Origin of the sequence: Altererythrobacter sp. Root672, from assembly GCF_001427865.1 — a bacterium.
Classification (GTDB): domain Bacteria; phylum Pseudomonadota; class Alphaproteobacteria; order Sphingomonadales; family Sphingomonadaceae; genus Croceibacterium_A.
In genome coordinates, this window is record NZ_LMHH01000001.1 from 55042 (window position 1) to 111648 (window position 56607).

At 64.9% G+C, this 56607-nt stretch carries 51 protein-coding genes and 1 tRNA gene (2 of these 52 cut by a window edge); 22 read left to right on the forward strand and 30 right to left on the reverse strand.

The features are described from left to right. Together ASD76_RS00290 and ASD76_RS00295 are read left to right on the forward strand one after the other, a co-directional pair. A protein-coding gene (locus tag ASD76_RS00290; RefSeq protein ID WP_055916858.1) for an arsenate reductase family protein crosses the window boundary here: on the forward strand, positions 1-338 show its 3' portion. The gene continues 7 nt to the left of window position 1, outside the view; the window shows 338 of its 345 coding nt (coding positions 8-345); its start codon lies off the left edge, out of view; its stop codon occupies positions 336-338. A 113-nt stretch (positions 339-451) separates the two neighbouring features. After that, entirely contained in the window at positions 452-1078 is a 627-nt protein-coding gene (locus tag ASD76_RS00295; protein WP_055916861.1) for a class I SAM-dependent methyltransferase, read from the forward strand. Between the two features lie 38 nt (positions 1079-1116). Here ASD76_RS00295 and ASD76_RS00300 read toward each other — a convergent pair whose 3' ends face one another. After that, a complete protein-coding gene (locus ASD76_RS00300; protein ID WP_055916863.1) occupies positions 1117-1959 on the reverse strand; it encodes a glycerophosphoryl diester phosphodiesterase membrane domain-containing protein in 843 nt (280 codons plus the stop codon). Positions 1960-2042: 83 nt separating this feature from the next. Here ASD76_RS00300 and lipB point away from each other — a divergent pair, with 83 nt between their 5' ends. Together lipB and ASD76_RS00310 are read left to right on the forward strand one after the other, a co-directional pair. Next, a complete protein-coding gene (gene lipB, locus ASD76_RS00305; RefSeq protein ID WP_055916866.1) occupies positions 2043-2696 on the forward strand; it encodes a lipoyl(octanoyl) transferase LipB in 654 nt (217 codons plus the stop codon). A 2-nt stretch (positions 2697-2698) separates the two neighbouring features. After that, entirely contained in the window at positions 2699-3028 is a 330-nt protein-coding gene (locus ASD76_RS00310) for a hypothetical protein (protein WP_055916868.1), read from the forward strand. Here the strand turns inward: ASD76_RS00310 and ASD76_RS00315 are convergent. Further along, the gene (locus ASD76_RS00315) at positions 3025-3903 is read right to left on the reverse strand and encodes an HpcH/HpaI aldolase/citrate lyase family protein (RefSeq protein WP_055916871.1); all 879 of its coding nucleotides are present in this window, start codon (positions 3901-3903) and stop codon (positions 3025-3027) included. The genes ASD76_RS00310 and ASD76_RS00315 overlap by 4 nt on opposite strands. Before the next feature lie 73 nt (positions 3904-3976). Here ASD76_RS00315 and ASD76_RS00320 point away from each other — a divergent pair, with 73 nt between their 5' ends. Continuing rightward, entirely contained in the window at positions 3977-4891 is a 915-nt protein-coding gene (locus ASD76_RS00320) for a DMT family transporter (protein ID WP_055916874.1), read from the forward strand. Between the two features lie 74 nt (positions 4892-4965). Beyond that, entirely contained in the window at positions 4966-6189 is a 1224-nt protein-coding gene (locus ASD76_RS00325) for an MFS transporter (RefSeq protein ID WP_200943027.1), read from the forward strand. Between the two features lie 16 nt (positions 6190-6205). Here ASD76_RS00325 and nadA read toward each other — a convergent pair whose 3' ends face one another. From nadA to ASD76_RS00355, 6 genes are all read right to left on the reverse strand, one after another. Next, entirely contained in the window at positions 6206-7195 is a 990-nt protein-coding gene (nadA, locus tag ASD76_RS00330) for a quinolinate synthase NadA (RefSeq protein ID WP_055916877.1), read from the reverse strand. Between the two features lie 46 nt (positions 7196-7241). Further along, complete coding sequence (locus ASD76_RS00335) at positions 7242-8006, reverse strand: hypothetical protein (RefSeq protein WP_235506436.1); 765 nt, start codon at positions 8004-8006, stop codon at positions 7242-7244. A gap of 65 nt (positions 8007-8071) precedes the next feature. Next, positions 8072-8764, reverse strand: a complete 693-nt coding sequence (locus ASD76_RS00340) for a DUF4230 domain-containing protein (RefSeq protein WP_082553524.1) — start codon at positions 8762-8764, stop codon at positions 8072-8074. Beyond that, positions 8746-9612, reverse strand: a complete 867-nt coding sequence (locus ASD76_RS00345; RefSeq protein WP_414826683.1) for an MBL fold metallo-hydrolase — start codon at positions 9610-9612, stop codon at positions 8746-8748. Before ASD76_RS00345 ends, ASD76_RS00340 begins: the two co-directional genes overlap by 19 nt. Positions 9613-9665: 53 nt before the next feature. Then, the gene (locus tag ASD76_RS00350; protein ID WP_055916881.1) at positions 9666-10133 is read right to left on the reverse strand and encodes a DUF1465 family protein; all 468 of its coding nucleotides are present in this window, start codon (positions 10131-10133) and stop codon (positions 9666-9668) included. Between the two features lie 110 nt (positions 10134-10243). Further along, the gene (locus ASD76_RS00355) at positions 10244-10441 is read right to left on the reverse strand and encodes a YdcH family protein (protein ID WP_055916884.1); all 198 of its coding nucleotides are present in this window, start codon (positions 10439-10441) and stop codon (positions 10244-10246) included. A 184-nt stretch (positions 10442-10625) separates the two neighbouring features. Here ASD76_RS00355 and ASD76_RS17770 point away from each other — a divergent pair, with 184 nt between their 5' ends. The 5 genes from ASD76_RS17770 (at position 10626) to tilS (ending at position 16278) form a co-directional block, all read left to right on the forward strand. Then, on the forward strand, positions 10626-10781 hold the full coding sequence (locus ASD76_RS17770; protein WP_082553525.1) for a YdcH family protein: 156 nt from the start codon (positions 10626-10628) through the stop codon (positions 10779-10781). 96 nt (positions 10782-10877) lie between these two features. After that, entirely contained in the window at positions 10878-13148 is a 2271-nt protein-coding gene (gene ptsP, locus ASD76_RS00360) for a phosphoenolpyruvate--protein phosphotransferase (RefSeq protein ID WP_055916887.1), read from the forward strand. A 93-nt stretch (positions 13149-13241) separates the two neighbouring features. Next, a complete protein-coding gene (locus ASD76_RS00365) occupies positions 13242-14132 on the forward strand; it encodes a helix-turn-helix domain-containing protein (protein WP_055916890.1) in 891 nt (296 codons plus the stop codon). Positions 14133-14249: 117 nt separating this feature from the next. Then, positions 14250-15326 (forward strand): tetratricopeptide repeat protein, encoded by a 1077-nt coding sequence (locus ASD76_RS00370; RefSeq protein ID WP_055922718.1) that lies wholly within the window; start codon positions 14250-14252, stop codon positions 15324-15326. Then, a complete protein-coding gene (gene tilS / locus ASD76_RS00375; protein WP_055916891.1) occupies positions 15292-16278 on the forward strand; it encodes a tRNA lysidine(34) synthetase TilS in 987 nt (328 codons plus the stop codon). Before ASD76_RS00370 ends, tilS begins: the two co-directional genes overlap by 35 nt. On the opposite strand, the gene ASD76_RS00380 is transcribed toward tilS, so the two are convergent. From ASD76_RS00380 to ASD76_RS00415, 8 genes are all read right to left on the reverse strand, one after another. Continuing rightward, complete coding sequence (locus ASD76_RS00380) at positions 16275-16913, reverse strand: L,D-transpeptidase family protein (RefSeq protein ID WP_055922720.1); 639 nt, start codon at positions 16911-16913, stop codon at positions 16275-16277. The genes tilS and ASD76_RS00380 overlap by 4 nt on opposite strands. Positions 16914-17014: 101 nt before the next feature. After that, positions 17015-19792 carry a phosphoenolpyruvate carboxylase gene (locus ASD76_RS00385; RefSeq protein WP_055916893.1) on the reverse strand — a complete coding sequence of 926 codons (2778 nt, stop codon included), beginning with the start codon at positions 19790-19792 and terminating at the stop codon, positions 17015-17017. Next, on the reverse strand, positions 19789-20400 hold the full coding sequence (gene eda / locus ASD76_RS00390; RefSeq protein WP_055916897.1) for a bifunctional 4-hydroxy-2-oxoglutarate aldolase/2-dehydro-3-deoxy-phosphogluconate aldolase: 612 nt from the start codon (positions 20398-20400) through the stop codon (positions 19789-19791). Before eda ends, ASD76_RS00385 begins: the two co-directional genes overlap by 4 nt. Next, complete coding sequence (locus ASD76_RS00395; RefSeq protein WP_055916900.1) at positions 20400-21368, reverse strand: glucokinase; 969 nt, start codon at positions 21366-21368, stop codon at positions 20400-20402. The genes eda and ASD76_RS00395 overlap by 1 nt, the downstream gene beginning before the upstream one ends. Next, positions 21365-23176, reverse strand: a complete 1812-nt coding sequence (gene edd / locus ASD76_RS00400) for a phosphogluconate dehydratase (protein WP_055916903.1) — start codon at positions 23174-23176, stop codon at positions 21365-21367. Before edd ends, ASD76_RS00395 begins: the two co-directional genes overlap by 4 nt. Before the next feature lie 156 nt (positions 23177-23332). Continuing rightward, the gene (zwf, locus tag ASD76_RS00405) at positions 23333-24766 is read right to left on the reverse strand and encodes a glucose-6-phosphate dehydrogenase (RefSeq protein ID WP_055916906.1); all 1434 of its coding nucleotides are present in this window, start codon (positions 24764-24766) and stop codon (positions 23333-23335) included. Positions 24767-24838: 72 nt separating this feature from the next. Continuing rightward, positions 24839-25639: a transglutaminase-like domain-containing protein gene (locus ASD76_RS00410; RefSeq protein WP_055916909.1), complete on the reverse strand. Its 801-nt coding sequence runs from the start codon at positions 25637-25639 to the stop codon at positions 24839-24841. Positions 25640-25676: 37 nt separating this feature from the next. Next, positions 25677-26093 (reverse strand): secondary thiamine-phosphate synthase enzyme YjbQ, encoded by a 417-nt coding sequence (locus ASD76_RS00415; RefSeq protein ID WP_055922723.1) that lies wholly within the window; start codon positions 26091-26093, stop codon positions 25677-25679. 161 nt (positions 26094-26254) lie between these two features. On the opposite strand from ASD76_RS00415, the gene ASD76_RS00420 reads away from it, so the two are divergent. From ASD76_RS00420 to ASD76_RS00435, 4 genes are all read left to right on the forward strand, one after another. Beyond that, positions 26255-28567 carry a glycoside hydrolase family 3 N-terminal domain-containing protein gene (locus ASD76_RS00420; protein WP_082553526.1) on the forward strand — a complete coding sequence of 771 codons (2313 nt, stop codon included), beginning with the start codon at positions 26255-26257 and terminating at the stop codon, positions 28565-28567. Between the two features lie 117 nt (positions 28568-28684). After that, complete coding sequence (locus tag ASD76_RS00425; RefSeq protein ID WP_055916912.1) at positions 28685-29260, forward strand: cytochrome c; 576 nt, start codon at positions 28685-28687, stop codon at positions 29258-29260. A 305-nt stretch (positions 29261-29565) separates the two neighbouring features. Further along, positions 29566-31593 (forward strand): TonB-dependent receptor plug domain-containing protein, encoded by a 2028-nt coding sequence (locus ASD76_RS00430; RefSeq protein WP_162249618.1) that lies wholly within the window; start codon positions 29566-29568, stop codon positions 31591-31593. Positions 31594-31639: 46 nt separating this feature from the next. Beyond that, on the forward strand, positions 31640-33124 hold the full coding sequence (locus tag ASD76_RS00435) for a PepSY domain-containing protein (protein WP_156457488.1): 1485 nt from the start codon (positions 31640-31642) through the stop codon (positions 33122-33124). Here ASD76_RS00435 and ASD76_RS00440 read toward each other — a convergent pair. The 5 genes from ASD76_RS00440 to ASD76_RS00460 all read right to left on the reverse strand — a co-directional run bounded on the left by ASD76_RS00440 (position 33072) and on the right by ASD76_RS00460 (position 39391). Further along, complete coding sequence (locus tag ASD76_RS00440; protein WP_055916920.1) at positions 33072-34385, reverse strand: PepSY-associated TM helix domain-containing protein; 1314 nt, start codon at positions 34383-34385, stop codon at positions 33072-33074. The two genes, ASD76_RS00435 and ASD76_RS00440, sit on opposite strands and share 53 nt — an antisense overlap. Continuing rightward, positions 34382-34945, reverse strand: a complete 564-nt coding sequence (locus ASD76_RS00445; protein ID WP_156457489.1) for a hypothetical protein — start codon at positions 34943-34945, stop codon at positions 34382-34384. The genes ASD76_RS00440 and ASD76_RS00445 overlap by 4 nt, the downstream gene beginning before the upstream one ends. 17 nt (positions 34946-34962) lie before the next feature. Then, on the reverse strand, positions 34963-37053 hold the full coding sequence (locus ASD76_RS00450; protein ID WP_055922726.1) for a TonB-dependent siderophore receptor: 2091 nt from the start codon (positions 37051-37053) through the stop codon (positions 34963-34965). 144 nt (positions 37054-37197) lie between these two features. Next, a complete protein-coding gene (locus tag ASD76_RS00455; RefSeq protein WP_055916926.1) occupies positions 37198-38484 on the reverse strand; it encodes an NTP/NDP exchange transporter in 1287 nt (428 codons plus the stop codon). Then, positions 38471-39391, reverse strand: a complete 921-nt coding sequence (locus ASD76_RS00460; protein ID WP_055916929.1) for an aldo/keto reductase — start codon at positions 39389-39391, stop codon at positions 38471-38473. Before ASD76_RS00460 ends, ASD76_RS00455 begins: the two co-directional genes overlap by 14 nt. Positions 39392-39711: 320 nt before the next feature. Here ASD76_RS00460 and ASD76_RS00465 point away from each other — a divergent pair, with 320 nt between their 5' ends. From ASD76_RS00465 to ASD76_RS00480, 4 genes are all read left to right on the forward strand, one after another. Next, on the forward strand, positions 39712-41043 hold the full coding sequence (locus tag ASD76_RS00465) for an epoxide hydrolase family protein (protein WP_055916932.1): 1332 nt from the start codon (positions 39712-39714) through the stop codon (positions 41041-41043). 71 nt (positions 41044-41114) lie between these two features. Further along, a complete protein-coding gene (locus tag ASD76_RS00470) occupies positions 41115-41513 on the forward strand; it encodes a cupin domain-containing protein (RefSeq protein ID WP_055916934.1) in 399 nt (132 codons plus the stop codon). Between the two features lie 21 nt (positions 41514-41534). Then, positions 41535-42020 carry a peptide-methionine (R)-S-oxide reductase MsrB gene (gene msrB, locus ASD76_RS00475; protein ID WP_055916935.1) on the forward strand — a complete coding sequence of 162 codons (486 nt, stop codon included), beginning with the start codon at positions 41535-41537 and terminating at the stop codon, positions 42018-42020. A 105-nt stretch (positions 42021-42125) separates the two neighbouring features. Next, positions 42126-45773, forward strand: a complete 3648-nt coding sequence (locus ASD76_RS00480) for a DUF3857 domain-containing protein (RefSeq protein ID WP_162249619.1) — start codon at positions 42126-42128, stop codon at positions 45771-45773. 59 nt (positions 45774-45832) lie between these two features. Here ASD76_RS00480 and rimO read toward each other — a convergent pair whose 3' ends face one another. Continuing rightward, on the reverse strand, positions 45833-47170 hold the full coding sequence (gene rimO / locus ASD76_RS00485; RefSeq protein ID WP_200943073.1) for a 30S ribosomal protein S12 methylthiotransferase RimO: 1338 nt from the start codon (positions 47168-47170) through the stop codon (positions 45833-45835). Positions 47171-47330: 160 nt separating this feature from the next. Here rimO and ASD76_RS00490 point away from each other — a divergent pair, with 160 nt between their 5' ends. Beyond that, positions 47331-47747, forward strand: coding sequence for a DUF1761 domain-containing protein (locus ASD76_RS00490; protein WP_055916944.1), 417 nt, complete (start codon positions 47331-47333; stop codon positions 47745-47747). On the opposite strand, the gene ASD76_RS00495 is transcribed toward ASD76_RS00490, so the two are convergent. Genes ASD76_RS00495 through serS form a run of 3 tightly spaced genes read right to left on the reverse strand, consistent with a single transcriptional unit; the run spans position 47744 to position 50861 of the window. After that, positions 47744-48829, reverse strand: a complete 1086-nt coding sequence (locus ASD76_RS00495) for a potassium channel family protein (protein ID WP_055916947.1) — start codon at positions 48827-48829, stop codon at positions 47744-47746. The genes ASD76_RS00490 and ASD76_RS00495 overlap by 4 nt on opposite strands. Next, the gene (gene surE, locus ASD76_RS00500; RefSeq protein ID WP_055916949.1) at positions 48826-49581 is read right to left on the reverse strand and encodes a 5'/3'-nucleotidase SurE; all 756 of its coding nucleotides are present in this window, start codon (positions 49579-49581) and stop codon (positions 48826-48828) included. Before surE ends, ASD76_RS00495 begins: the two co-directional genes overlap by 4 nt. Next, the gene (gene serS / locus ASD76_RS00505) at positions 49581-50861 is read right to left on the reverse strand and encodes a serine--tRNA ligase (protein ID WP_055916952.1); all 1281 of its coding nucleotides are present in this window, start codon (positions 50859-50861) and stop codon (positions 49581-49583) included. Before serS ends, surE begins: the two co-directional genes overlap by 1 nt. A gap of 324 nt (positions 50862-51185) precedes the next feature. Between serS and ASD76_RS18830 the strand changes: the two genes are divergently transcribed. After that, on the forward strand, positions 51186-52283 hold the full coding sequence (locus tag ASD76_RS18830; protein ID WP_414826686.1) for a glycosyltransferase family 4 protein: 1098 nt from the start codon (positions 51186-51188) through the stop codon (positions 52281-52283). On the opposite strand, the gene ASD76_RS00515 is transcribed toward ASD76_RS18830, so the two are convergent. From ASD76_RS00515 to ASD76_RS00525, 3 genes are all read right to left on the reverse strand, one after another. Beyond that, positions 52240-52324: transfer RNA gene (locus ASD76_RS00515), tRNA-Val, on the reverse strand. The two genes, ASD76_RS18830 and ASD76_RS00515, sit on opposite strands and share 44 nt — an antisense overlap. Positions 52325-52439: 115 nt before the next feature. Beyond that, positions 52440-53702: an MFS transporter gene (locus ASD76_RS00520; RefSeq protein ID WP_055916958.1), complete on the reverse strand. Its 1263-nt coding sequence runs from the start codon at positions 53700-53702 to the stop codon at positions 52440-52442. Then, entirely contained in the window at positions 53699-54595 is an 897-nt protein-coding gene (locus ASD76_RS00525; RefSeq protein WP_055916961.1) for a 3-keto-5-aminohexanoate cleavage protein, read from the reverse strand. The genes ASD76_RS00520 and ASD76_RS00525 overlap by 4 nt, the downstream gene beginning before the upstream one ends. 107 nt (positions 54596-54702) lie before the next feature. On the opposite strand from ASD76_RS00525, the gene ASD76_RS00530 reads away from it, so the two are divergent. Continuing rightward, entirely contained in the window at positions 54703-55482 is a 780-nt protein-coding gene (locus ASD76_RS00530; RefSeq protein ID WP_162249621.1) for a helix-turn-helix transcriptional regulator, read from the forward strand. Between the two features lie 25 nt (positions 55483-55507). On the opposite strand, the gene ASD76_RS00535 is transcribed toward ASD76_RS00530, so the two are convergent. Together ASD76_RS00535 and ASD76_RS00540 are read right to left on the reverse strand one after the other, a co-directional pair. Beyond that, on the reverse strand, positions 55508-56026 hold the full coding sequence (locus ASD76_RS00535; RefSeq protein ID WP_082553530.1) for a DUF3237 domain-containing protein: 519 nt from the start codon (positions 56024-56026) through the stop codon (positions 55508-55510). 36 nt (positions 56027-56062) lie between these two features. Continuing rightward, positions 56063-56607: the end of a TonB-dependent receptor gene (locus ASD76_RS00540; RefSeq protein WP_082553531.1), read on the reverse strand. The gene runs 1873 nt beyond the window's last position; the window shows 545 of its 2418 coding nt (coding positions 1874-2418); the start codon falls outside the window, past its right edge — the gene reads right to left on this strand; the stop codon is at positions 56063-56065.

The following is a 56607-nucleotide window of genomic DNA, read 5'->3' on the forward strand; positions in this document are numbered from 1 at the left end:
CGACGATCTGGCACAACCCGAACTGCGGTACCTCGCGCAAGGTCCTGGCGCGGCTGCAGGAGCACGGCGATCTCGAGCTGACGGTCGTGGAATACCTGAAGCATCCACCGAGCCGCGAAAAGCTCGCGCAACTCTATCGCGATGCGGGCATGGCGCCGAGCGAAGGCCTGCGCCGGCGCGGCACCGATGCCGACGAGCGCGGGCTCCCCTCAGCGAGTCCCGACACCGTGCTCGATGCGATGGTGGCAGAGCCTGCATTGATCGAGCGTCCGCTGGTGGAAACCGAGAAGGGCGTGAGGCTGTGCCGCCCCGCGGAACGGGTCGAAGAGATCCTCTAGGTAATGGTGCGGCTTGCATTGGGCCGGCTAATTTGCCAGTCCCCGGAACACATGAGCGTGCTCAATCAACGAATGACCGCGCTTGGCGCAATGAAAGGGGCGCGTTCCTACTCATGAATGGCAGCGAGTTAGCCGAGGAGCGTCGCTCCGGGCTCCGGCAGCGTGTTAAGCAGGCGCTGGGGCCGGCGGGCGTGTTCTTCCAGGGGTTCCTTGAACACCCGCGCATGGTGGGCTCGATCATTCCATCGTCGAGGTCGACCATCGACAAGATGCTCGAACCGGTGAAGTGGGACGAATGCAAGCTGTTCGTCGAGTACGGACCCGGCGTAGGCACGTTCTGCCAGCCGGTGCTCGACCGGCTCCCGCGCGACGGCGAGCTGCTGGTGATCGACACCAACCCGCTGTTCATCGACTATTTGAAGAAGACCATCCGCGACAGCCGCTTCCATGCGGTGCTCGGCTCGGCCGAAGATGTCGAGGACATCGTCCGCTCGCTTGGACACGAACACGCCGACTATGTGCTGTCGGGCCTGCCATTCTCGACACTGCCCGATGGAGTCGGCCCCTCGATTGCGGCCGCTACTTATCGCGTGGTTCGGACGGGCGGCGCGTTCCTGACCTATCAGTTCAGCACCGTGGCGCGCGACTTGACCGCCCGCCATTTCGAGCGGGTGGACACCGGCTTCACCTGGCTCAACATCCCGCCGTGCCTGCTAGCCTGGGGCTGGAAGGCCGCTTGAGGGACTTCCCCCTCCTCTGGTGAGGAGGGGGCTCCAGCCTATTCGAAGGTTTCGCTGACGGCCTCGGTGCTCGGACCGGCCAGCTGTTTGTGCGTGGCCGCCAGGACGGCGAGGAACAGTACCGCCACCACCATATTGAAGAAGCCGTCGATCACGCCGTTGGCGATCTGACCGGCGGTTTCGCCGCCAACGGCCGCGAACAGGGCGACGAAGAGGCCCACCACTATTGAGATCACTGCCGCGACGACGAACAGCAGGACATAGAAGAAGAACAGCCGCACGCTGTTGCCCTTGGTCAGGCGCCACGATCGTTGCAGGGCTGCAATCGGATTGAACACCCGCTCGATCGCGATCACTGGCGCAACCAGCGAGAATTTCGTCATCAGGTAGCAAAGGGCCACGAAGGCCACGAGGCCAAGCAGGACTCCGATGGCTACGTTGGTGCTCGCTCCCACCATGATCGGAATGAACATCAGGAGCATCAGCGCAAAGCCCATCAGGAGCTGCGCGAGAATATAGGGGATCAGGCACTTGGCGCCGATCACCAGCGCTTCGCCCACGGTGGGCCGGCGCTTGTCGGTCAGCAGCGTCAGCAGGCCAAGCATGCCGATGCCTTGGAGAATGGCCGATCCGAGGATCAACCATTTAACCTGGTCGAATGTCGCAGCCATCTGCTCGAGCGCCGCGTCGAATGCCTGAGAGGGGTCGGCCGGCTGGGCCATTCCGCCAGCGCCCATCGCAGCGGCGTAGTCCGGCATCAGCAGGACGAGTGTCAGGTAGGGCAGGAAGAAGAACACCGCGGCCACGATCAGCACCACGTCGCGATTGGCGCGCAACAGCGCCATTGCGTCGTTCCATGCCCGCCCCATGTCGAATTCCATGTATCTTCCCTCTCCGAAAACCGAACTAGCCCTTGATAAGCCGGATTCGAGGCGCCAGCAAACTACGTGAAATGCCTGATGAAATGAGAACGGTCCTGGAAGGCGGGGTGGAATGGCGACAGAGTCACTCCCTGGTCCCCTATCGCGAGGCGCTGGCCGCGCAGGAAGCGCGCAACTCGGCCATCGCCGCGGGCGAGGCGCCGGAGCTTGTCTGGCTGCTCGAACATCCTCCGGTCTACACCGCCGGGACCAGCGCCCCTGCCGGTGAATTGCTCGATGCGCGCTTCGAGGTGGTCGCGACTGGAAGGGGCGGGCGCTACACTTACCACGGCCCTGGACAGCGCGTGGGCTATGTCCTGCTCGACCTGAGCCGCCGCGGGCGCGACGTTCGGCATTTCGTGCACTCGCTGGAAGAGTGGGTGATTGCGACGCTGGGAGACTTCGGTGTGGAGGCCTGGGCCGTGCCCGACCGCATCGGCATCTGGACGCGCGACGTGGACGGCTCCGAAGCCAAGATCGGCGCGATCGGCGTGCGGGTGCGCAAGTGGGTGACGATGCACGGGTTCTCGGTGAACCTCGATCCTGACTTGTCGCACTTTTCGGGCATCGTGCCCTGCGGCATCGCTGAATTCGGCGTCACCAGCCTTGCCCGGCTCGGCCTTGCGGTTACGCCCGAGGAATGGGATGGGGCCTTGCGCGCCCGCGCTCACTTCATGACGGCACTCGAAACGGACTGAGAATGACAGACAAGCGCCTGATCTCTGCTCTCGCGGCTCTTACGCTGCTCTCTGGCTGTGGTGGAGCGAAGACCTCGACGGACGACGACAGCCGGTCGGCTTCGGGCGAGGTGCTCGAAGGCACGGCCAGCGATGCCATGCTGCCGGTCGATCAGGTTCGCTCGCAGGCTCCGTTTGCGCCGCCAGAGCGGACCGGTGGAGCGGCGGGCACCGACGCTGCCCAACCGGGCGAAGAGACGCCCGCGCTTGAAGGCGCCACCGAAGCCGCGCCGGTCGGCGCGGAGACCCCGGCTGCCGCTGCGCCTGCACCGGCTCCTGCCGCGACGAACTAACTCAGCCGTTCAAGCAGCCGCCGCGCCTGTTCGAGGTGCGGCTGGTCGATCATCCGTCCCTCTAGTTGCAGCGCTCCCGCGCCGGGATTGGCGCTGAAGGCGTGCACGATTGCGCGCGCTTCGGCGATCTCGGCATCGCCCGGAGTGAAAGCGGCGTTGATGACTTCCACCTGGCTCGGGTGGATCGCGAGCATTCCGGCGAAACCGTCGGCGTAGGACTCGGTCGCGATCCGGGTCAGTCCTTCCAGGTCGCGGAATTCGGCGTGAAGCGTGTCGATCGCCAGGATGCCGCGCGCATGGGCGGTGAGCAGGACTTGCGCGCGCACATGCCGAAAGGTGTCGGTCCAGTTGCCCAGCGCGTCCCGCTTGCGGCTGGCACCGAGCGCTGCGGAGAGGTCCTCGGCGCCCCAGGTCAGCCCGACCAGGCGGGGCAGCTGGGCGTTGGCGTAAGTGGGTATCGAGAGAGCAGCTGCCGGCGTTTCGCTGACCAGGGGCAGGATCCGCGTCGAGCCCGGCGTTACGCCGTTGCGCTGTTCCGCCTGCTGCAGCTCGGCGGCAAGCGCCTGGAGCTGCTCGGGGCCCGAAGCCTTGGGCACCATGATCCCCTGTGGCCGGCCCGGCATGATCGCGGCAAGGTCTTCGCGCCACAGCGGGGTGTCGAGCGGGTTGATCCGCACCCAGCGGGCCGAGCCACCCGGCGGTGCGCGCAGCCCATCGTCGAGCCAATTGCGCACCATCATCCGCGCCATCGGCTTGGCAGGCGGCGCAACGGCGTCCTCCAGGTCGGCGATGCAGATGTCTGCCCCATAGCTCGCCACTTTGCCGAGCTTGGTTTCGCTGTCCCCCGGTACGAACAGCCATGACCGCATTGCCATCGTAGCGTCCTTTGAATGCCCACTGTGCAGGTTATCTATAGCCAAGCCGGCAGGCCGCGCTAGACGGGCGCCGATGGAAGCTACCGCCGTCCCCCATCATCGCACGCCCTGGCTGCCGCTTGCCGCGCTGCTGCTGGGCAACGCGGCGCTGGCGATGGGTCCTTGGTTCGTGCGCCTGGCGGATAGTGGACCGGTCTCGGCGGGTTTCTGGCGCGTGTTCCTGGCGCTGCCGTTCCTGGCCCTGTTCGCGCGGCTCAACAGGCAGCCCCTTACCGGCATTCCGCGCAAGACCATGCTGCTGGTGCTTGCCGGCGGCGTGCTGTTCGGCCTCGACATAGCGAGCTGGCACATCGGCATCGGCTTCACCCGCCTCGCCAACGCGGCTCTGTTCGGTAATGCAGGCAGCCTGATCCTGATGGTCTGGGGCTTCATCGCCTGGCGACGCCTGCCGGCGGGCCGTGAATGGCTCGCGCTGGGCGCAGCGCTTGGAGGCGCGGCGATCCTGATGGGCCGCTCGTTCGAGATTTCACCGCAGACCTTGCTGGGGGACCTGTTCTGCCTGCTCGCCGGTATCCTCTACGCGGGGTACCTGCTGATCCTGCAGAGCGCGCGCAAAGGGCTCGGAAGTTGGAGCCTTCTGACCTGGTCATGCTGTGCCAGCGCGCCAGTGCTGCTGGCAATCGCACTGGCTTTGGGTGAGCCGGTCTGGCCGACTAACTGGTGGCCGCTGATCGGACTGTTCATCTCCAGCCAGCTGATCGGGCAAGGGCTGCTGGTCTATTCGCTGCGCCACTTCTCGCCGCTGGTGATCGGCATCGCCTTGCTGTGCCAGCCGGTGGTCGCGGCCTTCGCGGGATGGGTCAGCTTCGGTGAGGTGCTGACACCGCTCGATTTCCTGGGCGTGGCGCTGGTGGGATCGGCACTGGTGATGGCGAAAGTGGCTGGGGAATCGACGCAGCCCGAACCCACTGATAGAACTGCCGTCTAAGGGAGAAGTCGGGATCGAGGAATTCGAACCCTGGCATTGGCAATAGCCAAGTCGAAATCGGGGGGGGGGGGAACATGCACGACATCACAGCCAAGAGCTGGGACACCAGCTACGAGTGGAAGATCATCCTGGTCCTCAGCCTGACCTTTGGTCTGGTCGGTCTGGACCGCTTCATCCTGCCGGTCCTGTTTCCGGCCTTCATGGACGAACTCGGTCTCACTTATCAGGACCTTGGCAACCTGGTCGGAATCCTCGCCGTGTTCTGGGGCATATCGGCCTTTGCCATGGGCTTCCTGTCGGACCGAGTGGGGCGCCGCAAGGTGCTGATTCCGGCGGTGATCGTGTTCTCGTTGATGTCGACGTTCTCGGGCATGGTTGGTGGTCTCGTGAGCCTGCTGCTGATCCGCGCCGTGATGGGGCTGGCCGAAGGGCCGGTCGCCTCGATCGGTGTCGCCGTAGCGGTCGAAGCCTCTCACCCCAAGCGGCGCGGTATGAACAACGGCATCTTTCAATGCATGATTTCGCTGTTCGGCAACGCCATCGGCCCGATCATCGCCACCCAGATGCTGCTGGTGACCGACTGGCGCACCGTGTTCCTGCTGGTCGGCCTCCCGGGCCTGCTGATGGCCGCGGCGATGTTCTTCCTGGTTCGCGAACCGGCGCTGCCACCGGCAGGAAGTACGCCGGTGGCGCGCCCGGGCTTCGCCGACCTGTTCGGACATCGCAACGTGCCGCTGGCGATGCTCACCCTGGTCTGCGCCATGGGCGGGGTATTCGTGATGGGGGCGATGATGCCCAACTACCTGACCGACTATCTGCATCTCTCGCTGCAGGACATGGGCGTGGTCGTCTCGGCCATCGGCTTCGGGGGTTGCATCGGCCAATTTGCCATGCCCACCATTTCGGACTTCATCGGCCGCAAGCTGGCGACGCTGCTGTCGTACCTGCTGGCGGCGGTGTTCACCTATCTCTTCACCCAGGTCGGAGCGGACAGCTTGAGCACCCTGTTCTGGCTGCTGTTCTTCGCGGCGCTGTTCAACTTTTCCGCGCTGGCCATCCTGGCCGGGCCGGTCGCTGCGGAGGCAGCACCCATCGGTATGGTGGCCTCGGTGGCTGGTCTGGTCATTGGCGCGGGCGAGGTATTTGGCGGCGGGGTAGCGCCGATCATTGCCGGTCGGATCGCGGGTTCAAGCGGTATCGAACACGTGTTTACGTTCACGATCGCCAGTCTGATCGTGGGGTTCGTAGTGGCGCTGTTCCTGAAGGAAACCGCGCCGCGCAAGACCGGAGCGGTCTAAGGGACCGACGAGGGGGCTAGTCGATCCGCCCCAGATCGCCGAGCCCAATTGTTCCGCTCGCCATGCCCAACATCCGGTCGAGGCTCTTCTTCGCCGCCAGGCGCAGCCCTTCCTCGATCTCGATGCGCGGCTGCAGGTCGCGCAGGGCGATGTAGAGCTTCTCCATCGTGTTGAGCGCCATGTACGGGCAGATGTTGCAGTTGCAGTTGCCGTCCGCCCCCGGCGCGCCGACGAAGGTCTTGTCGGGTATCGCCTTCTCCATCTGGTGGATGATGTGCGGTTCGGTGGCAACGATCAGCGTGTCTGCCGTCATCGTCTTGGCATAGCCGAGGATGCCACTGGTCGAGCCGACGTAGTCGGCATGGTCGATGATGTGCGGCGGGCATTCGGGGTGCGCTGCGATCGGCGCATCCGGGTACTGTTCCTTCAGCTTGAGCAGTTCGCGCTCGCTGAATGCCTCGTGCACGATGCACACGCCGGGCCACAGCAGCATGTCGCGGCCGAACTTGCGGTTGAGATAACCGCCCAGGTGCCGGTCGGGGCCGAAGATGATCTTCTGCTCCTTGGGGATCTGGCTGATGATCGTTTCCGCGCTGGAGCTGGTGACGATCACGTCGCTCAGGGCTTTCACCTCGGTCGAGCAGTTGATGTAGGTCAGCGCGATATGATCGGGGTGCGCCTCGCGGAAGGCTTTGAACTTCTCCGGCGGGCACGAGTCTTCAAGGCTGCAGCCGGCTTCCATGTCGGGCAGGACCACGATCTTGTCGGGGCTGAGGATCTTGGCGGTGTCGGCCATGAACTTGACCCCGCAGAACGCGATCACGTCTGCATCGGTGTCGGCCGCCTTGCGGCTCAGCTCGAGCGAGTCGCCGACGAAATCGGCGAGGTCCTGCAACTCGGGCCGCTGGTAGTAATGCGCCAGGATTACGGCGTTGCGCTCCTTGCGGAGGCGTTCGATTTCGGCGCGCAAGTCGGCGCCGGTCGGGAGCTTGGTCTGGATGCTCATGATGCGGCCGAAATAGGCACCGAGGCCGGCCGCGGCAATAGCGTGTTCAAGGAGTTGCGAACGCCGCCATGGGCCGTTCGGCGCCTGGCGTTCCGGCCAGGTACCATTCGGTGATGGAGTAGCCCGCCGGACTGTAGGCGATGAGGTCGGCAATGACTTGCAGAACGACCGAAACGCCGATGCCCCAGAACCACGCTGGATGGACGCGTCCGTAGCGCAGGATGTCGGCGATGATGCCCGCTCCGACGAACAGGACGAGGGGGACGAAGATCGAGGTGTACCAGGCGAAGGGGATGAACAATGGCATCGGCAGCAGCCGGCCAATGCCTGGTCCGCACAGCAGCGCCATGCCGCAGAACATCAGCCGTCGGTGCCAGCTGGTATTGCGCCGCAGGGATATGGCCCAGGCGGTCAGGCCGGCAAATCCGAACAACTGCAGCGGATTGCTTATCAGGAACTGGTTCTGGTCGAAGAACGGCGGGCCTCCACGCGACTGCATCGAATGGCGCATCACCAGCAGGCCCATGGCGACAACGAGCGGAACCCAGGCCGCTGCGAGCCACCCGACGCGGCGGTGGAGAGCGATGTTGCCGCCGAAGATCAGCGTGTTCTGCAGCAGGTACAGGCCGAGCCAGGTCAGCATCACCACGCCGTGGGCGTGAACTACCAGAGGCGAGGACAGGCTCGAACGACCGAGCAGGAAATTGAGCGAGAAGCCGGCAAGGATGGTGGCCACCATGAGGCAGGCCATGATGAAGAAGAACCGCGCTTCGCCACGCTCCGCACCGCGTGCAAAGGGAACACTAGCCATCGACCGAACTCCCCGTCCGGCGACCCGGTGGGAGGAATATCAGCGCAATACCTTGCGGGCAACTATCAGCGGGCCGGTAGCGCCTCTCCGTCGAAGCGGACATTGACGGTCACCTCGCCATAGCCTGCCACTTCGAGCGGGATGGCGAGGTTCTGGCGGATTGCGTCCTTCGCGGCCGAGCGGGCGAGGCCCATTAGGACCGGGTTTGCCGCCTGCTCCATCGCTTGCTGTTCGGCGAGGCGGGTGTTCTGGCGGGTGAGGTTGTCCTGCGCGTCGCGGCTGATCCACAGCCCCTCGCGAAGGTATTGCGCGCGACCCTCGTCGAGGTTGGGGCGGCCGACCGTGAGCGCGGGGAGTTGGACATCCATCGTCTTGGTCTCGGCATTCCAGCGCATCCGGTCGCGGCCCATCTTGGACAGGTCGAGCGTGTAGTCGACACGGGCCGGGATGACCGCGACCTGACGGCTCTGGATCGTGCCGAACAGGCGGCTGTCCCGGCTTGCCACGACCGGGGATAGTTGGGCCGAGAACACCGTCAGCCGGTTCTGCCGTTCGAACGCTACCAGGCTGGTCGCGATCGGATCGCCGAGGTTCCTCGGTCCGTAGGCGAGCCAGGCGAACCACAGTGCACCCGCCAGCGCGAGGATGAACAGCAGCCAGGGCACAGCCTGAATCCGGGCGAGCGGCTTATCCCGATGCAGTCCGTGCTGCATCCGGTCGCTCGATGTCTCGCGCTTGATCAGGTGCTGACTGTCCATCTCTCTCCCGAACGCGCAACGCTGCCCCGCTGTTCCAGATCGAGCAGGTGCGCGCGGACCGATTGACCGGCGGCGGGCCACAATCTCGTGTCCACGCCTTTGTACATCACTGGCACCAGTTCGGCTATTTCCTTGGGCCCCTGTTGCAGCAGCCGCAGGATCTGCCGTTCGCGCTGGCGCCGATGGCCGAGCATCCCGCGCACAAGCTGGCGGGGCCGCGTCACGGCCGGGCCGTGCGCCGGGTAGTAGATCCGATCGTGTCGTCCGTAGAGGCGATCGAGGCTGGTCAAATAGTCGGCCATGTCGCCGTCGGGTGGAGCGACGACCGTGGTCGACCAGCCCATGACATGGTCTCCGGTAAACAGCGCCTTGGTTTCTTCGAGCGCGAAACACAGGTGGTTGGAAGTGTGACCGGGCGTGGCGACGGCGGTGAGGGTCCAGTCGGGTCCGGACAGGCTTTCGCAGTCTGCGAGAACCCGGTCCGGGCGATAGTCGGTGTCGAAAGGGACGTCGGCCCGCGGCTCGTCGCTTTCCAGGACGAGCGGCGCGCAGCCGATGATGGGAGCCCTCCGGCTGGCGGCGAGCGGCGCGGCGGCAGGCGAATGGTCACGGTGGGTATGGGTGCAGCAGATCGCGAGCACCTCGGCGTCGCCGATCGCGGCTTCGAGTGCTGCGAGGTGTTCGGGCACGTCCGGTCCCGGATCGATGACCGCGACACCACCGCTGTCGCCGACGAGATAGGTTTGGGTCCCGGTGTAAGTGAACGGAGAGCCATTGGGCGCAAGCACGCGGCGTACCAGCGGCTCGAGCTGTTCGCATTGCCCGGTGGGCCAGGGTCTGGGGGGCATCGCCATATTACCGCCTTGGCGCGCGCCTGCCGTGAAGTCGAGCGCCGCGGCGCTCAGAGTACGTTGACGGCCTTGCCCAGGCGATCGCGAAGATCGTGGACCGTCGTCGGATGCCCTTCGAACTGGCCCCGCGAGGCATCGTCGAGCCGTTGGATGCGAGCATAGAACCGGCGGCTGCGCTCTATCAGCTCGTTTACCGAAGGAGAGAGCAAGGCCAGCTGATCCGGGTCGGGCTCTGCCTGCGAGGGCGGAAGGTGGCCGTGACGTTGCAGCTGGATTGCCGAAAGCTCGCCCGCGAAATGCGCGCGCTGGTTCAGGAGCCAGGCGATAGCGTGCATCATCCGGGTGGTGGTCCGGAGAGCCTCACACGACAACGCAATGCGCGCGAGATCCTCGTCTTCGCTTACCGTGGTGATCCTGCCGGACAGGTCGAAAGTGTCGCGGGCCCTGTCGGCCAGCGCTAGCGCTTCGCCGTAGAGCGCGTCGACGATCGTCGGGTTGAGATCTGCAGTGTCTGCCATCGGCGTGCGAATGTTACTCTAACATCAGTTAGCTGCGCCAGTTCCCAGCTGCGCCTTTTCCGCGGTTTGGGCGTCATGTCCCGCGAAGGCACGATCGGCGGGCGACGGAATCAGGCGATGATGTCGGGCGTCAGGTAGTCTTCGATGATCGAGATCTGGTCCTTCAGCCGTAGCTTGCGCTTCTTCAGTCGTGCGATTTGCAGCTGATCCTGGGTGTTTGCCGCGGTCAGTGCGGCAATCGCCGCATCAAGATCGCGATGTTCGATTCGAAGCCCCGCCAGCCGCTTCCGCATTTCCTCTTCGGTCACGACCGGATCATCCCCTCAAAGCGTAATATCGATTTGTTTGACCGGCTCATCGCAGCCAGGGTTTGAAGACTTAAGGCTTCTGTGTTTTGATGACAATCGCGCGGCTCGCCGCCTAGAAGTGAGTCGCTGCTCCGGGTCTTGTCCCGTCGGGAGCTTTGCTCCCCAAAGGCAAAGGAGAACGCGAATGGAATCCTCGCACGTCACAGCCCTTCAAGCGAAACACGAAGGGCTGGACCGCCGGTTGCGCGAAGAGATGAGCCGGCCTTCACCCGACAGTTCGATGATCCAAACGCTCAAGAAGCAAAAGCTCAAGGTAAAGGAAGAGATGGCGTTTAGCTGACGACAGCTCTGCGCGGGTGACGGACTCGGGCAAAACAACTTTGTCCTGACCGTCGCCCGCATTTTCAAACTCGCGGCAATGCGTTAACCGATAGGCATGTCCGCCACCGCAGCCGCTCGCTCGATCCTCAATCAGCTTCACGATGTGATGGCCTCGCGCAGTCACGCGCAGGGGAAGCTCAACCAAGTTGTCGAGATCATCGGCGAGACGCTCGATAGCGAAGTGTGCTCGATCTACCTCCTGCGCGAAGGCATGCTCGAGCTTTTCGCCACGCGAGGCCTGAACCAGAGTGCGGTGCACGTCACGCGCCTCGGCATTGGCGAGGGGCTGACGGGGACCATCGCCCAGAACATCGAGACGTTGAACCTCGCGGAAGCAGCCACGCACCCTGAGTTCCAGTACGTGCCGGAAACGGGCGAAGAGAAGTTCCACTCTTTCGCCGGCGTGCCGATCGTGCGGCGCGAACGCTCGATCGGCGTTCTAACGGTCCAGCATGTCGAGCCTCGCCGATACGAGGAAGTTGAGGTCGAAGCCCTGCAGACCGTGGCCATGGTGCTGGCGGAGCTGATCCACAATGCCGGCCTTGCCGACGAGGAAGGCTCTACCGCCGCCGAGGCCGCCCATTCCGGGCAGGAGGTGCTGAGCGGCCTGCAACTGGTGAAGGGTCTAGCCTCGGGCCACGCCGTGTTTCACCAGCCGCGCATCAACATCGAACAGACCGTGGCCGAAGATACCGAGGCCGAGCGTCAGCGGGTCTATCTCGCGTTCGACAAGATGCGCGAACAGATCGAGCAGATGGCCGGCCAAGCCGAGTTCGGCGTCGACGGCGAGCACGAGCAAGTGCTCGAGACCTACAAGATGTTCGCCTACGACGAAGGCTGGAGCCGGCGCATCAACGAGGCGATCGATTCCGGACTGACGGCCGAGGCGGCGATCGAGCGCGTCCAGCAGCGCACTCGGATGCGCATGCGCGAAATCCAGGACCCGTTGCTGCAGGATCGGATGCACGACCTGGAAGACCTCGCAAACAGGTTGCTCAGGATCGTGTCCGGGCAACTCGGCACCGCGGCGACTGCGGGCTTGCACGGCGATTCGATTCTCATCGCCAAGAACCTGGGTCCGGCCGAGCTGCTCGAATACGACAAGCGCCGCCTGAAGGGCGTGGTGCTCGAGGAAGGCTCGCTCACAGCGCACGTGGTGATCGTGGCTCGGGCCATGGGTATTCCCGTGCTCGGCCGCGTGCGCAACGCGCGGGGCCTGATCCGCGACGGCGATCTTCTCCTGCTCGACGGGGATGCCGGGCAACTCGCTATCCGGCCGGCGCAGCAGGTACTCGACGCATTCGAGACTCGCTTTGCCCGCAACCGGGAGAAGCAGGCGACGTACGCCGCGATGCGCGATGTCGAGCCGTTCACTCGCGATGGCACCCGCATCGAGGTCATGATGAACGCGGGCCTGCGCGACGATATTCCGATGCTGAGCCTGACCGGCGCCGATGGCATCGGGCTGTTCCGCACCGAGTTCCAGTTCCTGGTTTCCGCCGCGCTGCCTCAGCGCGATCGACAGACGCGCCTCTATCGCGACGTTCTCGAAGCCGCGGGCGACAAGCCGGTGATCTTCCGCACCGTCGATATCGGTGGCGACAAGTCTCTGCCGTACCTGCGCAGCGAAAGCAGTCGCGAGGACGAGAACCCGGCCATGGGCTGGCGGGCTCTACGCCTGGCGTTGGAACGTGAAGGGCTGCTCAAGGTCCAGGCGCGGTCGCTGATCGAAGCCGCTGCCGGCCGCTGTCTCAACGTGATGTTCCCGATGGTCTCGGAACCGTGGGAGTTCGAGGCGGCGCGCGCGGTGTTCGAAAGCCAGGTCGCGTTCCTGCGGCAGTGCCGCAAGACGCTGCCCGAAGCGATCCGTTATGGCGTCATGCTCGAAGTACCCTCGCTCGCCGAGATGCTCGACGTGCTGGTGCCGCGCGTGTCGTTCATCTCGATCGGGACGAACGACCTTACGCAGTTCCTGTTCGCCGCCGATCGCGCCAACCCGAAGCTGGCGGAGCGTTATGACTGGGTAAGCCCGGCCATCCTGCGTTTCTTGCGGCGGGTCGTGTTGGGCACGATCGGCCATCCGGTTCAGCTGGGCGTGTGCGGCGAAATGGGTGGAAGGCGGCTGGAGGCGCTGGCCTTGCTTGGCGTCGGCCTGCGGCGCCTTTCGATCACCCCTGCGGCGGTGGGTCCGATCAAGGAACTCGTCCGCAAGGTCGACATGAACGAGATTGGGGAGGCCATGACCGGCTGGCTCGCCAATCCGCCCCCGGATATGCGCGTGGCGCTGCAAAAATGGGCCGAAGAGCGCGAAATCGAGGTCGAATAAGAGGACCAAGAGCGAACGCGCCTTGACTTGCGGCGCGCGGCCTTCTCTCTGTCGATTTCAGGTTCGCAAGGACCAGCGTAGAGCTGGAGTAGAATGGCAGACGAAATCCCAGACGAGGCAGCAGTGCAGCCGGCAACCGATGGCGTCGGTGCGCAATTGCGTGCCGCCCGCGAGAAGCTTGGGCTGACTCTTAAGGAAGTCGCCGCCGAGACGCGAATTCCGCTGCGACATCTCGAAAAGATCGAGGTGGGTGATTTCGCCGCTTTGCCTGCGCGGACTTACGCCGTGGGCTTCTCGCGCAACTACGCCAAGCTCGTCGGCCTCAACGAAGAAGACGTGGTCGAAATGGTGCGGGCCGAGCTCGACGCGCAGGAGCCGCGGCAGCGGCCTCGGCCGACGACCTTCGAACCGGGGGATCCCGCCAGGGTGCCTTCGCGCTCGCTCACCTGGGTTTCGATCCTGGCCGTCGTGCTGGTGCTGGCCGGTCTGTTCTTCGCCGCGCGTACGTTCTTTGCTCCGGCCGCCGAATTGCCGTCGCTGGTCGATCAGGAACAGGCCGAACGCGAAGCAGCTGCTGCAAGCCAGCGCGCGGCAGCGACGACGCCCGCACTGGTTGCGCCCGTGGCAGGCCCGGTGGTGTTCACGGCGCTTGAAGATGGCATCTGGGTGCGGTTCTCCGACGCGTCGGATACGCAGCTCATGCAGAAGCTGATGGCGAAGGGCGAGACTTACGCAGTTCCCCCAGACGCAGAGGGCCCGCAGCTGTGGACCGGGCGGCCGGATGCGCTGGCGATAACGGTCGGCGGCAGGGCAGTGCCCAAGCTGGCGGAGGACGATCAGGTCATGAAGAACGTGCCGGTCAGCGCAGAAGCGCTTCTGGCTCGCGCCCAGGCAGCGCCTGCTCCTGGTGCGACGCCGGCTCCTACCGTTGCTCCGACAGGTGGGCTTCCGGCTCCCGCGCCATCGCCGTCGCCCACAGCCTAGCCGGGCGTTCGCCTCGACAACCGAATCCCGCATTGGCACAATGACCGCGGAGGCAGTTCAGCCGCGGTTCGACTTCCATTCCGCATGACCGCGATGAAACGCGACGAGAGGGAACAAATGCAAGTTACGAGGAGCCGTTTCGGCGCCACCCGCAAGACGATCACCGCTCTGCTTTTGGCAGGCATGAGCACGGCGGCGTTGCTGCCGGTTCCTGCCGCGGCGCAGGACGATGCGCGGATGCGCAAAATCGAATCCGAATTGAAGGCTCTGCAGCGGGCCGTATTCCCGGGCGGTGACGGGCGCTATTTCGCGCCAGAAGTCGACACCACGACGCCTCAGCCAGCGCGGCCCGGCGCCAACACCACACCTTCGGGCAGCGCGTTGACCGATGTGCTGCAGCGGCTCGACTCGCTCGAAGCCCAGTTGGCGCGGCTGACCGCCCGCAGCGAGGAAAACGCTAACCACCTGGCGAAGCTGGAGGCCGACCTCAAGGCAGTGCAGGCATCGTCGGCGGAGCTACCGGTGCAGACGGCGCTAAGTCCCTCCACCTCGGCCGCGCAAGGCGCTGGCCCACGCCCCGGAACTTCCGCTCCCGCAACAACACCTCCGCGCGCTGGAGCGCCGACCCCGACGCCGACGCCGGCAGCGACGACGACCGGGCGGACAGGGAACCTTCCGACCGGCAGCGCCACGCGCACGAACACACCCACTCCGACGCCTGCGCCCGCCACCAGCGCCAATCGCAACGGCCCGTCGGCAGGCCGCCTGGCAGCCGTCCGCGCGATCACCAAGCCTGCGACTGCCGACGCCGCAGAGGACGAATACAACTACGGCTATCGCCTGTGGGAAGCCGGGTTCTTCCCCGAAGCGCAGCAGCAGCTGGCGCTCTACGTGGAGAAGTATCCGCGTCACGCCCGCATCAGCTTCGGCCGCAACCTGCTCGGTCGTGCCTACCTCGACAATGGCCAGCCGCGCGAAGCGGCAACGCACTTTTTCGAGAACTACCAGTCCGACAAGCAGGGCGCGCGTGCGGGCGACAGCCTGTTGTTCCTCGCCGATTCAATGATCGCGATTAATGACAAGAACCGCGCCTGCATCGCGCTCGCTGAGTTCAGCGACAGCTACCCGGCGCTCGCGACGGGCCGGCTGAAGGAGCAGTATGACCGCACCAAGAGCAAGGTCTCCTGCAGCTGACGCCATCCCGGAAGCGCTGATCGAGCGCTTCTCGGTTACGCTGGGGCGATTGTGGCCCGGTGACGAACGGTTGGGCCTGGCGGTTTCCGGTGGGCCCGACAGCTTGGCGATGCTGTTACTCGCGCAGGCCGCCGTTCCAGGCCGGTTCGAAGTAGCCTCTGTAGATCACGGCCTGCGACCCGAAGCTGCCGACGAGTGCGCGATGGTGGCGCTGCTCTGCGCGGAGCGGGGCATCCCGTGCGAGGTGCTGCGGGTGACTGTCGACGGCGGAAACGTCCAGGCGGCAGCCCGTGAGGCACGCTACCGGGCGCTCGCCGACTGGGCCGATCGTCGCGGCCTCTCTGCGATCGCCACAGCCCACCATGCGGACGATCAGGCCGAGACGCTGCTTATGCGGCTCAACCGAGGCAGCGGCGTACCCGGCCTTGCAGGCGTGCGAGAGAGCGGGGCGATGCCGGGAAGTGCGATCCCGCTGATCCGGCCACTGCTGGAGTTCCGGCGCCAAGAGCTTGGGGAAGTCATCGAGTGTGCCGCTCCCGCCGCCGCTCAGGATCCCAGCAACCTCGACGACAAGTACGATCGCGTCCGCCTGCGCAAGGCTCTTGCGGGGGTCGACTGGCTCGACGTGCCGTCGCTTGCGCGCTCGGCCACTAACCTGGCTGACGCCGATGAGGCTTTGGCCTGGGCAACCGAGAGAGAATGGTCAGAGCGGGTTGCGGAGAGCCCGGATGAGCTTCGTTATCTCCGCACGGACGCGCCGCGCGCAATCGTCCTGCGAGTGGCGGGACGGGCAATCGGCGTTCTCGGCGGGCAGGCCAGAGGAAGCGATCTCGCTCGGCTCATCGAGCGGTTGGAAGCTGGCGGCAGCGGCAACCTCGCAGGTGTCCTAGTGACCGTCGAGCGCGGTCAGTGGGTCTTCCGACCCGAGCCCCCACGCGGCGCCAGGCGTTAGGCGAGCGGCGTCCCCACTTCGGCCTTCTTGCCGCGCGTGATGATCACCACGTCGCCCTTGCTGGCCACGTCGAACAGTCGCGAAACGAATGGGTCCGGGGCGCCGATGCAGCCGTGACTGGCCCATCCGAGTTCGACAGTGGACCCACCGTGGATCGCCACGCCATCGTTGGTCAGGCGCATGGTCCAGGGCATCGGCGCGTTGCCGTACTCTTCGGAAACGTTGTGCCGCTCCTTGCTCAGGATCGGAAACACCCCGACCGGAGTCGGATGCTCGTCCGTGCCGAGCAGGACCGCCGCCGCGCCGATCTCATAGCCGTCGCGGAACACCGAGATGACCCGCGCTTCGAGATCGACCGTCATCACGATCGGGCCTTCAGCGGGGGCGCCTTCTTCGTTCCAGTGCCACTCGCCGTACTTGATCGGACCTTCGATCGGCAGGACGCGCCGGATGGCGAAGGGGCGCGGGCTCGGCTTGGCAGCAGGCGTGGCGAGTGCGACTTGCGCGGGCTTCACTGCTTCGACGGTCGGCGCGCTGTTCCGCGCTTCGAGCGTATTGCCGGCGATAATGGCCGAGCCCAGCAGCACTACGGCCACCACGGTCGTTCCACCGATCCACTTAATCGCCTCGCTCATGCCGCTCATATTGGCGACAATTATGGTTAACGGCTAGCACCGAAAACGAGGCGTCCCGCAGCGAGACGCAAGGGTGCCAATGGTTAACGCGCGAAGCGGTTTTAGCCGTGCGCGCCGAAGTGGTTGGCGATGGCAGTGGTGATGCGCAGCGACAGGGCATAGGCGCGGTCGATCGGGTCGATGAAAGCCCTGCGCAGTCCCTCGTAACCTTCGTCCGCGCCTTCTGGATAATCGGTCGGTTCGGCCAGTTCGAAGTCGCCGATTTTGGGGAAGCTGGTCGGGAACGCCCGGCGCAACTGGGCCAGAGCCTCGTCGATGCGCAGGGTGAAGACCATCTCCAGCACGTCGTCGCGCGACACGTCGTTGGCGCGGCTGAACGCGGGGACCGAGACCGCGCGGATGAACATGTGCTGGAACAGCGCCAGGCGCAGGGCCTGGCACACGCCGATCGCGCGGCGGACCGACTCGTGCTGCGAGCGGCTTTCGCCTTCCGGCATCATCGCCAGCAGCCGGTGAAGCTTGAGCGCATCGACCCTGAGGCGAGAGGCTAGGCGACGAAACACTCCGGCGCGGTCGTCCTTGATCAGGTATTCCGCCAAGGCCTGGCAGGGTTCGGAGAGGTGGCTCTCGGTTCCACGATAGGGGCGGCTGGCCCAGTAAGCCGAGTTGAACAGTTCGCCGAACGCCGCGACCGTTTTCACGCTGGCGAGCGCGTTGGCGGCCCGGACCAGGCGGATTAGCTGCATGCCGCGCTCGCTTGAGGTGAGCAGGGCGGCGATCTCTTCGTAGTTGCCGTCCGCGGCGCTGCCGACCCCGGCGATCACGTTCACGGGATAGCCGAGCTGCTGCAGGATCGCGTTGTGCGGGATCGCGCGGATCTGCCGCAGGCTCATCTCGCGGTCGGCCGACAAGTCCGACTGGCGGCGCGAGACGCGGCTACCGGTCGGGTTGAGCAGGCCGAGGCCGAACGCCGTCACGGCGCGCGAATAGGTCCGGCTTTCGAGATGCGAATGCTGATGGTCGCGGATCGCGCGGTAGAAATCGAGGCTGATATCGATGCGGCGATAGAACGGATCGGGCGGGGCGTCGGCGTCGGTTTCTGCCGGACACAGCTCCGCGATCCGAGTGAGCGTTGCGAGAGCCAGCTCGGGCGTGGAGAACAGCAGGTAGCCGTCGCCGCCCTGGAAGCTCACCTCGGGCTCAAGCCGGATTCCCGCGCGCACAAACCGACGGCGCGCCCAGGGGCTGAGCGGCCAATCGAGCCGGTCGGCAAACGAATCCGGGTGGGCGCCGCGGCCCATGCTCTCGCCGTGGGTGTTGAACACAAGCGCGGCTATGTCGCCGAGACCGTTGGCCTCCATCGCCTGGGCCAGCCGGCCCTGGAGACGTTCGATGGCAAGGCTCGCCGGGATCTGGCCGACGAAGCGACCTGCATCCGAAAAGCCGGTCTGGATCGAGACCCGCCCGCGCGCCCGGGCGTAGGTGCGGAACTCCTCCTCTGCGAGCAGAGAGTCGAGAAAACGACCGCCATGTTCGAGCGCAGTTTCGGTTTCGAACAGGGGTGACAAGTCGACCTTGTCGGCGATGCCGAACAGGCGTGCAAAATAGAGCCCGGCGAGCAGCGTGGCCGGCTCTTCGCACTCCGCGATCAGCATGCGGATCGGCGCGTCGGCATCGATGTGCTGGAGGATTTGCGCCATCGCCAGGAACTGCCGGATCGCGGTCGAGCTCTCGATCGCGAGCGCGGCGAAGTTGGACCGCAGCGGCTTGGCCTCCGAGATCGCGCGTCGCAGGTGGACAACCGCGCCCTTGCTCGAAAGGTCCAGCGTGCCTTCCGGGTCGAGCCGGCGGCGGATCCCGTTGTGAAGCTGCTTGGCATTCACCCGGAAGTGGATCCAACCCATGCCGAGACCATCGGCGCGCATCGCGGCGGCGAGGGTCTTGAGAGCAATCGCCCTTTCCGCCTCGGCGCTCCGTGCTTCGGCTTCGAGCGCCTCGATGTAACGTACAAGGGACAGGAGCTTGCGCGGATCGTTGGCGGTCAGGCGGTTGGCGGCGACGGAAAGCGCCGCTGGGTCGGACAAGTCGGCGGCAAAGTCCTTCGCACGGTCAGCGGCATAGCCTGCTGCCGGACGCAGTTCGCCGAGGAGGACGTGCGCCGGATCGATCGCAGCGAGTGACACAACATAGCGGGCCAGTCGCTCAGCCTTCTCGGCCAGGCGGAAACCGATCGACTGCGCCCAGCCGATGTCGGTGCGGCCGTCCATGTCATAGCCGACCCAGCTGGCGAACCTGAAGGGCAGCGGAGCGAAGGCGGCCCAGTCGTCGGGCCAGTGCTGCTGAGCGTGGGTCAACAGTTGCGCGACGATCCGATCGCGGGCGTCCTGCGCGTGAGCGATCGCGCGCATCGCCTGTTCGTGTTCGTAGGCGAGGGTGATCTCCGGGCGCGCGGCCGGGACCGCGCAGACCGCGGAATCGACCGGTTCGTCGACGCTCGCCGCTTGAGCGACTGCGGCCGATTGCGCGGGGCTCAGCAGGAACGTCGGGTGCGCGGTGAATACGGCGTGGAGTTGCGGCCGCTCCCAGCGGTTGCGGAACGTGGCGAAGTCTTCGGACCGAAGCGCTGCTGCCAACTCCTCGGCATTGGCCTCAAAGCTCGCCGGCGCGACCAGGCGGTGCAGGCGCTCGGCCCGGCTCTTGAGAGCGTCGCATTCAAGCTCGGCAATCAGGCGGTCGCAGTCGTCGAGAGTCAGTTCGCCGCTTTCGAGCAGGCGCGACAGGTCGAGCGAGAGCTGGAAGACCGGATTGAAGAGAGGTGTCTCTTCGGTGCGCAGATGGAGCGTCTGGATCCGCTCGGTTAGCTCACCGACCGTCTTCATCGTGACAGCGCCGCCGCTTGCCGGGCCAGTGCCTCGATCTGTTCGAAGCTGGCCCCCGGTTTCACGATCCAGCTTCCGCCGACGCAGAGGACCGGTTTGATCGCCAACCAGTCCGGCGCGGTCTCGAGCGTGATCCCGCCCGTCGGGCAGAAGCTGCACTGGGAGAACGGAGCGGACAGCGCCTTCAGGGCAGGGGTTCCGCCGGCAGCCGTGGCGGGGAAGAACTTGAAATGGTCGAGCCCGTGATCGAGCCCGCGCATGATATCGCTGGCCGACGCGATGCCGGGCAGGAACGGCACTTGCCGCTCGATCGCGGCGCTGGCCAAGCGGTCGGTCAGGCCGGGCGAGACGATGAATTCCGAGCCGGCCTCTATCGCGTCGTCGAGCTCTTGCAGATTGGTGACCGTGCCGGCCCCGACGATGGCGCCGGGAACCTGTTTCATATCGCGGATCGCCTGGAGCCCGGCCGGAGTGCGCAGTGTCACTTCGAGCACCCGCAGCCCGCCTGCCACCAGTGCTTCGGCCAAACCACGCGCGTCAGTGCCCTCTTCGATCACCAGCACCGGGATAACCGGCGATGTCCGCATGATCTGGCCGATCGAACTCATCAGGGATGCTCCGTCAAAAACGCTGCGACCGCGCCGTAGAGGCCCGGCTGGGGGTGGATGATAAGCTTCACGGGAATGCCCGACATCATTTGCGTATATCGGCCCTTGAAGCGGAATCGTTCGCCGAAGCCCGATGTTGGCAGCAATTCGCGAAGCCGCAACCCGAGACCGCCCGCGAGGACGACGGCGCTCGCTCCCTGCGCCAGGGCGTAGTCCCCTGTGACGCTGCCGAGCGACGAGCAGAACCTGTCGACCGCGGCGGCGGCCAGGCTGTCTTCGCGGGCAATGCCCTTCTGCCAGACCGCCGTGTTGTCGGTCAGGTCGGGGGCGCGGCCTTCGAGGTCGGCGAGGCAGCGGTAGATTTCCATGATCCCCGGACCCGAATGGACCCGTTCGGTCGAGACCCGCTGGTGCTGGGCGCGCAGCTTGGCGAGAATGCGGTCGTCGATCGAGTCGAGCGAGGCGAACTCCATGTGGCCGCCTTCGGTCGACTGCACATGATAGCCGCCGGGATAACGGAAGAAGTGCGCCACGCCGAGGCCGGTGCCGGGGCCGATCACGCTGATGGTCCCGCTCGTCGGCAGGGGACCTTCGGGGCCGGTGATATGGACGAGTTGATCCTCGGGCACACTCGCCACGGCATGGGCGACGGCGCCGAAGTCGTTGATCAGGGTCACGGCGTCGATGCCGAGTTGATCGACCAGCCCGTGGGTGTGGAAGATCCAGCTGTTGTTGGTCATCCGGATCGTGTCACCGACGATCGGCGCGGCAATGGCGATCGCGGCGGCCCGAGGCAACGTTGTCCCGGATCGCCGTTCGAATTCCTCCCAGGCGGTCTGCAAGCTGGCGTAGTCGCCAGTCTTCAGCGTGACCGGCTCGCCAACCGAGATCGCCCCGTCGTCGGCGATGGTGGCCAAAGCAAACCGTGCGTGCGTGCCGCCCACATCGAGCGCGACAATTTCCCTCACAAACCCCCCAAAGCAAGCATGGCGCTGCCGCCCTTTTCAGCTTCATCGGCCCCCAGCCGGAACATGGCGTACAATTCGCGCGCCGTTCCCAATTCAACCTCGCGCATGACCGCCGGTTCGCGCCCGACGAGATCGGCCAAGGTCGAAATTTCTCCGCGATTGGCGCAGAGGCGAACCACGTCGCCGTCCTGCAGATAAGCCAGCGGCCCACCACCTAGCGCCTCCGGGCTGACGTGGATCGCCGCGGGGACTTTGCCGCTGGCGCCCGACATGCGCCCATCGGTGACCAGCGCCACGCGATAACCGCGATCCTGCAGGACACCGAGCACCGGGGTCAGCTTGTGCAGTTCGGGCATGCCGTTGGCGCGCGGACCCTGAAAGCGCATGACGACCACGACATCCCGGTCGAGCTCTCCGGCAGCGAAGGCGTGGGCGACATCTTCCTGCCGTTCGAAGATCCGGCAGGGCGCCTCGATCGTCCAGCGGTCCGGATCGACAGCGCTGGTCTTGAACGTGGCCCTGCCTAGATTGCCCTCGACCAAGCGCATGCCGCCATCGGGCATGAACGGGTTCGTGACGGGGCGGAGCATCTCTTCATCGCCCGACGGACCGGCATCGCGCCAGGCGAGCTGTTCGCCGTCAAGCCACGGTTCCTGGGCATAGGCGCCGAGATCATCGCCGCCGACCGTCATGATGTCGCGATGGGCGAGGCCCGCGTCGAGCAGTTCGCGGATCACGAAGCCGATGCCGCCCGCGGCGTGGAAGTGGTTCACGTCGCCAGCGCCATTCGGATAGACGCGTGCCAGCAGCGGCACCGCCTGGCTGAGCTCGTCGAGATCGTTCCAGTCGATGATCACGCCGGCCGCCCTGGCGAAGGCAGGGATGTGGATCGCGTGGTTGGTCGAGCCGCCGGTCGCCAGCAGGCCGACCGCGGCGTTGACCACGGCCTTTTCATCGACGCAGCGCGACAGCGGCCGGTAGTCGTTCCCGCTCCGAGCGATCTCCGCCAGCCGATGGACCGCGGCGCGGGTCAGGGCCTGGCGCAGGGGCGTGCCGGGATTGACGAAGGCGGCCCCAGGCAAGTGCAGGCCCATCAGCTCCATCATCATCTGGTTGGAGTTGGCCGTGCCGTAGAAGGTGCAAGTGCCGGGTGAGTGGTAGGACTTGGCCTCGCTATCGAGCAGTTCCGCGCGGCTCGCCTTGCCTTCGGCATAGAGCTGGCGGACGCGCTGCTTTTCCTTGTTTGCTATCCCGCTCGGCATTGGGCCGGAGGGGATGAACACCGTCGGCAGCCAGCCGAAGCGCAAGCCGCCGATCAGCAGGCCGGGCACGATCTTGTCGCAAATGCCCAGCATGGCGACGCTGTCGTACATCGCGTGGCTGAGGCCGACCGTGGCGGATAGCGCGATCACGTCGCGGCTGAACAGCGACAGCTCCATGCCGTCGGTGCCTTGCGTCACGCCATCGCACATCGCCGGAGTGGCGCCCGCGACCTGGCACGTCGCGCCGACTTCACGCGCCCAGACCTTCATCAGCGGCGGATAGGCGCCGTAGGGCTGATGGGCGGAGATCGTGTCGTTGTAGGCCGTGATGACGCCGATGTTTGGGCCGCGCCGCGTCGCTATCGAAGCCTTGTCCTGTTCCATCGCGGCAAAGCCGTGCGCGAGGTTTGAGCAGGGGAGGGCGACGTTGCGATCGGCATGCCGCTCGCCCTCGGCATCCATCAGTTCGAGGTAACGCCGGCGGCTGTTGCGCGAGCGCTCGATGATGCGGTCGGTGACGCGGGAGACCGTGGGGTGAAGGGTCATGAAATCCTCCCCGGCACGGGGAGGGGGACCACCCGCAGGGTGGTGGAGGGGCACGGGCGGTGAATCCCACAACGCGAGGTCAGGAGAAGCCGAGGGTGCCCCTCCACCATGCTCCGCATGGTCCCCCTCCCCCTTCGGGAGAGGATTTCGTTTGCCCTATTCATGCCAAGTTACCCCGTCGCGCTCCGCCAGGGCGATGGCCGCGCTCGGGCCCCAGCTCCCTGCGGCGTAAGGCTTGGGCGTGAGACGCTCTTCTCCCCACAGCTCGCGGATCTTGTCGACCCAGGACCACTGCGCTTCCACTTCGTCGCGGCGGACGAACAGCGTCTGGTCCATATCGATCAGGTCGAGCAGCAGCCGCTCGTAGGCAATCCGCCGTTCCTTGCCCGAGAACGCGTCGGGCATGGCGATGTCGAGCGGCACTTCACGTAGCGCGATCCCGTCGCGGTCAAGGCCCGGCACCTTGGCCATCAGCGAGAGCGTGATGTTCTCTTCCGGCTGGATTCCGATCAGCAGCTTGTTCGGCTTGGTCTGCACGCCCTTGAAGATCGAGTGCGGAACGTCGCGGAACTGCACCAGGATTTCGGTGACGCGCTTGGGCATGCGCTTGCCAGTGCGAAGGTAGAACGGCACGCCCTTCCAGCGCCAGTTGTCGACGTGGGCCTTGATCGCGACGAAGGTCTCGGTCTCGCTGTCGCGGCCGAGTTCCTCGTCATAGCCAGGCACGATCTGCGCGCTGACGGCGCCGTCGCGGTACTGGCCGGTTACGCTCTCGCCACGGCCGACAGGGCGCAGGGCGCGCAGGACTTTGACCTTCTCGTCACGCACGGCTTCGGATTCGAAGCTGCTAGGCGGTTCCATGGCCACCAGGGAAAGCAGCTGGAGCATGTGGTTCTGCACCATGTCGCGCAGGGCGCCGGTCTGGTCGTAGAAGTCGGCCCGCTTTTCGAGGCCGACGGTCTCGCCGACGGTGATCTGCACGTGTTCGATATGCTGGGCGTTCCACAGCGGCTCGAACAGGATATTGGCGAAGCGCAGGGCCAGCAGGTTCTGGACGGTTTCCTTGCCCAGATAGTGGTCGATGCGGAAAATGCGGCGCTCGGGAAAGGCGCTCGCCACCGCGTCGTTGATCTCGCGGCTCGAGGCGAGGTCGAGGCCGAGCGGCTTTTCGAGCCCGATGCGCGAGCCTTCACCCGCGAGGCCAGCGGTTTCCAGACCACGGATCGTCGCTTCGAACAGGCTGGGCGCGGTCGACAGGAAGATCGCCACGCGCTTTCCTTCGGGGCCGACTTTGACCGCGAGTTCCGCGAAGCTGTCCGGGTTGGTGACATCGAGCGGCTGGTAATGGAGCCGGTTGAGGAATTCCGCGATCGGGCCACGACGCTCTGCCGGAAGGAACTTTTCCAGCGCGGCGCGGGCGAAATTGCGGAACTCGGCGTCGTCCATCGCCGTCCTGGCGGTGCCGATGATCTTCAGGTTCGGATCGAGCAGGCCCCCCGCGTTGAGCGCGCAGAGCGATGGTAACAGCATCCGCTGGGCCAGGTCGCCAGTGGCACCGAAAAGCAATAATGTGTCGGCCCTGGACTTCATTGACTCACAACCTTCCCCCAACTTGTGCGAGACCTTCGCTGCACTGCGATAGCAGATGGTTTGGGCCAAAGGTCAAGGGACCTTTGATACCGCTACCATTTTATCGCCGAATTCGACCTCTCCGAACGTCGTCATGAAGCTGACATCGGCAGCGTCGCGACCGACCCCGATCTTCACCGTGTCGGCCGGATCGGCCATTCCCGTGGCGTCGACGATGTGCCAGGCGCCTCCTCCCGGCGTGGTCGGGTCGGCCAGAAAAACCTCTGCTACGGCGTGGAAATCTGGCGGATCGACACTGGGAGAATAGGCGCTGCAGTAACGCGCAGGGATGGCCGATGCGCGCGCCAGCGTAATCAGCACGTGGGCATAGTCCCGGCAGATCCCGCGCCGTTCGACAAAGCTGTCGAGCGCAGTGGTGTTGGTGGTGCTCGATCCTGGAGTGTACGTGAAATTCCCGGCAATCCAGTCGCGGATCGCCAGAATGCGCTTCCCGCCGCAGATGTCTCCGAATTCGGCTTCAACGAAGGGTTGGAACCGATCCGCCGGACAATAGCGGGAATCGAGCAGGTACTGGACCGTTTCTGCGGGAAGCTCATGCGGTTCCAGCCGGGCAAGCTCGCCAATGTCGAGCAGCAGGCGGTCAACCTCGACCCGCGCCTCGTAGGTCACTTCGATCCGCCCTTCGGCGCGAAGCCAGATGCGCTCGCCGATGTCATCTTGCGCCGCAATTCGGGCGAAGTGTTCGGTCTGGCTTACCTCGCTCGATCTGACGAACACGCGCTGTTCGGGGATTGCCGCAGCTTCGAACTGCAGCAGGACATCGGTCACGCGATCGACCGAGAAGGAGAAGTGGGCGCTGATGTCGATGGGCATGCGTCGCCCTAACGCATGCAGCGTCGGGATGTTTCGATCAACTGCCGGATACGTGCAGGACAATTTTCCTTCGGTGCGGCCGGCGCCGGTGCTCGGCGAGGAATATCCCCTGCCAGGTGCCTAGCAGCATCTGGCCTTGCCCGACCGGTACGCTCAGGCTGCTGCCGGTGAGCAGGGCCTTGAGATGCGCCGGCATGTCGTCCGGTCCCTCATCCGAATGCTCGTAAACATCGCCTTCTGGCGCGACCTTCGCCAGCCAGCGGACAATGTCGCGGTGGACCGCGGGCGAGGCGTTCTCGGTGATCAGCAGCCCGGCGCTGGTGTGCTGGCAGAACACAGTGAGCAGTCCTGTGCGGATGCCGGTTTCGCCAAGCCAGCCGGTGATCTCATCGGTGATCTCGTAGAGGCCGGTGCCGTGAGTGTCGAAGCTGAGGATCGTATGCTGGTGCATCATCGGTCCCATATAGAGAGCGATGGCGGGCCAGGGCGAACTCTTTCATGGGCTGGTCCTCGGCCTGTCAGGCTTTGAGAAGGCACGCATTTGGGACTGGCCTAGCCTTTCATCACGAGGCACAAACTGGCGGAACGCGACAAACGCGGTATCGGGAGGGGAATATGGCCAAGCACCTGCGCCGCGGATTGGTAGCGCTATCATTATTAGTGATGCCCGCCGCGCCCATGCTGGCTCAGGAGCGCGAATCCCCCCAGGTTGCGACTGCGAGCGAAGTCGATCTTGACGCGTTGCTCGCCCGGATGACGACGGCGGAGAAAGTCGGCCAACTCGTTCAGCGCATGGGTGGGCGGCAGCGAGCGCTCAATTCGCGGCTTGGGCCTGACGAGCTCGACCGGGTCAGGCGCGGGGAGGTGGGGTCCTATCTCCATGTTGCCGGCGCGGAACCGCTGCGCGAATTGCAGCGCGTGGCGGTAGAGGAGAGCCGGCTCGGTATCCCGCTGCTGTTCGCGATGGACGTGGTCCATGGCTACCGCACGATTTTCCCGGTGCCCTTGGCGATGGCGGCGACCTGGGATCCTGAGGCGGCCGAAAGCCACGCTCGGATCGCGGCGCGAGAGGCGAGCGCAGCTGGCTTGCACTGGACTTTCGCGCCGATGGTGGACGTCGCTCGCGACCCACGGTGGGGGCGGATCGTCGAAGGGGCCGGAGAGGACCCGTTCCTCGGCGCGGCGATGGCTGCGGCGCAAGTGCGCGGCTTCCAGGGATCGGACCTGTCCGCTGCTGACACGATCATGGCCGGGACCAAGCACTTCGGCGCCTACGGTGCTGCGGAGGGCGGTCGAGACTACGCCGGTGCCGACCTGTCCGAACGAACCTTGCGCGAGACTTACCTGCCACCGTTCGAGGCGGCGGCGAGGGCAGGCACTGCCAGCTTCATGACGGCGTTCAATGCCCTTGGCGGAGTGCCGACCACCGGAAACGCCGCCCTGCTTCGCGGCGTGTTGCGCGGGGAGTGGGGCTACGATGGTGTCCTGCTCTCCGACTGGCATGCGATCGAGGAACTCATGGCCCACGGCGTCGCGGGCGATCGTGTCGCGGCCGCGCGACTGGCGCTCGAGGCGGGCGTCGACATGGACATGGTCAGCGATGTCTACGGCCAGGACCTGCTTGCCTCGGTCGAGGCCGATCCCGCGCTCATGGCGCAGCTCGACGAAGCGGTGATGCGCATCCTCAAGGCCAAGCGCGACCTCGGCCTGTTTACCGATCCCTACAAATACCATGATGCCTCCCGCGAGGCCGCCGTCATGCTCAGCCCGGAACATCGCGCCGAAGCGCGCCGGATCGCCGAGCGTTCGATCGTGCTGCTCAAGAACGAGGGCGACGTCTTGCCGCTGGCAAAGTCGGCTGGCCGCATCGCGCTGATCGGTGCCCTGGCCGACGATGCGCGTTCGCAACTTGGCTCCTGGCGGGCGCGGGGTGTGGAGGAGGACGTGGTGACGTTGCGGGCTGCGCTCGAAGCGGCCCATCGCGGCGTCGCTTTTGTCCGCGGTGCCGACAGCCGGAGCAGCGAGACTGGCGGAATTGCCGAGGCGGTTGCTGCGGCTCAGGGCGCCGACCTGGTCGTCATGGCTTTGGGCGAGGATTTCGACTGGTCGGGGGAAGCGCGCAGTCGGTCCAGCCTGGAGCTGCCTGGTGCGCAGAGGGAGCTGTTCGAGGCCGTGGCCGCGACGGGCAAGCCGATCGTGGTCGTGCTTATGGGTGGCCGTCCCTTGGCGATCCCCGAAGTGGCGGAGAAGGCCGACGCGGTGCTCGCCACCTGGCTTCTCGGTGACGAGGCCGGACCGGCTGTGGTGCGCACGCTGTTCGGCGATGCAAACCCGGCGGGGCGCCTGCCTGCGAGCTTCCCGCGGACGACCGGGCAAGTGCCCTACACATACGACCACCTGCCGAGCGGTCGGCCTGCTGATCCGGACCTCGCCAAGGATACCGCGCGCTATATGGATCTGCCGATCATTCCGCTCTACGGGTTCGGTTACGGCCTCAGCTACACCACCTTCGCCTATGGTCCGCTTGCCGTGGACCAGGCGATCATTCCGGCCGATGGTGGAAGGGTGACGGTGTCCGTGCCGGTGACCAATACCGGCGCCCGACCAGGCGACGAGGTCGTGCAGCTCTACATGCGCGATCCGGTCGCATCGGTATCGCGGCCGGTCCAGCAGTTGCGCGGCTTTCGCCGTGTGGCGCTTGAGCCCGGCGAGACGCGGGTCGTGACCTTCACCCTCGACGCCGCGCACTTTGCGTTCTGGGGGCAGAATGGGGGATGGGTCGTCGAACCCGGCATCATCGAACTGTCGGTCGGCGGGGCCTCTGACGCCATCCATGGCCGGACCGACATCACGCTTGTAGGGCAGGGCCGCGGGCGGGCCTCGCCGGCGTCAACCCCCGTCGAGAGTTCAGACCGCCCTGCGGGTTAGGCGCCTTCCGACCTTGGTGTAACGTCCGGCGAAACGGTAATTAACCTGACCACGCACCGCGGCAGGTCCACATAGCGCCCGGAGATCCGAAGGGGATTCTCGCGTGGAGCAAGCAATATGAAGACAACGGGATTGTGGCTGCTGCCGGCCCTGGCGCTCGTGGCCGGATGTTCGTCGCAAGAGGAGGAGAAGCCGGCGCAGCCCGTGCAACTGACCTTCCATGAGGTGATGAAGGATCAGGTCGACAAGAATGCCGACGAACTGTGGGATGTCTCGAACGCGGCGATTGCCGACATGGCTGGCATCGATCCTGCGAAGATGACCGACGCGAGTTGGGAGCAACTGGCTGAGAAGGCCGAGGCCGTACAGCACGCCGCGCTCGAAATCGCGACGATGGATCCGGTGGTCGTGGCCAAGCCTGGGGTAAAGATCGGCGACGAAGGGCTCATCGGCGGCCACACGGCGGCGCAAGTCCAGGCGAAGATCAACGAAGATCCGGAAAAGCTGCGCGACCTTGCCCACACGCTCGCCCGGCACATGGGCGACATCGCCACCGGTGCACGGAAGCACGACGCCGCGGCTGTTGGCCCGCTGGTCGACCAGCTCGATGGTGTGTGCGAGAGCTGCCACCTCGAATTCTGGTATCCCGACCAGAAGCAAGAGGTGGAACGGATCCTCGGAAAGCAGGCCTGATCTAAATCCTCCCTGTGGCTGCAGAGCGGTCATGGGGAGGCGACAGGCGTCAGTGGTTCGACAGGCTCACCACGAACGGATCCATAACATAACCTCCGTTCGTCCTGAGCTTGTCGAAGGACGCCAGCCCCTCCACCATCCGCTTCGCGGACGGTCCCCCTCCCCATGAGGCTGCGCCTCACAGGGAGGATTGGCGGTGTAACGTCGCTGTAACCCGCGCTTTACCGTAAATAACTGACGTACCCTGAGGACGCTCCATAGGTCCGCCCCCAACAAGACGGACACAAATGGGGAAAGTCAGGGTCATGAGAGTTTTGGGAAGAGTTTCGTTTCTCGCCGGGGCAGCCACGCTGGCGATAGCCGTGGCAGCGCCGGTGATGGCGCAGGACAGCAGCGAGGCGCAGGCCTCCACTTCTGCCGATAACGACGAGAATGACGCCGAGGCGATCGTGGTCCTTGGGCAGAGGCTCGAGGAATCCACTCCGGAAACGCTCGAGAAGTACGGCTCGCGCCTCGAGATCGTCGAGGGCGAGGCCATCGACAAGGCCGGCTATGTCGACACTTCGAGCGCGCTGCGCAATCTCGTGCCCGGTCTTTATATTGGCCAGAAGAGCGGCGCCTTCGACTACGTCCAGGCCTCGCTGACCGGCTCGCGGACTAGCGAAGTGCTGTTCCTGGTCGACGGCGTGCGCATCAACAACCGGCTCTATGCCTCGACCACCCCGCTCGACACGATCCCGGCGGGCATGATCGAGCGGATCGAGGTGCTGAAGGGCGGCCAGAGCCTCTACTACGGCACCCAGGCGGTGGGCGGCATCGTCAACGTCGTCACCAAGTCCTTCACTCGGGAGGCCGATGGCCAGCTCGAAGTCGGCTACGACACAAACGACGGTTATCACGGCAACGGTTACATCCGCGGCGGCATCGGCGATCACTACTTCGTCGGCTTCGGATCTTACGACGAGGCCAAGGGCTTCCAGCCGTTCCGCGACGAGGACACCCAGCCGAGCGCGCTCGACCGCAAGCGCGGCTACAAGGTCGCCTCGATCGGCGGCAAGTACGCCTTCGAGCCGTCGGACAACTTCCGCCTCAGCACCTCGTACCAGCACATCGAGGGTCGGCTCGACTTCGCCAAGGCGGAGGACGTCTACCGCAACTGGAACAAGCGCAACGAGGACATCGCTTCGCTCAAGATCGACTGGTCGCCGAGCGAGCGGTTCGACGTCTACGTCAAAGGCTACTGGCACGATTGGGATTCGACCTACCTCGACCTGCGGCCCGAGCTGGTGGGTGGCGTGTTGACCGGCAACATCATCACCATCAACGACGGCGAGAAGTGGGGCTTCGACGACAAGGGCATCAACGTCCTCGGCGAATTCCACGCCACGGACCAGTTCACCCTCGTCGGCGGGTACGACTTCCAGACTTACAGCGGCTTCGACGACGTGTTCCTGATCGCACCTTCCAGCGAGAGCGTCCACGCGCCGTTCGCGCAGGTGAAGTTCGACTCCGGCGAACTCAGCCTTGCCGCAGGTGTGCGCCACAACATGCCGAGCGATGGGCAGGAAGCGACCGTGTGGAACGTCTCGGGCCGTTACGGCGGCGATGACGGCTTCTACGGTCGCGGCCAGGTCGGCACCTCGTTCCGCCTGCCGACCGCCTATGAACTCTACGTCATCGACCCGTGCTGCGAGCAGGGCAACCCGGACCTAGTCGGCGAGGAGAGCTTCAACGTCGAAGGCGGTGTTGGCTACACCAATGAGATCATAAATGCCGAACTGATGGGCTTCTATCGCAACGTCGATAACCTCATCGGCATCACTTACGACCTGCCGGCCTATCCCGACGGCTTCATCATCAACACACCCGACAAGGTGACGATGTGGGGCGGGGAAGCGGTGGTCACGGCCCAGATCAGCAAGAACTTCAGCGGCACGCTCGACTGGACCCACACCGAGGCCACACCGGCCGGGAGCGATCTCCAGCTGGTCAACATCCCCCGCGACCTGGTCAAGGCGATCTTCAATGCGCAGACCTCGGACGGCCGTTTCGGCGGCACCGCGTCGGTCAACTATGTCGGCGATATCTTTGCCAACGTCGCAGCGATCGGTCGGGTGAACTACGGCAACTACGCCGTGGTAGACGTGGCGGCCTATGCCTTCATCGACCGGGATCAGCGTCATCGCATCGGCCTGCGGTTGGAGAACCTGCTCGACGCCGACTACAACACGCAGATGACCCGTGTGCGTGACGACGTGACCAATGCCTCTTACGCCGCCGGCTTCCGTGGTACTCCGCGCACTCTGCATGTCACTTACGCCGTCTCCCTCTAACAGCTCCGGCGCGGGCCTCTCTCCCGCGCCGCGCGCCGCGCCCCGCATGTCCAGTTTCACGCGACTGGCACGCTGGGCGCGGCGCATGATGTTCCTGACGCACCGCTGGCTCGGTATCGTGCTGGCGCTGTTGATGGCCATCTGGGCGATTAGCGGCATCACGATGATGTATGTCGCGTTCCCCGACACGTCGGCCGAGGAGCAGGCGGCCGGGCTGCAGCCGCTCGACCTGTCGGGCTGTTGCGACCATGTCGTGCTGCCGGGTGGCGTGGCGATTGAGGCCGCTACGGTCGAGATGGTCGATGGGCAACCGGCGCTGCGCTGGCGGGGGCCGGAGAGTGCCGGCCTGGCCAGCCTGGGTGAGAACGCGTTGCCGACGATCGACGCGGCTGCGGCAGGCAGGATCGCTGCCGGGCACACGAGCCGCGCGTTCGTTCCGTCGGGTCCGCCGACCGTCGAGCAAATCGACCGCGACCAGTGGACCGTCTACGGCCGCTTCCGCCAGCATCAGCCGATCTACAAGGCGAGCTTTGCCGATGAGCGCGGAACCGTGCTCTATGTGTCCGGCCTGACCGGCCAGATCATCCAGGACACGACTTCGCATGAGCGGTTCTGGAACTGGCTGGGTGCGGTGCCGCACTGGCTCTATTTCACCGCGCTGAGAGAGATCCAGCCGCTGTGGTACAACCTTGTCGTCTACGCCTCGGCGCTGGGCGTCTTGCTGTCGATCTCCGGCATCTACGTCGGCCTGATCATGTGGCGGAAGGGCAAGCGCTGGTCGCCGTTCCGCGGGATCGCGTTGTGGCACCACTGGACGGGCCTGATCTTCGGCGTGGTGACGCTGACTTGGGTCGCCAGCGGGCTGTTCTCGATGAACCCGTGGGGCTGGTTCGAAAGCGACGGTCCAGGCGAGGTGATCCCGAACCTCGAGGGTCGTCCGCTGCAGGCGGCTGACGTCGAGACGCTCTACAAGGCGCTGGCCGCCAATCCGCAGCCGGGCGTGGTCTCTGCCGAGATCTCGGTGCAGGAGGGATCGCCGTGGGCCATCCTGGTGCGCCCGGACGGTTCGCGGGAGCGCTATTCGCTACCGGGCCTCACCCCGGCGCCACTGGACAATGCCAAGCTGGCGACATTGGCGCGCATCGCCAAACCCACCACCCGGATCGCCTCGGCCGAATTGATCACTGTCCCCGACAGCTACCACTACGCCCACAAGGACGAACATGTGGTCCTGCCGGCCTATCGCGTGATCTACGCCAATGCGGACGCGACCAGGCTCTACTTCGATCCGCGCACCGGGGAACTGGTGAACTTCCTCGATGGCCCAAGCCGGTCCTATCGCTGGCTGCACTACGGCTTGCACCGCCTCGACTTCCCCGGGCTCCGGGCCCGGCCGGTCTGGGACCTGGTCACCGTGCCGCTGCTGATCGGCGTGTCGCTGCTCTGCGTACTCGGCGTGTGGATGGGGATACGGCGGCTCAGGCGGCCGGCTGCAGGCGTAAAGCGCGGGGCATCCGGCTCGGCGCCATAAGCGCCGCGACTATCAGCACCGCGAGGCCGATCCAGAAGATCGCGGCGAATGGCGCCTGGTGGCCGATGGTGAAACGCGCGATCAGCGTCAGGGCCAGCATCAGCGGCGAGCCCCAGACCACGGCGCTCCACGCGGCGTGGAGGCGCGGCTCGACGATCCCGCGGCGACGGCGCTTGCCGAGCCAGATGTAGCTGCCCGTCGCCACGACCGCGGTCAGGGCGAGGCCGAGCAGCGCGTAGATGATCTTGACGGTCAGGCCGCCGTAATTGCCGAAGTGCAGGCTGTAGTTCGAGGCCGCCGCCTGGCTGCCGAGCTCGCCGTCGGAAAGGCCTGCGGTGCCGGTGAAATTGCCCTTGGCGTCGAACATGTAATACTCGCCGAAGATCAGCCGGCGAGGATGCTCGGCGACTATCTGGATTTGCTGGCCGGCGGTGCCGGGCTCGTGCACCGTCACGTAGGTAACCCGAACGTCGGGATAGTTCGCCGCCATGTAGCGTAGCGGGGTGACGACATCCGGCAGCGGCGCCTTGGCTTCGTTGGGCTCGCCTTCCTCGCCGAAGATCGTGGCGTAGAGCGCTTCGACGTCGCCCTTGTAGAACACGGCGGCGGCCGCATAGGCGCTGATCGAGCTCAGCCCGATGACGGCCCCGGTCAGCGACAGCGCGATGCCGAATGGCAGGGTCCAGACGCTCAAGCGGTTGTGCCAGTCGGCCATCGCCACGCCGCCTGTGTGGCGGGTGCGCAGGCGGAAGGCGTCGCGGAAAATCTTGGGGTGGGCGACCACGCCGGTGATTGCGAGCGCCAACATCAGCATACCTAGGATGCCAACCAGCGTGATGCCGAGCAGGCCGTTCGCGGCTGTGATGTTGAGCGTGTAGTGCAGGGCGTAGAGGAAGTTCGACCACTCGATGTCTTCCGTGCCGGTAAGGCGGCCCTCGGAATCGAGGTTGAAGGACTCGGTGTCGGTGATGACGCGCGTCGTGGGCAGTTCTTCGAGCGGCATATCGACGTAGAAGTGGGTCGTCGGGGTCTTGCCCGCCTCACGCGCCAGCATCGCTTCCATCCCGCGCTGCACGGCTTCCGGCGAGATGGCGGTCATCTGCGGCGCGGCGGGCGTTTCGACGCGCTGCCATTCCTCGTAGAACACCAGCAGGCTGCCGCTGAGGCACACTAGATAGAGCAGTGCCCCGGCCAACAGGCCGATCGCGGCATGGGCGGTTAGCGCGCGCTTCACGGTCGAAGTTTCAGGCGCCACGGTCATTGGACAACTCCGCTAACGAGCACGGGCAGCACGGGGATGCAGCAGGCCAGCAAGGTCAGGACCTGGCTACGGCGGCTTTGCTGCAACAACATCACGGTTACCAATACCGACCACGTCACTGGCACCGAGTAAAGGGCAAGGACATTGGCGTTGGACTCGCTCCAGCCGAGCAGACCGCCAAGGCCGCGCAAAGCGACCCCGAGGCCGACCGACACGGCAAAGCCGGCGACGATGAGCAGCAGAAACGTCACGACACGGCGGCCGATCCGCTTGGGCTCACCCTGTTCCGGCAGCATGCCCACTCGACGATTTGAGGCCTTGGCGCTCTTTTGCGGCGAGCGAATTCCCGCAGCCGCCAGGAAGACAAAGGCGATGAGCATCGCACCGAGGGCTGCGACCGATACGCCCCAAGCGCCGTCGGTCACGGCCGCGAGGATCCCTGAGAGCCCGAGCAAGGCCCACCCAGTCCCGTTCGCGATGGGAGAGCGTCGGGGCAGCGACCACGCGTAGCGGAGCGCTCCGACGCCAGCCACGCCGAGTGCGACTGACAGCCACAGCATCGGCGAAGCTCCCCCCATCAGAAGTGGTAACCCACGGTCGCGAACACGTTGCGTTCGGCGCCCATGAAACAGTCACCACGCGCCAGGCAGGCCGAGTAATAGTCCTTACCCGTCAGGTTGGTGGCGTTGAGCGAGAAGCTCCACTTGAGCCAGTCGATCGAAGCGTAGGCGTCGAACAGCAGGTTATCCGGAGTGCGGATGCCGTCGGGGAAGGCAAAGCCGTACGAGGTGTGGGCGCCCTGATAACGCGCGCCGCCGCCCAGCGTCAGGGTTGCGTCGTCGGTCAGGTTGAACGGACGCGACAGCCACAACGAGGCGTTGTGCTTCGGCACGTCGTCGAGCTGCTGATCGCTGCCGTCGAGGGTTGCGTCGTTGTAGCTGTAGTTGGCGATCACCTGGAACTTGCCCGGCAGGACCGTGGTGGCCTCGAACTCGAAACCCTTCGAGGTCATCTGGCCGGCCTGCATCTGGTCGAACGGATCGGCCGTGCTGGGATCGTCGATCGGACGGTTGGTTTCCTTGATGTGGTACGCCGTCAGCGTGACCATGCTGGCTTCGTTCGGCTGCAGCTTGATGCCGAGTTCGAATTGCTTGCCACGCTGGGGGATGAAGGCTTCGCCGTTGCTGGCAGTGCCGGCGATCGGCTCGAAGCTCTCGGTGTAGCTGAAGAACGGGGAAACGCCCTTGACCACGTCGCCGATGATGCCGGCGCGGAGCGTCAACGCGTCGTCCTTCACCCGCGGTCCGCTGAACGTGGTGGACCACACATCGTCATAGCGGGCGCCGAGTACGAGCGAGACGCGGTCCCACATGCGGACCTGATCCTGCAGGTAGAAGCCGATCTGCTGCTGTTCGACATCCTCAGCCGGACCCGAAGGCTGGGGCATACCGCCATCGTGATCGGAAATGGCGTCGTAATCGATGTCGTAGATGTCGATGTACTCGTATCCGTGGCCACCGACCTTGCGGACGTGGTTCCAGCTGAAGTCAACGCCGACAAGAAGGAGGTGCTCGACCTGGGCACCGGTGTTGAAGTTGAACTGGGCGTTGTTGTCGGTGGTGAAGATTTCCATCCGCGCGACGCTGCCGTCGGAATAGAGGCCAATGATGCGCTGATCCGGATCGACGAACGGGTTCGTCGGGTTCGAGTAGCTGTCCGGGTAGTGCGTGAAGTAGGTCAGGTCGCTGTCGATGTAGCGCGCACGCGAGTTGATCTTGAACGCATCGGAAAAGCGATGCTCCACCAGGATCGTGCCTTCGAGCAGGCGGCCGTCGTAGCGGTCCCAGCCGGGCTTGCCGATGAACAGGTTGCTGGGGAGCTGGCCGTTCGGGTTGGGCAGAATCGTGCCCACCAGCGGCAGGAACTGTGCGGTCGAGCCGCCGTCGTCCTCCTGGTACATGCCGAGGAAGGTGATCGAGGTGTCCATGTCCGGCGCCCAGGTAATCGAGGGGGCGAACAGCACGCGGTCATCGGGCACGTAGTCGGTCTGGGTGCCGGCATCGCGGGCGCGAGCGACCACGCGGAAGGCCACGTCATCGCTGATCGGGCCCGTGTAGTCGGCCAGCGCCTCGAAGCGATCGAACGAACCGTAGCGGAGCAGGACTTCGCCCGATTCCGTGAACTGCGGCAGCTTCGAGTTCATGTTGATGATGCCGCCGGTGGAGCCGGCGCCGAACAGCACCGACGACGGGCCGCGCAGGACCTGGACGCTGTCGAAGTTGTACGGGTCCGAACGGATGCTGGCGTAGTAGCTGAAGATGTCGCGCATGCCGTCGCGGAACTGCATCGCGTTGACGCCGCGGATAATGGCGCCATCGACGCGGCTGTCGGGTCCGTAGGGGTTGGCCTGGACGCCGGCGACGTAGTTCAGCGTATCGCTGATCGAGATCGCGCCCTGCGCGTTGAACAACTCATCCGAGATGATCGTGACCGGCTGCGGCACCTGGATCGCCGGGGTGTCGGTCTTGGTCGAAGAACCGCTGCGCAGATAGTCGGCAGTGACCAGGATGCGCTCCTCGTCATCGTTGGTCGCGGAGTTATCCTGGGCGAATGCCGGAACGGCGGACAGCATCGTGGCGGAAAGCAGCAGAACTCGGGCGATACGCATGGAGACCTCATTGACCCGGCCCCGCTTGATGCCGGGCCCCTTGAGGCGAGCCACTAATGAGAATCAAACTCATTATCAATCGCTGAATCGATGAATTATAACGGGCGTGAGAATCCTGTGACTTTCGCGCACCTTGCCCGGAATTCAGCCTTTGGCCGTCTCGCGATCGTGCCGTCGGCCGATGCCGTAGCCGAGCACACCCCACACTCCGGCGAGTGCGGCCCCCGCGATGGCCACAAGCGTGCTGGAGCCGATCAGGAGCAGCAGTGAATTGACCCAGGCCCCCAGCAGGTCGCCAGCGCGATAGACAACGGTGTCGATGGTGTTCTTGGCCTTGTACTTGGTGCCCTCGTCCACCGGGGCGAACAGCATCTCCCTGCCCGGCCTGACGAAGGCGTACTCACCAACCCGGCGCAGGATCACCACGGCGACGAACACCGGGAAGCTCATCGCGAAGGCGAGCAAGCCGAACCCGAACACCATCATCACCGGCACCGCGCAGAGCACTGCGCGAACGCCCATCCGCCGCGCGACTTGGCCAGTGAGGAAGAACTGCACCCCGATCGTCAGCGCCTGGACCACCGAGTCGATGGTCCCAAACACCTGAGTCTGCCGCACTGGGTCGGGAAAGGTCGCGTCCATGATCCGCGCCTGTTCCATGTAGAGGAAGGTCGAAACCACGGTCAGCAACAGCACGAACAGGCTGATGCCGATAAGGTAGGGCGAGCGCGCGATCAGCGTGAACCCTTCCCAGATTTCTCCCCCGACCGGGCGGCTCCAGCTGGCGGGCGTTCGATCGGTGGGTCGGCGGTCGCTCCAGCGCACAAGGTATTGCACACAGGCCAGCGTACCCAGCAGCAGCCCAGTCGAAATCATTAGCAGCCCGGCGTGGCCGACCGAGGCGACCAGCAGCGTGCTCAACATGGGTCCAACAAGGCCGCCTAGGCTGGCTCCGGCCGCTATCTGGCCGAACAGCCGGTGAGCCTGCCGGGCATTGAATACATCCGCCATCAGGCTCCAGGCGATCGAGATGGTGAACAGATTGAAGACCGAGAGCCAGACATAGAACGCTCGCCCGACCCACACATCTCCCGGCATCGCCAGCAGCGTGGCGGCGAACCCGGCCATGACCACGGCCGAGAATACGTAGGTCACCGGGATCAGCTTGCGCCGGGCCACGCGCCGGCTGATCGCGCCGAACAGCGGCACCACGGTCAGCGTGGCGACGAAGGTGGCGGTGAACAGCCACTGGAGGTTGTCGACCCCGCCGGCGATGGCGAACGTCTCGCGCACGGGGCGGAGCATGAAATAGCTTGCGAACAGCATGAAGAAGAGCAGGAACCCGCCGGCGACGGCCGGGACTTCCGCCGGCTCGGCTGCAATCAGACGGGCAAGCCCCTTGCGAGGGCTCGCGCCGTCAGAGTCCGTCAATGAATTGCTCCATCTTCGTCCTCAGCGCTGCGTCGGTCAGGGGACCGCGTGCCGCGCCGAGATTGTCGTCGACGTAGCGCACCTGGTCGGTCCCGGGGATCGCGATCGGCTTCGACGGATGGGAGATGATGTACTTGAGGAACACCTGCGCCCAAGTCGTCGCGCCGATCTCCGCCGCCCAATCGGGCAGCGGCTTGCCCTGCGTCGCCTGGAACAGGCTCCCGCGCCCGAACGGAAGGTTGATCATCGGCGGGATGCCTTTCTCCTGCGCCAGCGGCAGGATGCGCTGCGCTGCGTTGCGGTTGTCGAGCGCGTAGTCGATCTGGATGCAATCGAGCTGCTCGCGCTCCATGACCGCGGCGAACTGTTCGTACTGCCCGTCGAACGAAGAAGTGACCCCGACCGCACCGATCCGCCCCGCATCGCGCAGCTCGCGCAAGTAGGCGAGGTGGTTGGCGGTATCGCGCAAGTTGTGCACGGCGATCAGGTCGATGAAGTCGGTCTTCAGGTTCTTGAACGATTGCTCGATCTGCCCTTTGCCGGCGTCGAGAGAATCCGCCCCGACCTTGGTCGCAAGATAGAGCTTGTCGCGGATGCCCAGCTCGCTCGTAAGCTTGCCAAGCACTTCTTCCGCTCGCCCATAGGACGGCGCAGTGTCGATCACCTTGCCGCCGAGCTCGGCAAACCGAACGAGCGTCGCCTTCAGCGGGGCATAGTCGGCTTCGCTCTGCGGATCCTGGTAGAGCCGCGCCGTGCCGATACCGACCACCGGCACTTCGCCTGCCGGCTTGAGCGGCCGAGTGTTGAAAGCTGGTGCCTGCGCCCGGGCACAGCCGGGCAACAGGGACGCCACCACGGGCACTGCTGCCAGTGCGGCCACGAATTCGCGACGATCGAGACGGCTCATGGGCTCTCTCCTGCGCTTAAGGTTCGTGGGCCGAGGGTAACAGCAGGCACGCGGGAGAGAAGTCGCATTTTGTCGCAGGTGCGGTCGGGTGCAGGCAGCCCAACGCAGGCTTGGGGCAACGTCACGCAATCATCGTGACGGACACCTTCAAGAAGCGTACCGCTCACCAGTCATTGCGACCGAGTCGAGATCATTCGACAACGAAGTCCGGCTCGCACTTCGATCCTTTTCCAAGAACGGCGCCGGTCCTGACGGCCGGTATAGTTTGTCGTCCGTCGACAGGCTGCCTTTCGCCTGTGCTTCGGACCAGGAGGACGTTTATGTCTGACACTGGAACTACGGCTCGTCCGGAGACTGAACTCAAACCCGCAACGCCCCTTGCCCAGCCGGCCCAGGCACCGGGCTTCACCGAAGCGCTGATCGTTGATCCCCAAGGCGACGCGACAATCCGGCCGTTTCAGTACCACGCTTCTGACGAGGACCTCGCCGACCTCAAGCGCCGAGTTCAGTCGACACGCTGGCCTGACAAGGAAACCGTTCCGGACGACTCCCAAGGTGTCCAGTTGGCCACGATGCAGAAGCTGGCGGCTTATTGGGCGAACGACTATGACTGGCGCAAATGCGAAGCGCAGCTCAACGCGCTGCCCAACTTCATCACCGAGATCGACGGGCTCGACATCCACTTCATTCACGTGAAGTCGAAGCACCCCAACGCGCTGCCGGTCATCATCACTCATGGCTGGCCAGGCTCGATCGTCGAGCAGCTCAAGATCATCGGGCCCTTGACCGACCCGACCGCTCACGGCGGCACCGAGGCCGATGCGTTCGACGTCGTGGTCCCCTCGATCCCGGGTTATGGCTTCTCCGCCAGGCCGACCGAGGCCGGCTGGAATCCTCAACGGATCGCCAATGCCTGGATCACGCTGATGCAACGCCTCGGCTACACCCAGTTCGTGGCGCAAGGCGGCGACTGGGGCGCGCTCATCACCGAGATCCTGGGTGCGATCGCACCGCCAGGATTGATCGCGATCCATACCAACATGGCGTCCACCGCACCGCCGGAAATCTTCGAAGCGCTACGGGCCGGGGAGGGCCCGCCAGCCGGCCTGACGGATGACGAACGCTGGGCCTACGAGCGGCTCGATCTCTTCTTCACCCACGGCCTCGCCTATGCGCAGCAGATGGGGCAACGCCCGCAGACGCTGTACGGGATCGCGGATTCTCCGATCGGGCTCGCCGCCTGGTTCCTCGATCACGACATCTTGAGCTACCGGATGATCGCCCGCGCGTTCGACGGGGTGGCAGAAGGCGTGACGCGCGATGACGTGCTCGACAACATCACGATCGCCTGGCTGACCAACACGGCCATCTCCGGTGGCAGGCTCTACTGGGAGGCCCTGCCGCGCACCTCGCCGGGCTTCGGCGTCGAACTGAACACCGTGCGGTTCTTCGAACCGATCGGGGTCAAGGTGCCGATCGCGGTGAGCGCGTTCCCCGACGAGCTCAACCAGGTTCCGCGAACCTGGGCGGAGCGGACCTATCCCAAGCTGATCCACTACAACCGGCTTCCGAAGGGAGGGCACTTCGCGGCCTTCGAGCAGCCGGGGTATCTGGTTGACGAGATGCGCGCCGGCTTCCGTTCGGTGCGCTGAGGGTAGCCCACGGTGCGGGCGGTGCTGGCTGGCGCCGCCCGCACTTTCGATGAACAGCTGGGAGACCCACCGTGCGCCGCATCTACCTTTTCGCGATTGTCCTGGCCGCCGGAAGCGCCGCGATACTCCCAGCACAAGCCCCGCGTCCGCCCGGCAGCACGCGCACTGACCTCCAGCGCCACGACCTGAGCATTCCCGGATGGGAGACGATTCAGGCGCGCATCGATTTCATACCGGGTGCGAGCTTCCCGGCGCATCGCCACCCCGGTGAAGAGATCATCTACGTGCTCGAAGGCACGCTCGAATACCAACTCGAAGGTCAGCCGCCCAAGACGCTTGAGGCAGGCGATGTCCTGTATGTGCCCGCGCGGGTGTTTCATTCGGCGCGAAACATTGGCACCACACAGGGCAGCGAACTCGCCACCTACGTCGTAGAGAAGGGCAAGCCGCTGACCGAGTTCGCCGAATGAGCCCCTGACAAGGACCCGCGCATGACCGATTCCGCGACACTGCAATTCGACCTGACTCCGCCCACCGAGGAGGAGTTCGCCCGCCTCGCGTCCGACCTCGACGACGATGAACGCGAGGTCCTGCTCGAGCACGGCACCGAGGCGCCATTCTGCGGGGTGTTCCTCACCGAGAAGCGCCCGGGCGTCTACACCTGCCGCTTGTGCGGGCTGCCGCTGTTCCATGGCGGAACCAAGTTCGAAAGCGGCACCGGCTGGCCGAGTTTCACTCAGCCCTACGACCCGGACCATCTCGAATACATCCGCGACACCAGCTACGGCATGGTCCGCACCGAGATCGTCTGCGCTCGGTGCGGAGCGCACCAAGGCCACGTCTTCCCAGACGGCCCACCGCCGACGGGTGAGCGTTACTGCATCAATTCCGTATCGCTGGCTTTCACGCCCAACGATGAACCCCTCCCCGACAAGCTCGGAAGGGGCGCGCCAGAGGGTGAAGTGCTGGGCGGGTAGGTCCAGCTTGGCTCACACAGGAACGCCGTCGACAGTTTTGCCGTAACCGTCTTATTGCAAAGGTGCGTCCGCCCGGACATTATCGCCCGATTAATGGGGGCGGGAATGACTACCGGAAAATTGAGTTTTGCGTTCGCGGTCTGCTGCGTGGCCGCGACGCCGGCCATGGCGGGTGAGGAGCTTCAGATTGGCCCCGCGCCGGACTGGGTCGAGGCCGTAGCGCAATTGCCCGGGGCGACAGATGGCAACGAACTGCCCGCCCGCCTGGTGCTCATGGACAGCCAGGTCCGTTTCGAAGAAGGCGGCCAATCCAACTATACCGATCTGGCCATCAAGTTTCAGACGCCGGAAGGCCTGGCGGGTGGAAACCTTACGTTCGCCTGGCGGCCCGAAACGCAGGATCTAACGATCCACAAAGTGCTCATCCATCGCGGTGACGAGACGATTGACGTGCTCGCGTCCGGACAGACCTTCACCGTGCTGCGGCGCGAACAGAATCTCGAAATGGCGATGCTCGACGGCACCCTTACGGCGACGATGTTTCCCGAAGGCTTGCAAGTGGGCGACGTCCTGGAGTTCGCTTCGACGGTGACCGACCGCGATCCGGTGACGGCGGGCCATGCCGAAGTCGCCGTCGGGCCACTCAACTTCCCTGTGGATCGGTTAAACGTCAAAGTCGAATGGCCGTTGGGGCGCCAAGTGAATCTCGCGCAAACCAAAGACCTCCCGGCCTGGCGGCGTTCGCGCAAGGACGGCGTGGAAACGGTCGAGTTCTCGCTTGAGGATATTGAACCGGTAGCCACCCCCCGGCTCGCGCCGATCCGCTACAACATGATCCGTTTCGCCGAGGCCACCGAGTATCGGTCGTGGGCGGACGTCGCGGCCTTGCAGATTCCCCTTTACGCCAAGGCCGCCAAGGTGCCTGCGACGGGCCCGCTGCGGGTTGAAGTAGAGCGCATCCGGGAAGCATCTCCTGATCCGGTCGCGCGCGCGGAAGCCGCGCTCAAGCTGGTGCAAGGTCGCATTCGCTACGTCGCGCTGGCCATGGGAAGCGGTGGCCTGGTGCCGACCGACGCGGAACAGACCTGGGCACGGCGTTATGGGGACTGCAAGGCGAAGACTGCGCTTCTGTTGGCGATCCTTGGGGAGCTTGGGATCGAAGCCCAGGGAGTAGCTGTCAGTGTTGATGCTGGAGACATCGTCTCCAAGCGCATCCCATCGATCGGGGCGTTCAATCACATTCTCGTGCGGGCCAAGATCGGTGGACGGGACTATTGGCTGGACGGCACTCGGACTGGGGACACCGGCCTCGCGCGGCTGCAGGTGCCGGATTTTTCCTGGGGCCTGCCAATCGTCGAGCACGCCGAACTCGTGCGCATGGTCCCGGCCCCTCTCGCAGAGCCTGCCTCGGATCTGGCGATCCAGATGGACGCCAGCAAAGGCGTCCATTCGCCCGTTCCGACACACATCGAACTGACCTACCGTGGTGACACCGCGCTCGGCGTCAATCAGGATATGGCCAATTTCGTCGGCGACGCCCGGGACCGGACGCTACGCGAATTCTGGCGTCGCCGCTTCAACTTCATCACGCCAGAAAAGGTGGCCATGAAGTTCGACGAGTCGACTCAGCAGCTCTTGCTGACGCTCGAAGGGCAGGCCGCTCTCGACTGGAACGGTGCCTTTTATGAAACAGACGAGACCGGGCTCGGGTTCAAGGCGGACTTCAGCCGCGAAGCCGGACCGGCGAAGGATGCGCCTTTTGCGGTAGGGCACCCCTTCTACACGCGTACCCGGCAGACGATCATTCTTCCTCCGGGCTTTGCCGGCCCGACAAGCCAGGACGTCAACGTCAACGAGGTTGTGGCCGGCGTCGAATACAAGCGCGCCACCACGTTCTCGGGCGACAGGCTTGTCATCGAAGCGAGCCAAAGAAGCATCGAAACGGAGTTCGCTGCGGCAGATGCTCCAAGGTTCCAGAAGCGCCTGCGCGAACTGGCGGACAACGCGGTCTATCTGAGAATTCCCAACAACTATGTGCCGACCGCGGCCGATCTGCAGGCCAGTCTCGATGATACCTCGGGCGATTCCGACGACCTTGTGGCACGGGCAAGTCTGCTCATGAATGCGAACAAAGCTGACGAAGCCTTGGCTCTGCTCGATCGCGCGACCGACCTCGACGAAGGAGATGTCTGGGCCTGGGCGAATCGGGGCATCGCGTTGATCGACCTGAAGCGGCCCGACGAAGCGGCGGCTTCGTTGGACAAGGCCGAAGCGATAGATCCGCGCAACCGGGTACTTCTCAACGCCCGTGGGCGACTGGCGGAAAGTTCGCGCGATTGGCAGGGCGCCGTCGATGCTTACACTAAAGCGTTGGAGGCCGATTCCACGAACGAGTTCGCCCGAACCCATCGCGCAAACATGTATCTTGGCCTGCAAAAGCCAGAGCTGGCGCTGGACGATGCCGCCATTGCTCTCAAGGCCAATCCAAAACTGACCCTCATGTACAGGCTGCGCATATTTCTCCTGACGCGGTGGGGGCGAAAGGAAGAGGCTGCGGACCAAATCGAAACCATGCTGGCTGCGCTACCGGACGATCCGTATGTGCTGGGCCTCGCTATCGACAGCTACAATGAATTGGAAATGAGGGAGAAGGCGCAAGCCTTGGCCGCGAACGCGCTTGAAGGGGAGCCTTCTGCGCTTCTCTATTTCAATCTCAGCAGGGGACGCGATCCTGCCGATACCGAGGCGCGCCTGTCGGATCTGAACAATGCACTCCGCCTCGATCCGAAGTTCGGGCCGGCCCTGATGGCCCGCGCCAACCTGCAGTTCTCCGAACGCCGCTACGATGAAGCCTTGGCCGACACGGATGCGATGCAGAAACTCGAGGTGGTGCCGCCCGAAGTGAACGTGCTGCGGGCCAATATCTTCACCCGCATGGACCGCAAGGACGATGCTATCGCCGAAGCCACAGCCGTCGTCACCGCGCATCCGGACGAGCCTTGGGCCTATGCTGCGGCAGGCAAGATTTACAGCCACTTCAAGATGCGGGCGGAAGCAGTTGCAGCACTCGACCGAGCGATCGCGATGGAGCCCAACGGTGGGTACTACCTCGATCGCAGCCAGGTTCGTGAACCCACGGACTGGGAAGGGCGGTTGGCCGATATCGACGCGCAGTTGCAGCGCATGCCAAATGACATGAATGCCCTTTTCACCAAAGCCGAGGTGCTCAACGAGCGGGAGGACTACTCAGGCGCGGCGGAAGTCTATTCGCTGGTGTTGAAGACGCAGGCCCCCAGCCCGGAAGTGCTCAACAGTCGCGGAATGGCCCTGTGGCGCAGCGGCCGGCGGGAAGAGGCCGAGGTGGACTTGGCCAGAGCCCGCGAACTGGCGAAAGACGCAAATGTACTCAATGGCATCTGCTATGCCAAAGCCGTGGCCAATGTCGCACTCGACCGGGCACTCGAAGAGTGCGAGGCGTCGCTCCAATTGAAGCCAGACTTTGCCCCGATCCTCGATAGCCGCGGCACCGTCCTGCTGCGCCTTGGGCGACTGGACGAGGCAATTCGCGATTTCGACAGGGCGCTCGAGCAGGTGCCGAACATGGGGCAGTCCCGATACTTGCGTGCGGTCGCACGTTCGAAACAAGGCGATGCAGCAGGTGCCGCAAAGGACCTCGAGTTGGTTCGCAGGGATAGCCCGATGCTCATTGCCGAGATGGAGCGGCTTGGCTTCGCGGTGGTCGGAGACGAGTAAGGCGCGGCGCCCGTTGATGGCTCGATCGACTGGAGCTCATAAGCTCCAGTCGAATTGCCTCAGCCAATCACCCCGAACAGGTCGTGCGCGTCGGCGTCCTCTATCGTGACCTGGACGATGTCGCCTTGCGCCAAAGTGGCGGGCACGTTGCGCAAGTACACGGCACCGTCGATCTCCGGCGCGTCGGCCTGGCTGCGGCCGGTGGCGCCGATGTCGCCGTCCTCGTCGGGCTCGCCGACTTCGTCGATGATTACCGGCAGCGTGCGGCCGATTTTCGCCTGGAGCTTGGCGGCGCTGATCCGCTCGGTCACGGCCATGATCCGGGCGTAGCGTTCTTCCTTGATCGCTTCAGGCACCTGGTCCGGCAAGTCGTTGGCAGCTGCGCCGGCCACCGGTTCGAAGCGGAACGCTCCGACGCGGTCGAGCTGGGCGTGGTCGAGCCAGTCGAGCAGGTATTCGAAGTCTTCCTCAGTCTCTCCCGGGAAGCCGACGACGAAGCTGCTGCGGATGGTGAGGTCGGGCACGATCTGGCGCCAGGCCTTGATCCGTTCGAGCACCTTGGCCTCGTTGGCCGGGCGCTTCATCGCCTTGAGCACCTTGGGGCTCGCGTGCTGGAACGGGATGTCGAGGTACGGCGTCAGCAGCCCTTCCGCCATCAGCGGGATGACCGCGTCGACGTGGGGGTAGGGGTAGACGTAGTGCATGCGCACCCAGGGCGTTTCGCCCTGTGGGGTGCGCAGCTGGCCGAGCTCGCGAGCGAGGTCGGTCATGTGGGCGCGGACCAGTTGGCCCTTCCACATCTGCTCCTGGTGGCGGGTGTCGACGCCATAGGCGCTGGTGTCCTGGCTGATCACCAGCAGCTCCTTGGTGCCGGCCGCGACCAGCTTCTCCGCCTCGCGCAGCACGGCATCGATCCGGCGGCTGGCGAGCTTTCCGCGCAGCTGGGGGATGATGCAGAACGCGCAGGAGTGGTTACAGCCCTCGGAGATCTTGAGGTAGCTGTAGTGGCGCGGGGTGAGCTTGATGCCGCCTTCATCCGGCTGGGGGATCAGGTCGACGTATGGGCCCTGGGTCGGCGGCGCGGCTTCGTGGACGGCTTCGACGACCTGTTCGTACTGGTGGGCGCCGGTGACGGCGAGCACTTCGGGGAAGCGGGCGCGGATCACGTCGGCTTCGTCACCCATGCAGCCGGTCACGATCACGCGGCCGTTTTCGGCAATGGCTTCGCCGATCGCCTCGAGGCTTTCTTCCTTGGCGGAATCGAGGAAGCCGCAAGTGTTGACCACGACCACATCGGCACCCTGGTAATCGGGGCTCATGGCATAGCCATCGGCGCGCAGGCGCGTGAGGATGCGCTCGGAATCGACTAGGGCCTTGGGGCAGCCAAGGCTGACCATGCCGATCTTCTTCGCCTCCGGTATGGAGCGAACGTCTGAGGTTGCTGATGCCACGATGGGCGCGCCCCTACACCCAAACCGCGGTTTGCGCTAGGGTTGTCCGGGACGCGGCGCTCAAGCAGCCGAAAGGCGGTCGCGCGACCTTGAAGGGGAGGGACTTATGGGACCTGTGAATTGGCTGGCCGTCGTGCTCGGCGCCGTGGCGTTCTTCGCGGTTGGGGCGGTCTGGTACAGCTTCCTGTTCAGCAAGGCGTGGCAGCGCGAAGTCGGCATGGGCGCGCCCGAAATTGAAGCGGCTAGAGCCAAGGGCGCCAGTCACTTCGTCAAGATCATGGGCCTGACCCTGGTGCTGGAACTGATCGTGTCGTGGATGCTGGGGCACCTGGTCGCCCGGACCAGTCCCTCGCCGCACGTGATCATGATGTTCGCGTTCGGGTTCGGCGCCTTTCTCATGACGCCGGCGATCGGGATCAACTACCTCTACCAGAACCGTTCGCTGAAGCTGTTCCTGATCGACGCCGGCCACTTCATCGTCGGCACGGCGGCGATGGGCGCGGTTCACGTGCTGCTGAGCTAGACGGGGTCCGTTTCGCACTCGGTCGCTTCGGTCGGCTTGATCTCGACCACGAGGTCTCCGGCCTGGAGCGATCGCGCCTCGGCCTCCCAGAAGCCGTAGGGCTTGCCATCGCGATAGAGCCGCAGGCCCTGGCCGCCAGTGGCGAGGTCGTGGAGCGACTTGCCGATCTCCTCGGGCTGCACCGGCCGTTCGACCAACTGGACCTTGCCGCTGACCGAGGCGAGGTCGGCGAGATATTCGGCCACATGCGCGCCTTGCGAACTCCCCGCGAGCAGCAGCCCGGTGAAGCGCACGGGATTGATCACATTGTCGGCCCCGGCCTGGATCGCCAGGACCTCGTTGTCGGTGGCGCGGATGACGACGCTGATCGGCACGCCCGGCGCGAGGTGGCGGGCGGTCAGCACGATCAGGATCGAGGCGTCATCTCGCCCGGCTGACACCAGCACGGAGCGCGCCTTGGCGATCTGCACGGCGATGAGATGCTCGTCGCGCGTGGCATCGGCCTCGATCACGTTGCAGCCGAGTTCCTCTGCAGCCTCAAGCCGTTCGGGATCGGTGTCCATCACCACGATGCAATTCGCCTCGGTACCCCGCGCGATCAGTTCAGCCACCGCTTCGGCGCCGGAGATGCCGTAGCCCAGCACGACGATGTGGTCCGAAAGCTGTTCCTGGATGCGAGCCATGCGCCATTTCTCCCAACCATGCTTGATGACGAAATTATATGCCGCGCCGACGAAGATGAAGAGCACCGCCACGCGGATCGGCGTGACGATCACCGCCTCTACTAGTCGAGCACTGTTGCTGACCGGGGCGATGTCGCCAAACCCGGTCGTGGTGATCGAGATCATCGTGAAATAGAACACGTCGAGGAAGCTGACCTGGCCGTCGTGGCTGTCCTTCAGGCCGTCGCGGCCGATCCAGTGGATCAGCACCACGATGAACACCAGGGCGAGCGCAGCGCCGAGACGCAGGCCGGCATCGGCCCAGACCGGGACTTTGACCGCCCGGCGCAGCGGAGTGAACTTGCGGGCCCTGACCGACTGAGTGTGTTTCTGCTCCGTCGGGTTGGGCCGCTCGATCATGCCGCGTAGCTCTCCGCCAGCGAACCGAGGGAGGCGTGGTGGGTAAGGTCGACGTGAAGCGGGGTGACCGAGACATATCCCTCCGCCACCGCTTCGAGGTCCGTGCCGTGGTCCAAGGTATGTTCGATGTCCTCGAGTCCGAACCAGTAGTAAGGCCGCCCGCGCGGGTCCGTCCCTTCTAGCAGCAGGCCGCGAGCGTAGTCGTGGAAGCCTTGCCGCACCACGCGAATACCCTTCACGTCCGCAGCGGCCCGTGCCGGGAAGTTGACGTTGATCACGGTCCGCTTGGCCATCTGCAAGTCGAGCAGCGGGGCGAGGACTTTCTCCGCCCATGCTTCAGCCGCCGCAAAGCCGTGGCCCGCGTCGCGCATGGCCTGGCTCAGCGCCACCGCCGGAATGCCGGCGAGCGCCGCTTCCATCGCCGCGGAGATCGTGCCCGAATAGGTCACGTCGTCGGCCAGGTTCTCGCCATTGTTGACCCCGGAGATCACCAGGTCCGGTGGGCGATCGGGGAACAGCTTGCGCAGCGCCAGGTTCACCGAGTCCGTCGGCGTGCCCGTCACCGAATAACGCTGCTTGCCGTGCTCGCGCAGCCTGACCGGCAGGTGCAGCGTCAGCGAGTGTCCCGCGCCGGAGTTCTCCTCTGTCGGGGCGCAGACCCAGACATCGTCCGACAGCTTGCGGGCGATCGCCTCCAGCACCTCGAACCCCGGAGCATTGATGCCGTCGTCGTTGGTGAGGAGGATGCGCATCAGGCTGCCGGGACGAGCTTGTCGATCCCACCCATGTAGGCCGTGAGCGCGGCAGGAACGGAGACCGATCCGTCTTCCTGCTGGTAGTTCTCCAGCACCGCGACCAACGTCCGGCCGACGGCGAGGCCCGAGCCGTTGAGGGTGTGCACGAAGGCAGTGCCCTTCTGCCCCTCCGGCCGGTAGCGCGCGTTCATGCGCCGCGCCTGGTAATCGCCGCACCAGCTGATCGAGCTGATCTCGCGATAGGCGTTCTGGCCCGGCAGCCAGACTTCGAGGTCGAAAGTCTTCTTCGCCCCCGCGCCCATGTCGCCCGCGCAGAGCAGCATCTTGCGATAGGGCAGGCCAAGGGTTTCGAGAATCGCCTCGGCGGATTCGACCATGTGCCCGTGTTCAGCCTGCCAGTCTTCGGGACGGCAAATCGTGACCAGCTCGACCTTTTCGAACTGGTGCTGGCGGATGAACCCTCGCGTGTCCTTGCCCGCCGCGCCGGCTTCCGAACGGAAGCACGGGGTGAGGGCGGTGAGGCGGATCGGCTGCGACAGGTCGTCGAGGATCTGTTCGCGCACCGAGTTGGTCAGGCTGACCTCGGCGGTCGGGATCAGCCAGCGGCCATCGGTAGTGCGGAACAAGTCGTCAGCGAATTTGGGCAGCTGTCCGGTGCCGTAGACGGTTTCGTCACGCACCAAGAGCGGCGGGACGCACTCGACATAACCCCTTTGGGCAGTGTGAAAGTCGAGCATGAACTGGGCCAGCGCCCGGTGCAGCCGCGCCATCTGTCCGCGCAGGAAGGCGAAGCGTGCGCCGCTCATGGCGGTGGCGGTCTCGAAATCGAGCCCGAGGATCGGACCGAGGTCGGCGTGTTCCTTCGGTTCGAAGGCGAAGGTGCGCTGTTCGCCCCACCGCGCCACTTCGAGGTTGGCGGTCTCGTCATCGCCCTCGGGTACTTCTTCGGCCGGGATGTTGGGCAGGGCGGCGAGCACGGCATCGAGTTCGACACCGAGGGCGCGGTCTTCTTCCTCCAGCGCGGGCAGGGTGTCCTTGAGCTGTGCCACTTCGGCCTTGAGCGCTTCTGCCGTGGCGGTGTCGCCCTTGCCCATGGCGGCGCCGATCGCCTTCGAGGCTTCGTTACGCCGAGCCTGGGACTCCTGCACCCGCGTGGTTACCGAGCGGCGACGTTCATCGAGCTCGAGAATGCGGGCCGCAACGGGCTCCGTTCCACGCCGGGCAAGTCCGGCATCGAAAGCCTGCGGGTTTTCGCGAATGGCGCGTAGATCATGCATGGCCGCGGCCTATGCCCCTTGGCCCCGGATATTGTCCAGTGTCGAGCGAGTTTCGAACGCTGAACGCAAGGGCAATACCCCTCGGGCCTAATCCCTTCGCCCATTTGAATTAGCGAAAAGGCTATGTCAGTCTTTGACCTGGGGGTGACATTACAAGGGGCGACTGCTGTTCAAGTTGGGGCGTCAGTGAAAGGCCAGGCAGGGCTGTCGGGAGGTGTCGCGGGCGACCCTGCTCGGGCTGGTGCACGAGGCCATGTTGCGTTCGCCTTGCCAGGTCTGGGAGCGGGCGGGGCGGAGCGCGTCGTCAGCATCATCGCCAACGCCATGGTGAAGCGCGGATGGCGCGTAACGGTCCTGGCCTTCGACGAACCGGCGTCGCGTTCCTACTACGAGTATGACCCGGCGGTAGAGATCGTCAGCCTTGGCTATGCGCCTGCCCGGCGACCGGCGATCGAACGGACCCTGCGCACGGTTACGCGTATTCACGTTCTGCGGCGGGCGCTGGAGCGCCTGCATCCCGACGTGGTCCTGAGCTTCCTCACCCGCACCAACGTAGTCGCCTTGCTCGCTACCATCGGCATGGACATTCCGGTGGTCGTCTCTGAACGCAACAACCCGGAAGTCCAGAACTTCGGCCGGATCTGGTCGGTCCTGCGCTCCAAGCTCTATCCGTCGGCGTTCGGCCTCGTGACGATGACGGCCGACGCCATGGACTTCTTTCCCGAGAAGATGCGGCGCCGTGGATGGGTGATCCCCAATCCGGTCATGCCTCCCGCCGTACAAGTCCCGGCCCAACCTTCCGCCACCAAGACCGTGGTGGCCGTGGGCCGGTTGGTCCAGCAAAAGGGCTTCGACTTGCTGTTGCGGGCTTTTGCCAGGATTGCCGCCAGCCATCCTGACTGGAACCTCGTGATCTGGGGCGAAGGCGAAGAGCGCGCCGCGCTGGAGCAGGAAATCGTCCGGCTCGGCCTCGAAGATCGGGCCAGCTTGCCGGGCATCACCGCGCAGCCCGGAGGCTGGGCGAGCGGCGCAGACCTGTTCGTCATGTCATCGCGCTACGAAGGCTGGGGCAACGTCCTGCTCGAAGCGCTCGCCGCCGGCATTCCCTCGATCACGTTCGACTGTCCGTGGGGCCCGCGCGAGATGGTCAAGGACGGCGTCAACGGGCTGCTGGTCCGGGCAGAAGAGGTCCCTGCGCTGGCTGCCGCCCTCTCCAAGATGATGGATGACCCCGCCTTGCGGGAACGCCTGGCGACCGAGGCGCGACGTTCGGCTGAACGCTTCACGCCGGGTCCGATCGTGACCGCGTGGGAACAGACCGCGGAGGCCGCGATTGCGGGCAAGCGCTTACGCCAGAACGAGTCGCAGGACTTAGGCCTGGTGGGCGCGGCAGGGATTGAACCTGCGACCCCACCCGTGTGAAGGGTGTGCTCAGTTGAATCGCGAAATGCTGGAACGCGCTCAGTGAAGCTCAGCGACTTGCTCCACGAGCGCGAGACTTACGCCATGTCCCCCTTCGGACTGCTGACGATGGGCCTCGAATTGCGCAAACATCTCAAATGAGATTTTTCGAGATTCTCAGGTGCCGCGACGATTTGTCCAAAAGCTGGTAGGATCCGCGGGGCTGCTCCCAACTCCTTCACGCGTCTTCCACGCGTTCGTGATGGAAATAACCGCCAGAGCCAATGCGGCCAACAAGGCGGGAAACCCAAACAGTGACATGACAGTCTGCCCGGCTACTCCGGCGGACAAGGCCAGGCCGATCGCTATCGGAGCAACCACGGTTCCCAGCCTGCCCACGCTCTTAGCCCATCCGACCCCCGTCGCGCGCAGAGCATCGGGATAGAATCCGGCCAGGACCACGTTGACACCGCCATAGGCACCCAGACTGCAGAAGCCCGCAGCTCCAAGAAGCACGGTCAGTTCACCCCGCGAAGCGTGGTCCATGGCCTGGCCCGTCGCGAACAGCAGCGCCGCCGCCACGAGAAGAAAGACAAGCAGCACTGCCATCGCCCCGAACCTATCGATCAGCAGGCCGATACCGAGGGCGGCAATGGCACCGCCGAAACCGAAGATCGTAATCGACAAGGCGGCGAAGGACTGGTCGTGGCCGGCTTCGACCAACATGGTCGGCAGCCAGGAGGTCAGGCAGTAGCTGATCGTGAGCATCAGCATGAACAGCAGCCACAACATCAGAGTTCCGACAAGGTACCTGCGACCCATGAGTTGCAAGACAGTCGATGCTCCGGCCGCAGGTTCTGGTGCCGCTCCCTCCAAGTCCGCCCGATCACGCAACCAGAGCCAGACGCCGCCCGACAAAGCCAGCGAAAGCACTCCGACCGTCACCATCGCAATTCTCCATCCGCCCAGGTCGGCAAAGCCTGCCGCCACCGCGCCCGCAACCGCTGCACCGAGGCCGTATCCAGTAAAAAGGGTCAGGATCGATATGCCGCGCCGGTCCGCGGGCGCTTCCTCTGTGACCATCGCGAGACAACTCGGAAGACAGCCGCCGAGAAATACGCCGGTAATCAGCCTGAGGGCAAACAGCATGGCCCCACTGTCCGCGAGCGCACTCGCGCACTGGCCCAGCCCGAATCCAACAACGGCAATCGTCACCGTGAGCCGATGTCCAAGTCGGCCAGCGATGGCTGGAAAGACGACCAGGCCAATGCACTGGCCGATAAGGTTGGCGGAGAAGATCGGACCGAGCTCAGCGTTTCCGAGCAAGAGCGATCGAGCGATCTCGGGCGCTAGCGGACCGAGAATGGTGTGGATCAAGCCATCGAGGAAATAGATCGCGGTGCAGATCGCGATCGTTCGTCGTGGCTGTGAGATGATCATATCCCGAACCGGCAGCGAGCCTCTTCGACTGTGGCGGGCTGGAGGCCAAAGATCGCGGCGATATTAGCTGCAGCCCGGACCATCTCCGCGTTGTCCCCGGCGACGGTTCCATCGGGGAGGTGGATGCCATCTTCGAAGCCGACGCGCACGAGGTCGCAACCCATGGCGAGGCCGAGGGTGACGATGCGAAACATGTCATGGCCGGTCGCCGTGACACCCCAGATGGCTTGCGGAAACATCCGCAGGCCCTCGTCGATGTTGAAAATCACGTTGCGGGCGACCGGCGGCGTCGCGCCGAACCCTCCGCCGTGCAGGAGCCAGACGTTTTTGCGGTGGCGGTCGAACAAGCCCTCGTTGGCGTAGCGCATCAGGCGGTGCAGCGAACTCGCCTCGACAATCTCGTATTCGAGTGCCGACCCCTTGGCGTAAACTGCCTCGATGGTCCGTTTGAGAAGCTCGGGCGAGTTCACGTATGGCGTTTCTTCGGGATAGCCGCCTTCCGGATTGTGGAAGTCGGCCGATCCACCGGCGATGCCGAACAAGTCCTGCTGCGGTTCGATCTCAAGCAGGCCGAGCCGCTCCGTGTCGGTCGGCCAAACGAATTGCCCGGTGGCCGGATCACGTCGTACGCCGATGCCGTTGGTGGTCTGGATCAGAATCGGGGATCGAGCGCGGATCTGGCGGATGATCTCCGCATAGATTTCCGGGTCACCGCTATTCTTGCCGTCGGGGCCGCGCGCGTGAACGTGAACTACTGACGCTCCCGCTTCCCAGCACCTTGCCGCCGCCTCACCGATTTCGTCAGGTTGCTTCGGGACGACCGCGCCGTCTCGGTCCTGCTGCATGCCGCCGTTGAGAGCGACTGTGATCATCACCTTGTTACCGTCCAGCATCTTCTTCCCCGATCTGTCCTGCGAAGGGATGCTAGATGGAGCAGGGAAGGTCTGTCCTATCGCGACAGGACAAGGCACAAGCAGAAGGACAACAGCAGGAGGGTCCCGTGGCGGAAATCTGGCAGGTGACACAGCCGGCGCTGAGTCTGGCCATTGACCCGCTTTACGAGCGGGTTCTGACTTCGCTTGGTGGCGGGGGCTTCGGGGCGACCGTGCGCAGCTGCATCAACGCGCTGACTGGGGGCGTAACGCGCATCTATCTGTTCGAAGCGACTGGTCCCGACGAAGACGCGCTGCATTACGTGCACTGCGAGCCGGAGATCGCCGGGCTGCTGCCGGCGTATGCGCAACACTACAAGAGGCTTGATCCCGTGCGCGCCATCTACGGCAGCGCCGTGCGGCAGGGCGCTATGGCGCTGCAACGCATCCGGCCTGCGGATATTTCCTCCACTGCCTTCCGGCGCCGGTTTTTCGATGACGCCGGCATTGTTGAACGCGTTTCGATTGTCCAGCGCGGCAAGGACGGTTGGCGAGGCATGAACCTCGCGCGGCATGCGAGCGAAGGGGCATTTTCGGATCGCGAGCTGGACAACATTGCCGGATTTGCTCGCCTGACGCTTCCGATGCTGCCCCTCACCATCAAGTCTGCCGTTCCAACAGGGGTGTTATCGGTCGCGCAGGTCGAGGAGCGGTTCGAATTGCGCTACGCGGAACTAACATCCAGAGAGAGGCAGGTCTGCGCGCGTGCTGCCCTTGGAATGAGCGTCGAGGCGACCGCCATCGACCTGGGGATCGCGAAGACATCGGTGGTGACCTTCCGGCAGCGTGCCTATCGCCGGCTGGGCGTCACGAGCCCCTATGAGCTGTTTGGGCTGGTTGCGCATTGATTGAGGTCGAGAGCGGCGCGCCGATCTAGACCGCTTTGTAGATCCTAATGCGAACGGCGGGCCCGGTTGTGCCGGGAGCAAGGTCCAGCGTTCCTATGAACGCGCTCCGATTGAGCCAGTCGTACTTTCCTTTCGGCGCTTCGAACCTCGGTTGGGTTTTGGCCGGAGTCCTCGCTCCCGCTTCTGGCGGGCATAGCGCGCCGACGTTGATGACGTTGATCACCACGCCGTCATTGGTCCGGATCATGTAGTCGGCCTCGATCTCGGTGCACCCGTCCGAGCGCGTCAGTTGCCAGTCCCAGCCACCGGCGATGATCGTCCCTTCGATTCCAGGGCCGGAAAACGTGCCACCGGTGATCGGCACGATATTCCGCTTGCCGAGCGGCGTCTCACCGACCGGGATGGCCTGGCCGAGTGTTACGATTTCCTCGAACGCGAACTCGAGACGCGGTGGCTGCGGCACGTCCTGGGGTAGGGCCGCCGTGGATGCCAGGAGAGCGGACATACCGATCGCCCACGTTCCTGACCGTGCCACATTGATCATGTCGTATTCCCCCAATTCCTCTTGAATGGCCGTAGCTTAGAACTCGGCCGCGAGCTGCACATACCAGCTTCGTGGCCGTGCAAAGATGCGTTCGGCATAGCCGAGTGTCGCCAGCGAGGCGTTCCCCTGGATCAGGTAACGCTCGTCGAACAAGTTGATCACGCCCGCCGTAACGCTCCAGCGGTCGTTGATCCCGAGTTCGACCGAGGCGTTGCCGGTGAAATAGCCGTTCTCTTCGATCTCGGGCACGCTGCCGGTGATGAACGTGACGTGCGAGGTGTAGCTGCCGTCGAAACGGGGTGTCAGCGTGTAGCCTTGGGCCAAGGGAATCTCGTAGCCGATCCCGAAATTGCCCTGGAACGCGGGCGTGAGCGGAAGGTCGTCACCGGGTGCGACCGTCGCGCTGGCGCCGGGCACCGGTGTGATCGAGAGGATGTCGTCGTCGAGCAGGCTCATGCCAGCATCGAGCCGCAGTCCCCCGGTATGGTAGCTCGCCTCCGCTTCGAAGCCGCGGATGCGGGCTTTGCCAGCGTTGAACAGCAACGGCACCACGCCCTGACGGAAGATCAGTTGCATGTCGT

Bases quoted from the DNA above. Each gene is read 5' to 3' on its own strand.
- ASD76_RS00445 (WP_156457489.1), bottom strand. From the start codon at position 34,945: ATGCTGTGGCTGTCAGTCGCACTCGGCGTGGCTGGCGTCGGAGCGCTC.
- ASD76_RS00520 (WP_055916958.1), bottom strand. From the start codon at position 53,702: ATGATCATCTCACAGCCACGACGAACGATCGCGATCTGCACCGCGATC.
- edd (WP_055916903.1), bottom strand. From the start codon at position 23,176: ATGACCCTTCACCCCACGGTCTCCCGCGTCACCGACCGCATCATCGAG.
- ASD76_RS00350 (WP_055916881.1), bottom strand. From the start codon at position 10,133: ATGGCAGACACTGCAGATCTCAACCCGACGATCGTCGACGCGCTCTAC.
- ASD76_RS00525 (WP_055916961.1), bottom strand. From the start codon at position 54,595: ATGCTGGACGGTAACAAGGTGATGATCACAGTCGCTCTCAACGGCGGC.
- ASD76_RS00335 (WP_235506436.1), bottom strand. From the start codon at position 8,006: ATGGCTAGTGTTCCCTTTGCACGCGGTGCGGAGCGTGGCGAAGCGCGG.
- ASD76_RS00480 (WP_162249619.1), top strand. From the start codon at position 42,126: ATGACTACCGGAAAATTGAGTTTTGCGTTCGCGGTCTGCTGCGTGGCC.
- ASD76_RS00420 (WP_082553526.1), top strand. From the start codon at position 26,255: ATGGCCAAGCACCTGCGCCGCGGATTGGTAGCGCTATCATTATTAGTG.
- ASD76_RS00310 (WP_055916868.1), top strand. From the start codon at position 2,699: ATGACAGACAAGCGCCTGATCTCTGCTCTCGCGGCTCTTACGCTGCTC.
- ASD76_RS00440 (WP_055916920.1), bottom strand. From the start codon at position 34,385: ATGACCGTGGCGCCTGAAACTTCGACCGTGAAGCGCGCGCTAACCGCC.
- lipB (WP_055916866.1), top strand. From the start codon at position 2,043: ATGAGAACGGTCCTGGAAGGCGGGGTGGAATGGCGACAGAGTCACTCC.
- ASD76_RS00430 (WP_162249618.1), top strand. From the start codon at position 29,566: ATGAGAGTTTTGGGAAGAGTTTCGTTTCTCGCCGGGGCAGCCACGCTG.
- ASD76_RS00460 (WP_055916929.1), bottom strand. From the start codon at position 39,391: ATGAGCCGTCTCGATCGTCGCGAATTCGTGGCCGCACTGGCAGCAGTG.
- zwf (WP_055916906.1), bottom strand. From the start codon at position 24,766: ATGAAGTCCAGGGCCGACACATTATTGCTTTTCGGTGCCACTGGCGAC.
- ASD76_RS00320 (WP_055916874.1), top strand. From the start codon at position 3,977: ATGGAAGCTACCGCCGTCCCCCATCATCGCACGCCCTGGCTGCCGCTT.
- ASD76_RS00315 (WP_055916871.1), bottom strand. From the start codon at position 3,903: ATGGCAATGCGGTCATGGCTGTTCGTACCGGGGGACAGCGAAACCAAG.
- ASD76_RS00415 (WP_055922723.1), bottom strand. From the start codon at position 26,093: ATGATGCACCAGCATACGATCCTCAGCTTCGACACTCACGGCACCGGC.
- ASD76_RS00340 (WP_082553524.1), bottom strand. From the start codon at position 8,764: ATGGACAGTCAGCACCTGATCAAGCGCGAGACATCGAGCGACCGGATG.
- ASD76_RS00490 (WP_055916944.1), top strand. From the start codon at position 47,331: ATGGGACCTGTGAATTGGCTGGCCGTCGTGCTCGGCGCCGTGGCGTTC.
- ASD76_RS00410 (WP_055916909.1), bottom strand. From the start codon at position 25,639: ATGCCCATCGACATCAGCGCCCACTTCTCCTTCTCGGTCGATCGCGTG.
- ASD76_RS00385 (WP_055916893.1), bottom strand. From the start codon at position 19,792: ATGAAGACGGTCGGTGAGCTAACCGAGCGGATCCAGACGCTCCATCTG.
- msrB (WP_055916935.1), top strand. From the start codon at position 41,535: ATGACCGATTCCGCGACACTGCAATTCGACCTGACTCCGCCCACCGAG.
- ASD76_RS00365 (WP_055916890.1), top strand. From the start codon at position 13,242: ATGGCAGACGAAATCCCAGACGAGGCAGCAGTGCAGCCGGCAACCGAT.
- serS (WP_055916952.1), bottom strand. From the start codon at position 50,861: ATGCATGATCTACGCGCCATTCGCGAAAACCCGCAGGCTTTCGATGCC.
- eda (WP_055916897.1), bottom strand. From the start codon at position 20,400: ATGAGTTCGATCGGCCAGATCATGCGGACATCGCCGGTTATCCCGGTG.
- tilS (WP_055916891.1), top strand. From the start codon at position 15,292: ATGACCGCACCAAGAGCAAGGTCTCCTGCAGCTGACGCCATCCCGGAA.
- rimO (WP_200943073.1), bottom strand. From the start codon at position 47,170: ATGGTCAGCCTTGGCTGCCCCAAGGCCCTAGTCGATTCCGAGCGCATC.
- ptsP (WP_055916887.1), top strand. From the start codon at position 10,878: ATGTCCGCCACCGCAGCCGCTCGCTCGATCCTCAATCAGCTTCACGAT.
- ASD76_RS00435 (WP_156457488.1), top strand. From the start codon at position 31,640: ATGTCCAGTTTCACGCGACTGGCACGCTGGGCGCGGCGCATGATGTTC.
- ASD76_RS00380 (WP_055922720.1), bottom strand. From the start codon at position 16,913: ATGAGCGAGGCGATTAAGTGGATCGGTGGAACGACCGTGGTGGCCGTA.
- ASD76_RS00535 (WP_082553530.1), bottom strand. From the start codon at position 56,026: ATGATCAATGTGGCACGGTCAGGAACGTGGGCGATCGGTATGTCCGCT.
- ASD76_RS00465 (WP_055916932.1), top strand. From the start codon at position 39,712: ATGTCTGACACTGGAACTACGGCTCGTCCGGAGACTGAACTCAAACCC.
- nadA (WP_055916877.1), bottom strand. From the start codon at position 7,195: ATGAGCATCCAGACCAAGCTCCCGACCGGCGCCGACTTGCGCGCCGAA.
- ASD76_RS00325 (WP_200943027.1), top strand. From the start codon at position 4,966: ATGCACGACATCACAGCCAAGAGCTGGGACACCAGCTACGAGTGGAAG.
- surE (WP_055916949.1), bottom strand. From the start codon at position 49,581: ATGCGCATCCTCCTCACCAACGACGACGGCATCAATGCTCCGGGGTTC.
- ASD76_RS00345 (WP_414826683.1), bottom strand. From the start codon at position 9,612: ATGCCCCCCAGACCCTGGCCCACCGGGCAATGCGAACAGCTCGAGCCG.
- ASD76_RS00370 (WP_055922718.1), top strand. From the start codon at position 14,250: ATGCAAGTTACGAGGAGCCGTTTCGGCGCCACCCGCAAGACGATCACC.
- ASD76_RS00425 (WP_055916912.1), top strand. From the start codon at position 28,685: ATGAAGACAACGGGATTGTGGCTGCTGCCGGCCCTGGCGCTCGTGGCC.
- ASD76_RS00295 (WP_055916861.1), top strand. From the start codon at position 452: ATGAATGGCAGCGAGTTAGCCGAGGAGCGTCGCTCCGGGCTCCGGCAG.
- ASD76_RS00495 (WP_055916947.1), bottom strand. From the start codon at position 48,829: ATGATCGAGCGGCCCAACCCGACGGAGCAGAAACACACTCAGTCGGTC.
- ASD76_RS17770 (WP_082553525.1), top strand. From the start codon at position 10,626: ATGGAATCCTCGCACGTCACAGCCCTTCAAGCGAAACACGAAGGGCTG.
- ASD76_RS18830 (WP_414826686.1), top strand. From the start codon at position 51,186: ATGGTGAAGCGCGGATGGCGCGTAACGGTCCTGGCCTTCGACGAACCG.
- ASD76_RS00450 (WP_055922726.1), bottom strand. From the start codon at position 37,053: ATGCGTATCGCCCGAGTTCTGCTGCTTTCCGCCACGATGCTGTCCGCC.
- ASD76_RS00300 (WP_055916863.1), bottom strand. From the start codon at position 1,959: ATGGAATTCGACATGGGGCGGGCATGGAACGACGCAATGGCGCTGTTG.